Annotated in this window: 49 protein-coding genes (2 of these 49 cut by a window edge); 23 read left to right on the forward strand and 26 right to left on the reverse strand. The window is 73.4% G+C overall.

All coding sequences use genetic code 11. The features are described 5' to 3' along the window. Nucleotides 1-1,138, forward strand: partial view of an aconitate hydratase AcnA gene (gene acnA, locus HTZ77_RS05830; protein WP_407940479.1) — the 3' end only. Its footprint begins 1,655 nt before the window's first position; only the last 1,138 of its 2,793 coding nucleotides appear in the window; its start codon lies off the left edge, out of view; the stop codon is at nucleotides 1,136-1,138. 50 nt (nucleotides 1,139-1,188) lie between these two features. On the opposite strand, the gene HTZ77_RS05835 is transcribed toward acnA, so the two are convergent. Further along, nucleotides 1,189-2,001: an ABC transporter permease gene (locus HTZ77_RS05835; protein ID WP_175588364.1), complete on the reverse strand. Its 813-nt coding sequence runs from the start codon at nucleotides 1,999-2,001 to the stop codon at nucleotides 1,189-1,191. A gap of 14 nt (nucleotides 2,002-2,015) precedes the next feature. Further along, nucleotides 2,016-2,933 carry an ATP-binding cassette domain-containing protein gene (locus tag HTZ77_RS05840; protein WP_175588365.1) on the reverse strand — a complete coding sequence of 306 codons (918 nt, stop codon included), beginning with the start codon at nucleotides 2,931-2,933 and terminating at the stop codon, nucleotides 2,016-2,018. A gap of 69 nt (nucleotides 2,934-3,002) precedes the next feature. Here HTZ77_RS05840 and HTZ77_RS05845 point away from each other — a divergent pair, with 69 nt between their 5' ends. The 6 genes from HTZ77_RS05845 (at nucleotide 3,003) to HTZ77_RS05870 (ending at nucleotide 9,153) form a co-directional block, all read left to right on the forward strand. Further along, the gene (locus HTZ77_RS05845; RefSeq protein WP_328808435.1) at nucleotides 3,003-3,629 is read left to right on the forward strand and encodes a TetR/AcrR family transcriptional regulator C-terminal domain-containing protein; all 627 of its coding nucleotides are present in this window, start codon (nucleotides 3,003-3,005) and stop codon (nucleotides 3,627-3,629) included. 146 nt (nucleotides 3,630-3,775) lie between these two features. Then, entirely contained in the window at nucleotides 3,776-4,453 is a 678-nt protein-coding gene (locus HTZ77_RS05850; protein ID WP_328808436.1) for a sulfite exporter TauE/SafE family protein, read from the forward strand. Nucleotides 4,454-4,660: 207 nt separating this feature from the next. Further along, nucleotides 4,661-5,770, forward strand: a complete 1,110-nt coding sequence (locus tag HTZ77_RS05855; protein ID WP_175588367.1) for a sugar ABC transporter substrate-binding protein — start codon at nucleotides 4,661-4,663, stop codon at nucleotides 5,768-5,770. 61 nt (nucleotides 5,771-5,831) lie between these two features. Next, nucleotides 5,832-6,596 (forward strand): ATP-binding cassette domain-containing protein, encoded by a 765-nt coding sequence (locus HTZ77_RS05860; protein WP_175588368.1) that lies wholly within the window; start codon nucleotides 5,832-5,834, stop codon nucleotides 6,594-6,596. Further along, nucleotides 6,593-7,855, forward strand: coding sequence for a sugar ABC transporter permease (locus HTZ77_RS05865; RefSeq protein ID WP_175588369.1), 1,263 nt, complete (start codon nucleotides 6,593-6,595; stop codon nucleotides 7,853-7,855). Before HTZ77_RS05860 ends, HTZ77_RS05865 begins: the two co-directional genes overlap by 4 nt. Nucleotides 7,856-7,890: 35 nt before the next feature. Further along, nucleotides 7,891-9,153: an ROK family transcriptional regulator gene (locus tag HTZ77_RS05870; protein ID WP_175588370.1), complete on the forward strand. Its 1,263-nt coding sequence runs from the start codon at nucleotides 7,891-7,893 to the stop codon at nucleotides 9,151-9,153. A gap of 62 nt (nucleotides 9,154-9,215) precedes the next feature. Here HTZ77_RS05870 and HTZ77_RS05875 read toward each other — a convergent pair whose 3' ends face one another. Both HTZ77_RS05875 and HTZ77_RS05880 read right to left on the reverse strand, forming a co-directional pair. Next, the gene (locus HTZ77_RS05875; RefSeq protein WP_175588371.1) at nucleotides 9,216-10,025 is read right to left on the reverse strand and encodes a neutral zinc metallopeptidase; all 810 of its coding nucleotides are present in this window, start codon (nucleotides 10,023-10,025) and stop codon (nucleotides 9,216-9,218) included. A gap of 118 nt (nucleotides 10,026-10,143) precedes the next feature. Then, on the reverse strand, nucleotides 10,144-10,992 hold the full coding sequence (locus HTZ77_RS05880) for a neutral zinc metallopeptidase (protein WP_175588372.1): 849 nt from the start codon (nucleotides 10,990-10,992) through the stop codon (nucleotides 10,144-10,146). Nucleotides 10,993-11,139: 147 nt separating this feature from the next. On the opposite strand from HTZ77_RS05880, the gene dxs reads away from it, so the two are divergent. Continuing rightward, complete coding sequence (gene dxs / locus HTZ77_RS05885; RefSeq protein ID WP_175588608.1) at nucleotides 11,140-13,020, forward strand: 1-deoxy-D-xylulose-5-phosphate synthase; 1,881 nt, start codon at nucleotides 11,140-11,142, stop codon at nucleotides 13,018-13,020. Nucleotides 13,021-13,084: 64 nt separating this feature from the next. Then, complete coding sequence (locus tag HTZ77_RS05890) at nucleotides 13,085-14,551, forward strand: amino acid permease (protein ID WP_328808437.1); 1,467 nt, start codon at nucleotides 13,085-13,087, stop codon at nucleotides 14,549-14,551. Between the two features lie 52 nt (nucleotides 14,552-14,603). Here the strand turns inward: HTZ77_RS05890 and HTZ77_RS05895 are convergent, their stop codons facing one another. From HTZ77_RS05895 to HTZ77_RS05905, 3 genes are all read right to left on the reverse strand, one after another. Continuing rightward, entirely contained in the window at nucleotides 14,604-14,978 is a 375-nt protein-coding gene (locus HTZ77_RS05895) for an SSI family serine proteinase inhibitor (protein ID WP_175588373.1), read from the reverse strand. Between the two features lie 336 nt (nucleotides 14,979-15,314). Further along, complete coding sequence (locus tag HTZ77_RS05900; RefSeq protein WP_175588374.1) at nucleotides 15,315-17,408, reverse strand: 3-hydroxyacyl-CoA dehydrogenase NAD-binding domain-containing protein; 2,094 nt, start codon at nucleotides 17,406-17,408, stop codon at nucleotides 15,315-15,317. Beyond that, a complete protein-coding gene (locus tag HTZ77_RS05905) occupies nucleotides 17,405-18,568 on the reverse strand; it encodes a thiolase family protein (protein ID WP_328808461.1) in 1,164 nt (387 codons plus the stop codon). Before HTZ77_RS05905 ends, HTZ77_RS05900 begins: the two co-directional genes overlap by 4 nt. 281 nt (nucleotides 18,569-18,849) lie before the next feature. Here HTZ77_RS05905 and HTZ77_RS05910 point away from each other — a divergent pair, with 281 nt between their 5' ends. The 5 genes from HTZ77_RS05910 (at nucleotide 18,850) to HTZ77_RS05930 (ending at nucleotide 26,156) form a co-directional block, all read left to right on the forward strand. Further along, nucleotides 18,850-20,001 carry a hypothetical protein gene (locus tag HTZ77_RS05910; protein ID WP_175588376.1) on the forward strand — a complete coding sequence of 384 codons (1,152 nt, stop codon included), beginning with the start codon at nucleotides 18,850-18,852 and terminating at the stop codon, nucleotides 19,999-20,001. A 167-nt stretch (nucleotides 20,002-20,168) separates the two neighbouring features. Beyond that, nucleotides 20,169-21,161, forward strand: a complete 993-nt coding sequence (locus HTZ77_RS05915) for a LacI family DNA-binding transcriptional regulator (protein WP_175588377.1) — start codon at nucleotides 20,169-20,171, stop codon at nucleotides 21,159-21,161. Nucleotides 21,162-21,441: 280 nt separating this feature from the next. After that, on the forward strand, nucleotides 21,442-22,245 hold the full coding sequence (locus HTZ77_RS05920) for a sugar phosphate isomerase/epimerase family protein (protein WP_175588378.1): 804 nt from the start codon (nucleotides 21,442-21,444) through the stop codon (nucleotides 22,243-22,245). Then, entirely contained in the window at nucleotides 22,242-23,357 is a 1,116-nt protein-coding gene (locus tag HTZ77_RS05925) for an alkaline phosphatase family protein (RefSeq protein ID WP_175588379.1), read from the forward strand. The genes HTZ77_RS05920 and HTZ77_RS05925 overlap by 4 nt, the downstream gene beginning before the upstream one ends. A gap of 129 nt (nucleotides 23,358-23,486) precedes the next feature. Beyond that, complete coding sequence (locus HTZ77_RS05930) at nucleotides 23,487-26,156, forward strand: PEP/pyruvate-binding domain-containing protein (RefSeq protein ID WP_175588380.1); 2,670 nt, start codon at nucleotides 23,487-23,489, stop codon at nucleotides 26,154-26,156. Nucleotides 26,157-26,202: 46 nt separating this feature from the next. On the opposite strand, the gene HTZ77_RS05935 is transcribed toward HTZ77_RS05930, so the two are convergent. Both HTZ77_RS05935 and HTZ77_RS05940 read right to left on the reverse strand, forming a co-directional pair. Further along, nucleotides 26,203-27,354 carry an alpha/beta hydrolase family protein gene (locus tag HTZ77_RS05935; RefSeq protein WP_175588381.1) on the reverse strand — a complete coding sequence of 384 codons (1,152 nt, stop codon included), beginning with the start codon at nucleotides 27,352-27,354 and terminating at the stop codon, nucleotides 26,203-26,205. A gap of 49 nt (nucleotides 27,355-27,403) precedes the next feature. Next, nucleotides 27,404-28,324 (reverse strand): helix-turn-helix domain-containing protein, encoded by a 921-nt coding sequence (locus HTZ77_RS05940; protein WP_175588382.1) that lies wholly within the window; start codon nucleotides 28,322-28,324, stop codon nucleotides 27,404-27,406. A gap of 562 nt (nucleotides 28,325-28,886) precedes the next feature. On the opposite strand from HTZ77_RS05940, the gene HTZ77_RS05945 reads away from it, so the two are divergent. Next, complete coding sequence (locus HTZ77_RS05945) at nucleotides 28,887-29,684, forward strand: pentapeptide repeat-containing protein (RefSeq protein ID WP_175588383.1); 798 nt, start codon at nucleotides 28,887-28,889, stop codon at nucleotides 29,682-29,684. A 190-nt stretch (nucleotides 29,685-29,874) separates the two neighbouring features. Here the strand turns inward: HTZ77_RS05945 and HTZ77_RS05950 are convergent, their stop codons facing one another. Further along, nucleotides 29,875-31,137: an MFS transporter gene (locus HTZ77_RS05950; protein ID WP_175588384.1), complete on the reverse strand. Its 1,263-nt coding sequence runs from the start codon at nucleotides 31,135-31,137 to the stop codon at nucleotides 29,875-29,877. Then, nucleotides 31,134-31,658 carry a GNAT family N-acetyltransferase gene (locus HTZ77_RS05955; RefSeq protein WP_175588385.1) on the reverse strand — a complete coding sequence of 175 codons (525 nt, stop codon included), beginning with the start codon at nucleotides 31,656-31,658 and terminating at the stop codon, nucleotides 31,134-31,136. Before HTZ77_RS05955 ends, HTZ77_RS05950 begins: the two co-directional genes overlap by 4 nt. 46 nt (nucleotides 31,659-31,704) lie before the next feature. Here HTZ77_RS05955 and HTZ77_RS05960 point away from each other — a divergent pair, with 46 nt between their 5' ends. Then, nucleotides 31,705-32,292, forward strand: coding sequence for a helix-turn-helix domain-containing protein (locus tag HTZ77_RS05960; RefSeq protein WP_175588386.1), 588 nt, complete (start codon nucleotides 31,705-31,707; stop codon nucleotides 32,290-32,292). Nucleotides 32,293-32,323: 31 nt separating this feature from the next. Here the strand turns inward: HTZ77_RS05960 and HTZ77_RS05965 are convergent, their stop codons facing one another. Both HTZ77_RS05965 and HTZ77_RS05970 read right to left on the reverse strand, forming a co-directional pair. Then, nucleotides 32,324-32,950 (reverse strand): hypothetical protein, encoded by a 627-nt coding sequence (locus HTZ77_RS05965; protein ID WP_205302103.1) that lies wholly within the window; start codon nucleotides 32,948-32,950, stop codon nucleotides 32,324-32,326. Beyond that, complete coding sequence (locus tag HTZ77_RS05970) at nucleotides 32,947-33,873, reverse strand: NADP-dependent oxidoreductase (RefSeq protein ID WP_175588388.1); 927 nt, start codon at nucleotides 33,871-33,873, stop codon at nucleotides 32,947-32,949. Before HTZ77_RS05970 ends, HTZ77_RS05965 begins: the two co-directional genes overlap by 4 nt. Nucleotides 33,874-34,581: 708 nt before the next feature. Here HTZ77_RS05970 and HTZ77_RS05975 point away from each other — a divergent pair. Together HTZ77_RS05975 and HTZ77_RS05980 are read left to right on the forward strand one after the other, a co-directional pair. After that, nucleotides 34,582-35,712, forward strand: a complete 1,131-nt coding sequence (locus tag HTZ77_RS05975) for an aminotransferase class V-fold PLP-dependent enzyme (RefSeq protein WP_328808438.1) — start codon at nucleotides 34,582-34,584, stop codon at nucleotides 35,710-35,712. Between the two features lie 94 nt (nucleotides 35,713-35,806). Continuing rightward, nucleotides 35,807-36,421 (forward strand): TetR/AcrR family transcriptional regulator, encoded by a 615-nt coding sequence (locus HTZ77_RS05980; protein ID WP_175588390.1) that lies wholly within the window; start codon nucleotides 35,807-35,809, stop codon nucleotides 36,419-36,421. Between the two features lie 66 nt (nucleotides 36,422-36,487). On the opposite strand, the gene HTZ77_RS05985 is transcribed toward HTZ77_RS05980, so the two are convergent. From HTZ77_RS05985 to HTZ77_RS06020, 8 genes are all read right to left on the reverse strand, one after another. Further along, nucleotides 36,488-37,225 carry an SDR family NAD(P)-dependent oxidoreductase gene (locus HTZ77_RS05985; RefSeq protein WP_175588391.1) on the reverse strand — a complete coding sequence of 246 codons (738 nt, stop codon included), beginning with the start codon at nucleotides 37,223-37,225 and terminating at the stop codon, nucleotides 36,488-36,490. Nucleotides 37,226-37,277: 52 nt separating this feature from the next. Continuing rightward, nucleotides 37,278-37,553 carry a hypothetical protein gene (locus HTZ77_RS05990; RefSeq protein WP_175588392.1) on the reverse strand — a complete coding sequence of 92 codons (276 nt, stop codon included), beginning with the start codon at nucleotides 37,551-37,553 and terminating at the stop codon, nucleotides 37,278-37,280. Then, a complete protein-coding gene (locus tag HTZ77_RS05995; RefSeq protein ID WP_175588393.1) occupies nucleotides 37,550-38,437 on the reverse strand; it encodes an MEDS domain-containing protein in 888 nt (295 codons plus the stop codon). Before HTZ77_RS05995 ends, HTZ77_RS05990 begins: the two co-directional genes overlap by 4 nt. A gap of 187 nt (nucleotides 38,438-38,624) precedes the next feature. Continuing rightward, the gene (locus HTZ77_RS06000) at nucleotides 38,625-39,494 is read right to left on the reverse strand and encodes a sugar phosphate isomerase/epimerase family protein (RefSeq protein WP_175588394.1); all 870 of its coding nucleotides are present in this window, start codon (nucleotides 39,492-39,494) and stop codon (nucleotides 38,625-38,627) included. After that, a complete protein-coding gene (locus HTZ77_RS06005) occupies nucleotides 39,488-40,648 on the reverse strand; it encodes a dihydrodipicolinate synthase family protein (protein ID WP_175588395.1) in 1,161 nt (386 codons plus the stop codon). Before HTZ77_RS06005 ends, HTZ77_RS06000 begins: the two co-directional genes overlap by 7 nt. After that, nucleotides 40,645-41,790, reverse strand: a complete 1,146-nt coding sequence (locus HTZ77_RS06010) for a Gfo/Idh/MocA family protein (RefSeq protein WP_175588396.1) — start codon at nucleotides 41,788-41,790, stop codon at nucleotides 40,645-40,647. Before HTZ77_RS06010 ends, HTZ77_RS06005 begins: the two co-directional genes overlap by 4 nt. 80 nt (nucleotides 41,791-41,870) lie before the next feature. Continuing rightward, nucleotides 41,871-43,136 carry a ribonuclease D gene (locus HTZ77_RS06015; RefSeq protein WP_175588397.1) on the reverse strand — a complete coding sequence of 422 codons (1,266 nt, stop codon included), beginning with the start codon at nucleotides 43,134-43,136 and terminating at the stop codon, nucleotides 41,871-41,873. A gap of 45 nt (nucleotides 43,137-43,181) precedes the next feature. Next, on the reverse strand, nucleotides 43,182-43,778 hold the full coding sequence (locus HTZ77_RS06020; protein WP_175588398.1) for a DUF3000 domain-containing protein: 597 nt from the start codon (nucleotides 43,776-43,778) through the stop codon (nucleotides 43,182-43,184). 523 nt (nucleotides 43,779-44,301) lie between these two features. On the opposite strand from HTZ77_RS06020, the gene hemE reads away from it, so the two are divergent. Next, on the forward strand, nucleotides 44,302-45,324 hold the full coding sequence (gene hemE / locus HTZ77_RS06025) for a uroporphyrinogen decarboxylase (protein ID WP_175588399.1): 1,023 nt from the start codon (nucleotides 44,302-44,304) through the stop codon (nucleotides 45,322-45,324). A 21-nt stretch (nucleotides 45,325-45,345) separates the two neighbouring features. Here hemE and HTZ77_RS06030 read toward each other — a convergent pair whose 3' ends face one another. Beyond that, nucleotides 45,346-46,416, reverse strand: coding sequence for a DUF4349 domain-containing protein (locus tag HTZ77_RS06030; protein WP_175588400.1), 1,071 nt, complete (start codon nucleotides 46,414-46,416; stop codon nucleotides 45,346-45,348). A 168-nt stretch (nucleotides 46,417-46,584) separates the two neighbouring features. Here HTZ77_RS06030 and hemG point away from each other — a divergent pair, with 168 nt between their 5' ends. From hemG to HTZ77_RS06045, 3 genes are all read left to right on the forward strand, one after another. Then, complete coding sequence (gene hemG, locus HTZ77_RS06035) at nucleotides 46,585-47,991, forward strand: protoporphyrinogen oxidase (protein WP_175588401.1); 1,407 nt, start codon at nucleotides 46,585-46,587, stop codon at nucleotides 47,989-47,991. A gap of 4 nt (nucleotides 47,992-47,995) precedes the next feature. Continuing rightward, complete coding sequence (gene hemQ, locus HTZ77_RS06040) at nucleotides 47,996-48,697, forward strand: hydrogen peroxide-dependent heme synthase (RefSeq protein WP_175588402.1); 702 nt, start codon at nucleotides 47,996-47,998, stop codon at nucleotides 48,695-48,697. 738 nt (nucleotides 48,698-49,435) lie between these two features. After that, nucleotides 49,436-50,356, forward strand: coding sequence for a hypothetical protein (locus tag HTZ77_RS06045; RefSeq protein ID WP_175588403.1), 921 nt, complete (start codon nucleotides 49,436-49,438; stop codon nucleotides 50,354-50,356). Nucleotides 50,357-50,542: 186 nt separating this feature from the next. Here HTZ77_RS06045 and msrB read toward each other — a convergent pair whose 3' ends face one another. Beyond that, on the reverse strand, nucleotides 50,543-50,944 hold the full coding sequence (gene msrB, locus HTZ77_RS06050; RefSeq protein WP_175588404.1) for a peptide-methionine (R)-S-oxide reductase MsrB: 402 nt from the start codon (nucleotides 50,942-50,944) through the stop codon (nucleotides 50,543-50,545). A gap of 343 nt (nucleotides 50,945-51,287) precedes the next feature. Here msrB and ligD point away from each other — a divergent pair, with 343 nt between their 5' ends. Further along, a complete protein-coding gene (gene ligD / locus HTZ77_RS06055; protein WP_175588405.1) occupies nucleotides 51,288-52,292 on the forward strand; it encodes a non-homologous end-joining DNA ligase in 1,005 nt (334 codons plus the stop codon). 235 nt (nucleotides 52,293-52,527) lie between these two features. On the opposite strand, the gene HTZ77_RS06060 is transcribed toward ligD, so the two are convergent. The 3 genes in view from HTZ77_RS06060 to HTZ77_RS06070 are tightly spaced (at most 49 nt apart) and all read right to left on the reverse strand, a layout consistent with a single transcriptional unit that may run on beyond the window. Then, nucleotides 52,528-53,463, reverse strand: coding sequence for a tetratricopeptide repeat protein (locus HTZ77_RS06060; protein ID WP_175588406.1), 936 nt, complete (start codon nucleotides 53,461-53,463; stop codon nucleotides 52,528-52,530). Nucleotides 53,464-53,481: 18 nt separating this feature from the next. Then, nucleotides 53,482-54,921 (reverse strand): aldehyde dehydrogenase family protein, encoded by a 1,440-nt coding sequence (locus HTZ77_RS06065; protein WP_328808439.1) that lies wholly within the window; start codon nucleotides 54,919-54,921, stop codon nucleotides 53,482-53,484. Nucleotides 54,922-54,970: 49 nt separating this feature from the next. After that, nucleotides 54,971-56,288, reverse strand: the 3' portion of a protein-coding gene (locus HTZ77_RS06070) for an MFS transporter (protein WP_175588408.1). It continues 155 nt past the right edge of the window; 1,318 of the gene's 1,473 nt are visible here — the last part of the coding sequence; its start codon lies off the right edge, out of view; the stop codon is at nucleotides 54,971-54,973.

A 56,288-nucleotide genomic window follows, 5' to 3' on the forward strand; every position in this document is an offset into this window, starting at 1 on the left:
CTCCGAGGCGATCCAGGCCAACGACCTCGCGGTCACCGCCGTGCTGTCCGGCAACCGCAACTTCGAGGGCCGCATCAACCCCGACGTCAAGATGAACTACCTGGCCTCGCCGCCGCTCGTCGTGGCGTACGCGCTGGCCGGCACGATGGACGTCGACCTCGACAACGAGCCGCTCGGCACGGGCGCCGACGGGCAACCGGTGTTCCTGCGCGACATCTGGCCGTCGCCGGAGGAGATCTCGGCCGTCGTCAACTCCTCCATCGGCCGTGACATGTTCGAGCGCGACTACGCCGACGTGTTCAAGGGCGACGACCACTGGCGCTCGCTGCCGATCCCGACCGGCGACACCTTCGAGTGGGACCCGGACTCCACCTACGTCCGCAAGGCCCCGTACTTCGAGGGCATGCCGGAGAAGCCGGAGCCCGTCACCGACATCGCCGGCGCCCGCGTGCTGGTCAAGGTGGGCGACTCGGTCACGACCGACCACATCTCGCCGGCCGGCTCCATCAAGGTCGGCACGCCCGCCGCGCAGTACCTCCAGGCCAACGGGGTCGAGGTCAGGGACTTCAACTCGTACGGCTCGCGGCGCGGCAACCACGAGGTGATGATCCGCGGCACGTTCGCCAACATCCGCCTGCGCAACCAGATCGCGCCGGGCACCGAGGGCGGCTACACCCGCGACTTCACCCAGGCCGACGGCCCGGTGTCGTTCATCTACGACGCCTCGGTCAACTACGCCGCCGCCGGCACGCCGCTCGTGGTGCTGGCCGGCAAGGAGTACGGCTCGGGCTCCTCGCGCGACTGGGCGGCCAAGGGCACGGCGCTGCTCGGCGTCCGCGCCGTCATCGCCGAGTCCTACGAGCGCATCCACCGCTCGAACCTCATCGGCATGGGCGTGCTGCCGCTGCAGTTCCCGGAGGGCGCCTCGGCCGAGTCCCTGGGGCTGACCGGCGAGGAGACGTTCGACATCACCGGGGTGGAGGAGCTCAACAAGGGCGGCATCCCGGGTACCGTGCACGTCAAGGCCGGTGACGTGGAGTTCGACGCGGTCGTCCGCATCGACACGCCGGGCGAGGCCGACTACTACCGGCACGGCGGCATCATGCAGTACGTGCTGCGCTCGCTGCTGGCCAGGTAACACGGGCCGAGGACGCCGTCCCCGCGGACCGGGGGCGGCGTCCTCGCGTGTCAGCGGTCCATGGTGCGGTAGCGGTGCACGGCCAGCGGCAGGAACACCGCGAGGATCCCCAGGCACCAGAGCAGGCTCGCGGTCACCGGGTGCTGGAGCGGCCAGGCCGGGGAGACCGAGGTGGGGTTGCCGAACAGGCCGCGGGTGGCGGCGACGACGGCGCTCATGGGGTTCCAGTCGGCGACGGGCCTGAGCCAGGCCGGCAGCCCCTCGGTGGGGACGAACGTGTTGGCCAGGAACGTCATCGGGAACAGCCAGCCGAACGTGGCCGCGTCGGCCTGCGCGCCGCTCCTGACCCACAGGCCGATGTACGTGCCCACCCAGATCATCGCGAGCCCGAACAGCGCCAGCAGCCCGAAGGCCGCCGCCGTGTCCCCGAGGCTCCCGCGCGCCCGCCACCCGGCGATCAGGACCCCGGCCAGCACCATGGCCGCCAGCGACAGCAGGTGCAGCGACAGGTCGGCCACGCTGCGCCCGACGAGCACGGCGCTGCGGGCGACGGGCTGGGCGCGGAACCTGTCGATGAGCCCGCGCGCCATGTCCTCGCCCACGGCGGTGGCGGCCGAGGTCGCGGTCATGGCCATGACCTGCATGAAGATGCCGGGCATGAGGTAGCTGCGGTAGTCGCCCCCGTGGGGCAGGACGATCGCGCTGCCGAAGACGTACCCGAACAGCACGGTCATGATCACGGGGAACACCAGGAACGCGACGATCTCGCCCGGCTGGGCTCTGAGCCGCGCGTAGGTGCGGCCCGCGATGGTGAGGGAGTCGAGCAGGGTCCAGCGCACGGTCGCGTACACGCTCTCGTACATCGCGGTGGGTCCTTTCAGGCCGTCAGGCGGAGGAAGACCTCGTCGAGGGTGGGCCGTCGCAGCGCCAGGTCCTCCACGGGGATGCCGGCCGCGTCCAGCGCGCCGGCGATGCGGATGAGCGACTGCGCGCCGTCGGCGGCGGGGACGGTCACCCGCAGCCCCTCGGTGCTGTCGATCTCCGGCGTCACGATGCTCCGGAGCAGCCGCAGCCCCGCGTCCACGTCTCCCGGCTCGCGGAAGACGACCTGCACCCGGTCGCCGCCGATCGTCCGCTTCAGCTCCTCGGGCGAGCCCGCGGCGGCCACGGCGCCCTCCCTGAGCACCACGATCCGGTCGGCCAGATGGTCGGCCTCGTCGAGGTACTGCGTGGTCAGCAGCAGCGTGGTGCCCTCCTCGACCAGGTCGCGCAGCAGCTCCCAGAGCCGCATCCGGCTGCGCGGGTCGAGCCCGGCGGTCGGCTCGTCCATGAACAGCACCGGCGGTGACACGATCAGGCTCGCGGCCAGGTCGAGCCGCCGCCGCATGCCCCCGGAGTACTCCCTGACCGGCTGCCGCGCCGCGTCCGTCAGCTCGAACCGTTCCAGCAGCTCGCCCGCCCGGCGCCGGGCCCGCGCCCGGGACAGGTGGTAGAGCCGGCCGAACATCTCCAGGTTGCGCCGGCCGGTGAGCAGCTCGTCCAGGGCGGCGTGCTGGCCGGCCAGGCCGATGCGGAAGCGCAGGCGGGCCGCGTCGCGCACCACGTCGAGCCCGTCCACCTCGGCCCGGCCGCCGTCGGGACGCAGCAGCGTGGTGAGGATGCGCACGGCCGTGGTCTTGCCCGCGCCGTTCGGCCCGAGCAGGCCGCACACCGTCCCCGGCTCGACGCGCAGGTCGATGCCCTTGAGCGCCTCGTGATCCCCGTACCGCTTGCGCAAGCCCTCGACCCGGATCATGCCGATCCTCCTTAACGGTGTTAAATCGAACGCTGTTAAGGATGCTTGAACACCGTTAAGCTGTCAACCGTGGCACTGGAGAGAGGCACCATCGTGGCGACCGCGCTGCGGCTGCTGGACGAGGGCGGACTTGACAGGCTCACGCTGCGGCGGCTGGCCGGCGAGCTGGGCGTGCAGGCCCCCGCCCTGTACTGGCACTTCCGCGGCAAGCAGGAGCTGCTGGACGCCATGGCGGCGCAGATGGTGCGGGAGCAGCCCGAGCGGCCGGTGTTCACCGACCCGGCGCGGTGGCGGGTCTGGCTGGCCGACCGTGCCCGCGGCGACCGCGCGATGCTCAACTCCCGCCGCGACGGCGCCCGGCTGGTCGCCGGGACCCGGCCGTCGCCCGAGCTGTTCGCGCAGGTCGAGCGGGCCGTGGCGGCGCTGGAGTCGGCCGGGTTCACGGCGGAGGACGCGATGCTGGGGCTGTCGGCGGTCAGCGGGTACGTCGGCGGCTTCGTGCTGGAGGAGCAGGCCGACCGGGCCCGGGACGACGAGCAGGAGCCGCCCGACCGGGAGGCGGTCGCGCGGGCCTACCCGCGGCTGATGGCGGCCCTGGAGCGGATCGGTGACCCCCAGGGCGACCGGGCCTTCGAGGGCGGGCTGGCCCTCATCCTCGACGGGCTGGAACGGCGGCTCGCGGGTGGCGGGGGCTGACCGCGCGCACGGACTCCCCGCACGGACTCCCCGCACGGACTCCCCGCACGGACTCCCCGCACTGGGTCACCGGAGGGGACGGTGATTGACTCGTCCGCGTGACTTCTACGGAATTAGTGCTCCTAGTCGGCTCTGTTGCGGTTTTCGTGGGCGCGGTCGTGCAGGGGAGCGTGGGCTTCGGCCTCGGGCTGGTCGCCGCGCCCGTCCTCACCCTCGTCGACCCGGGCGTGATGCCCGGCGCGATGCAGGTGGCGAACATGACGCTGCCGCTGCTGACCCTGGCCGCCGAGTGGCGCAGGGTGGACTGGCGCGGGCTCGGGTTCGCGGTCCTCGGCAGGCTGCCGGGCAGCGCCGTCGGCGCCGTGATCGTGGTGCACGTGTCGGTCCACGCGCTGGGCGTCCTGGTCGGGGTCATGGTGCTGGTGGCGGTGGTCCTCACGGCGAGCGCCCTGGCGGTCCCGCGCAACGGCGCGACGATCGCGGGGGCCGGGTTCGTCTCGGGGGTCACGGGCACGGCCACCGGCATCGGCGGGCCGCCGATCGCGCTGGTCTACCAGCACGCCAAGGGGCCGCAGATCCGCGCGACGCTGGCCATGTTCTTCTTCCTGAGCGCCGCGCAGTCGCTGGTCATCCTGGCGGCGGTGGACCGGCTGCCGGCCCGGGCCCTGGTGACGGGCGGTGTGCTGCTCGTCCCGATGGCGCTCGGGTTCGCCGTGTCGGGGCCGTTGCGGCGTTACCTCGACGGCGGCAAGGTCCGGACCGCGGTCCTGGCGGTGGCGGCCACGTCGGCGGTGGTGCTGATCACCCAGAGCCTGGTGTCCTGACGCGCCGCGAAGGAAAGCGCTTGCTTGGCGTTCGAGGTCGGGGCGCAGGTGGAGCGCGAGGTCTCCGCCGGGTTGAGGTGACGTTTCTGGATTGTTACCGGGAACAACAAACTGCCCCGCCGGGGGGTCTTCCAAAGTGGCCGAGGGCGGAATACGTTGCCGCAAACAACATTCATCCGGGCCCCTCCGGAAGAAAGGACCCTGCACATGCGCAAGGGGATCCTCAGCCTGACCGCCGCAGCCGCCGCGCTCACCCTCGGTCTCACCGCCTGCGGGGGCGACGGCGGTCAGAGCACGACCGGCGCCTCGGCATCGACTTCGCAGAAGGCCGCCGGCAAGATCGGCGTCATCCTGCCCGACAGCAAGTCCTCGGCCCGCTGGGAGACGGCGGACCGCAAGTACCTGGAGGAGGCGTTCAAGGCCGCCGGGGTGCAGTACGACATCCAGAACGCCCAGAACGACAAGACCGCGTTCCAGACCATCGCCGACCAGATGATGACCAACGGCGCCACCGTGCTGATGATCGTCAACCTGGACAGCGGCACCGGCAAGACCGTGATCGACAAGGCCCGCTCGCAGGGCGTGGTCACCATCGACTACGACCGGCTCACCCTGGGCGGCGGCGCCGCCTACTACGTCAGCTTCGACAACACCAAGGTCGGCCAGCTCCAGGGCGAGGGCCTGGCCAAGTGCCTGACCGACAAGAAGGCCGACAAGCCGATCGTGGCCTACCTCAACGGCTCGCCGACCGACAACAACGCCACCCTGTTCAAGGCCGGCTACGACGGCGTGCTCAAGCCCAAGTTCGATTCCGGCGAGTACGTCAAGGGCCCCGAGCAGTCCGTGCCCGACTGGGACAACACCCAGGCCGGGACCCTCTTCGAGCAGATGCTCACCACGCAGCCCAAGATCGCCGGCGTGCTCGCCGCCAACGACGGCCTCGGCAACGCCGCCATCACCGTGCTGAAGAAGAACAAGCTCAACGGCAAGGTGCCGGTCACCGGCCAGGACGCCACCGTGCAGGGCCTGCAGAACATCCTCGCGGGCGACCAGTGCATGACCGTCTACAAGGCGGTCAAGAAGGAGGCCGACGCCGCCGCCAAGCTCGCGGTCGCGCTGGCCAAGGGCGAGAAGCCGACGGCGAGCGGCAGCGTCAAGGACCCCGAGTCCGGCAAGGACGTCCCGTCCGAGCTGATGGAGCCGGTGTCCATCACCTTCGACTCCGTGAAGGACGTGGTCGCCGACGGCTACGTCACCAAGGAGGAGCTGTGCACGGGCGACTTCGCCGCCAAGTGCACCGAGGCAGGAATCCAGTAACGCAGCTCATCCGGGGCGCGGCCGGGCGGCACCCGTCCGCGCCCCGACCCGAGGGAGACCCATGACCCCCCTGCTCGAAGCGCGCGGGATCGACAAGAGCTTCGGCCCCGTGAAGGTCCTGCACGACGTGACGTTCTCCGCCCACGCCGGCGAGGTGACCGCCCTCGTCGGCGACAACGGCGCCGGCAAGTCGACGCTGGTCAAGTGCATCGGCGGCATCCACCCCATCGACAACGGCGAGCTGGTCTTCGACGGCCGCCCGGTCCAGGTGAACGGCCCGCGCGACGCGGGCGAGCTCGGCATCGAGATCGTCTACCAGGACCTCGCGCTCTGCGACAACCTGGACATCGTCCAGAACATGTTCCTCGGCCGCGAGCGCCGCCGGGGCCTGGTTCTCGACGAGGACACCATGGAGGAGCTCGCCGAGCAGACCCTGAACAGCCTCTCCGTCCGCACGGTCAAGTCCATCCGCCAGCAGGTCTCCAGCCTGTCCGGCGGCCAGCGCCAGACCGTCGCCATCGCCAAGGCCGTGCTGTGGGACAGCAAGGTCGTCATCCTCGACGAGCCGACCGCCGCCCTCGGCGTCGCCCAGACCGCGCAGGTGCTGGAGCTGGTGCGCCGCCTGGCCGACAACGGCCTGGCCGTCGTGCTCATCTCGCACAACATGAACGACGTCTTCGCCGTCTCGGACCGGATCGCGGCGCTCTACCTCGGCAGGATGGCCGCCCAGGTCAGGACCGCCGACGTGACGCACGCCCAGGTCGTCGAACTGATCACTTCCGGCCGGAGCGGAGATCTCGGCCTCAAGAACGGGGCTGTGGCATGAGCAAGGTCAAGGAACTCCCCGGCGAGGCGGTCGCGACGGCCGTGCGCTCGCCGTCGATCGCCCACAGCGCCCGCGCCTACACCGAGCGGGTGCGCGCCGGCGACATGGGCGCGCTGCCCGCCGTCCTCGGGCTTCTGGTGCTGTGCACGGCGTTCGCGCTGGCGCGGCCCGCCTTCCTCACCGCCATCAACTTCGCCAACCTCTTCACCCAGGGCGCGGCCATCACCGTGATCGCCATGGGCCTGGTGTTCGTGCTGCTCATCGGCGAGATCGACCTGTCGGCGGGCTTCACCAGCGGCGTCTGCGCGGCCGTCCTCGCGGTCACCCTCACCAACATGGGGCTGCCCTGGTACGTCGGGGTGCTCGCCGCGATCGTCACCGGCGCGGTCATCGGCACCGTGCTCGGCGCCATCGTCGCCAAGGTCGGCATCCCGTCGTTCGTGGTGACGCTGGCCGCGTTCCTCGCCTTCCAGGGCCTCGTGCTGGTCCTGGTGAACGAGGGCACGAACATCTCCATCAACGACCCCGTCATCAAGGCCGTCGCGCAGCGCAACCTGCCGCCGGCGCTCGGCTGGGCGCTCTACGCGGCCTGCGTGCTCGCGTACGCGGGGCTGCAGGTGGTGCGGGCGCGCAAGCGGGCCGCGCGCGGCCTGGTGGCCGACCCGCCGTCGCTCATCGCCACCCGGGTGGGCGCCCTGGCCGTCCTCGCGGGCGGAGCGGTGTACGCGCTCAACCTGGAGCGCAGCTTCAACCCGGCGTTCGCCTCGCTCAAGGGCGTGCCGATCGTCGTGCCGGTCATCCTGGCGCTGCTCGTGGTGTGGACGTTCGTGCTGCGGCGCACCGCGTTCGGCCGGCACGTGTACGCGGTCGGCGGCAACGCCGAGGCGGCGCGCCGGGCGGGCATCGCGGTCGACCGGATCCGGGTGAGCGCGTTCGTCATCTGCTCCGCCATGGCGGCCGTCGGCGGCATCGTGGCCGCCTCCCGCGCCAGCTCGGTGGACCCGAACACGGGCGGCAGCTCCGTCCTGCTGTACGCGGTGGGCGCGGCGGTGATCGGCGGGACGAGCCTGTTCGGCGGCAAGGGCCGGGTGCTCGACGCCGTGCTCGGCGGCGCCGTCATCGCGGTCATCGACAACGGCATGGCCCTCATGCAGTACGGTTCGAGCGTCAAGTACCTGGTCACCGGCTTCGTCCTGCTGCTCGCGGCGGGGGTCGACGCCCTGGCCCGCAAGCGCGCGGCCGCCGCTGGTCTAAGGTGATCAGCGACTTCCCGTCGTTCAAGGATGCTCAGACGATGCGTGCCGGCCCCTCGCAGGAGGACATCAGGCGCCACAACCTCGGCGCGCTGCTTCGCCATGTCCACCTCGGGGGGCCGATCTCGCGCGCCGAGCTCACCTCGAAGATGGGGCTCAACCGCAGCACCATCATGGCGCTGACCTCCGACCTCACCGCCGCGGGGCTGGTGCGGGAGGAGCTGCCGCGCGAGACCGGGCGGGCCGGCCGGCCATCGCTGGTGGTGCGGCCGGAGTCGTCGCGGGTCTACGTGTTCGCCTTCGACGTGGGCCCCGACCGGCTGGCGGCGGCCCGGGTCGGGCTGGGCGGGGCGATCCTCGACCGCCGGGAGACGGCGCGCCGGCGCGGGCCGTTCGACCTGGACGAGCTGGCCGGGACGCTGGCCGGGTTCGCCCGGCAGATGCGCCGCAAGACGCGCGCCGACACGGTGTGCGTGGGCGCCGCCGCGGCGGTCTCGGGCGGCGTGCGCAAGGACGACGGTGTGATCATGTTCGGGCCGAACCTGGGGGCCAAGGTCGTGCCGTTCGGCGAGGAGCTGGGCCGCCGGCTGGGCCTGGGGCTGCCGGTGAGCGTGGGCAACGACGCCAACCTGGCGGCGCTGGCCGAGCACAGCCGGGGCGTGGCCGTCGGGGTGCGCGACCTCATCTACCTGCACGGCGACGTGGGCATCGGGGGCGGCATCATCACCGGCGGGCACCTGCTCGGCGGGCACGACGGCTACGGCGGCGAGGTCGGCCACATGGTGGTCAACCCGGGCGGGCAGCCGTGCGGGTGCGGCTCGCGCGGCTGCCTGGAGGCCGAGGTGGGGGAGCGCGCCCTCCTGGAGGCGGCGGGTCGTGCGGCCGCGCGCGGTGAGAGTCGTGCGGCCGCGCGCGACGGCCTTCCGGAGCCGGGGGACGGCACAAGGCGTCAGGGGCGGGACGCGGTGCGGGCCGTGGTGGACGCGGCCGATCGGGGGGACATCGTGGCGCAGGAGGCGCTCAAGCGGGTGGGTGGCTGGCTGGGTCTGGGCGTGGCCAACCTGGTCAACATCTTCAACCCCGAGATGGTGATCTTCGGGGGCATGCTGCGTGAGGTGTACCTGGGGTCGGCGGCACAGGTGCGCAGCCGGCTCGCGACGCACGCGATGGGCCCGCAGCGTGAGCGGCTGCGGCTGCGCACCTCGGCCCTGGCCGACGACGCGACGCTGGTCGGCGCGGCCGAGCTGGCCTTCGCCCATGTCCTGGCCGATCCGCTGGAGGTCCTGGCCCGCGTCACCGGCTGAGGACCTCCCCTCGCATGAGGGGGAGGCGCGGCCGGGGACGCGGGCGGACGGCCGGGCGCGGGTCAGGAGACGCGGGCGAGCGAGGCCTTCCAGGTGTTGCACGAGCCGGCCGAGCCGCTGGTGTAGCCGCGGTTCTGCCAGTAGGCGAGGTTGCGCGGCTTGCCGTGCACCTTGCTCTCCTCGGCCTCGCGGACGGCGCCGATCCACTGGTCCCAGGTGATGCCGGGGTCGATGGAGTCGAGCGCGACGCTGTAGAAGACGCCGGCGAAGCACTCGGCCTGCATCTCCAGCCGGTGGCTGACGATGGAGCGGGCGCCGCCGCGGGCCCGCCAGTAGAGGCGGTTCTGCTCGTCCAGCATGCCGGTGAGCTGCTGCACGTGGTGGCCCCACTCGTGGGCGACGGAGTGGGCGATGTTCATCTTGAACGGGTCGGTGAGGTCCCGCTTCATGATGCGGATGGCGACGGTGCGCTGCGCGGGGCAGTACTGGGCGCCGTTGCTGGTGATCTTGCCGCAGACCGAGGAGCTGCCCGTCGTGATCGTCACCTTGGGCGAGGTGTACGCCAGGCCGGCGGCCTTGAACCGGGCGGCCCAGAAGCGGTCGGCGCAGCGGGCCATCGCCCGGTGGAAGGTCTTGAGCGAGGCGGCGCTGCCCTCCCGGATCTCCGGGATGGGGCAGGACAGCGGGGAGGCGGTGCCGGACCGGTAGATCCGGTTCTCGGCGAGGACGGCGGGGGGCGCCGCGGCCGCGTGGGGGACGCCGGACGCCGTCTGTGCCGTGGGGGCGCCCGCCGCGGTCTGCGCGCCGGCCGTACCGGGGAGGCCGAGGCCCGCGATCACGCAGACCGACGCTGCGACAAGGGGAATACGCACGATCGCGGATACTAGACCAGTTGGTGGTGATTTGGTGGGCTGTCTGGGGAAACGCGGTAAAAGCACGGCGCGGCCGCGTCCCTGGAGGGACACGACCGCGCCGATGAGGCAGTGCCGGCTAGGCGACCGCGCGGGCCGAGGCGGCCCAGGTGTTGCAGGAGCCCGGGGAGGCCGAGCCGTAGCCGCGGTTCATCCAGAACGCCTGCGAGGAGCCCTTGCCGTGGTCGTTCTGCGGCCAGGCCTTGGCGCCGTTCTTGCGGAACCAGTCGACCGTGTAGTCCCACTGCGCCGGGTCGATCGGGAGGGTGTCCTCGATCGTGCGCATGAAGACGGAGGAGAAGCACTCGGCCTGCAGCTCGGAACGGCGCGAGAGCTGCAGCTGGCCCGCCTTGGAGGCGCGGGCGCGGGCCGGCCAGTAGTAGCTCCAGATGCCGGAGATGTTCTGCACGTGGTGCCCGTACTCGTGCGCCATCAGGCGGGTGATGCCCAGCGCGAACGGGTCACGCAGCTGCGTCTTGGTCACCAGCATGTACATCGTGCGGTCGGTGGAGCAGTAGATGCCGTCGGCGCCCGGGCTCCACGGGCCGCACGGCGTGCGCAGCTTGCGGGTGATGATGCGCAGGCGCGGCTTGCTGAACGGCAGCTTCGCCTTGCGGAACTGCGTGGACCACGAGGCGTTCAGGCAGTTCGTCACACGGGTCAGAAAACGCTTGTACGCGGCGGTGCTGCCCTTGGGCAGGCCGCCGGGAGAACAGTGGGAGTCGGCGAGGGTGCCCGTCCTGTACAGCGGGTTGGCCGTGGCGGCCGTCCGGCCGCGCGGCGGCGCGGCGAGCGCCTGGGCCGCCTGGGCCGGGCTCTGGGCCTGCTGTCCGGAGGAAGCGACGGGGTCGGACTGGGCTGACGCCGTGCCCACGCCCACCAGCGAGACCAGAACGCCGGTGGCCAGGACTGTCGTCAGTTTCCGCATGGGGAGAGTGTTCATAGTGTAGGCAAGACTAGGTCAAGATCGGACAAATGCGTGTGGATTTGACTCGATGGAGTCAGCAGGACGTCCACGAACTAGACTTCAAGCCACTGGTGCCAAGAAGCAGAGGGGATCGCATCCGTGAGCGGGTTGCTGGGCTCGGTTGAGGGACCGCACGACGTCAAACGGCTCGATGTCGAGGAGCTGCCGAGGCTGGCGAACGAGATCCGCGACCTGCTCGTCGACTCCTGCTCCCGCTTCGGCGGGCACCTCGGGCCCAACCTCGGCGTGGTCGAGCTGACCATCGCCCTGCACCGGGTCTTCGACTCCCCGCGCGACCCGATCATCTGGGACACCGGCCACCAGGCGTACGTCCACAAGCTCCTGACCGGCCGCCTGGCCGGCTTCGGCGCGCTGAAGCAGGAGGGCGGCCTGTCCGGCTACCCGAGCCAGGCCGAGTCCGAGCACGACTTCGTGGAGAACTCCCACGCCTCGACCGCCCTGTCCTACGCCGACGGCCTGGGCAAGGCGTTCAAACTGCGCGGCGAGCGCGACCGCACGGCCGTCGCCGTGATCGGCGACGGGGCGCTGACCGGCGGCATGGCCTGGGAGGCGCTCAACAACATCGCCGCGGTCAAGGACCTGCCGGTCGTCATCGTCGTCAACGACAACGGCCGCTCCTACTCGCCGACCATCGGCGGGCTCGCCTCCCACCTGGCCAAGCTGCGGGTCACCCGCCGCTACGAGGACTTCCTCGAGTACGTCAAGGAGAAGATCGGCAACGTCCCGGTCCTGTACGACGCCCTGCACGGCTTCAAGAAGGGCGTCAAGGACATCCTCGCCCCGCAGGTGATGTTCGAGGACCTCGGCCTGAAGTACGTCGGCCCCATCGACGGCCACGACGAGCAGGCCATGGAGGCCGCCCTGCGCACCGCCCGCGACTTCCGCGGCCCGGTCATCGTGCACGCCCTCACCCAGAAGGGCCGCGGCTACTCCCCGGCCGAGAACCACGACGAGGACCAGTTCCACTCGCCCGGCGCCTTCGACCGGGTCACCGGCGCCGAGAAGCCCAAGGGCCGCATCTGGACCGACGTCTTCAGCGAGGAGCTGGTCCGGCTCGGCAAGGACCGCGAGGACATCGTCGCGATCACCGCCGCCATGCTCCACCCGACCGGCCTGGCCGCCTTCCGCGACGCCTTCCCCGAGCGCACCTACGACGTCGGCATCGCCGAGCAACACGCGCTGACCAGCGCGGCCGGCCTGGCGCTCGGCGGCCTGCACCCGGTCGTGGCCGTCTACGCCACCTTCCTCAACCGCGCCTTCGACCAGCTCCTCATGGACGTCGCCCTGCACCGGCTGCCCGTCACCGTGGTGCTCGACCGGGCGGGCGTCACCGGCGACGACGGCGCCAGCCACAACGGCATGTGGGACCTGTCGATCCTCCAGGTCGTGCCCGGCCTGCGCATCGCCGTGCCGCGCGACGGCCGGCGCCTGGCCGAGCTGCTGGAGGAGGCCGTGTCCGTCACCGACGGCCCCACCGTCGTCCGCTTCCCCAAGGGCCCCGTGGCCGAGCCGGTCGAGGCGGTCGGCAAGCTCGGCGAGATGGACGTCCTGCGCACCGGCGACGCCGACGTGCTCATCGTGGCCGTCGGCCCGATGGCCCGGGCGTGCCTGGACGCCGCGGTGCTGCTCGACGCCCAGGGCATCTCGGCCACCGTCGTCGACCCGCGCTGGGTCAAGCCGCTCGACGAGGCCCTGGTGCTCGCGGCCGGCGCCCACCGCATGGTCGCGGTCGTCGAGGACAACGGCCGCGTCGGCGGCGTCGGCGACGCGGTGGCCCGGCTGCTGCGCGACGCCGACGTGGACGTGCCGGTCCGCACGTTCGGCATCCCGCAGGAGTTCCTCGACCACGCCAAGCGGGCCGTGATCCTCGGCCGCGTCGGGCTCACCGGGCAGGACCTCGCCCGCCAGATCACCGAGGCGGTCGCCCGCAGGGACCAGCAGGTCAGGAGCCCCTCCACCCGCAACTGAGCGCGGCGCCGCCTCGTGCGATCGGGAAAGCATGATGCCCGCGAGGGTGGGCAAGGTCACACTCGTGGACATCCTTCGCACGAAAACGGTTGAGCAGTCCATCAGCGACACCGAGGCACCGGAGCATCGGCTGCGCAAGCGCCTGACCGCCGTAGACCTGACCGTCTTCGGCATCGGCGTGATCGTCGGCACCGGTATCTTCGTGCTGACCGGACAGGTGGCCAAGCAGACGGCCGGACCGGCCGTGGCCATCTCCTTCGTCGTCTCCGCGATCGTCTGCGGCCTGGCGGCGCTGTGCTACGCGGAGTTCGCCTCCACCATTCCGGTGGCGGGCTCGGCGTACACCTTCTCCTACGCCACCCTCGGCGAGCTGCCGGCCTGGATCATCGGCTGGGACCTCATGCTGGAGATGGCCCTGGCGGCCGCGGTGGTCGCGGTCGGCTGGTCGGGCTACTTCGCGTCGCTGATGTCCTCGATCGGCCTGCCGCTGCCGGCCGCGATCGCCGGCGACGACCCGGTGGTGAACCTGCCGGCCATGATCGTGGTGCTCATCCTCACCGCGATCCTGGTGGCGGGCATCAAGCTGTCCTCACGGGTCAACCAGGTCATCGTGGCGATCAAGGTCGCGGTCATCCTGCTCGTCATCGTGGCGGGGCTGTTCTACATCAACGCCGCCAACTACTCGCCGTTCATCCCGCCGGCGCAGGCCACCGAGCAGGTCGCCGGGCTCAAGGCGCCGCTGATCCAGGTGCTGTTCGGCATCACGCCCGTCGCGTACGGCGTGATCGGCATCTTCTCGGCCGCGGCGGTCGTGTTCTTCGCGTTCATCGGCTTCGACATCGTCGCCACCGCCGCCGAGGAGACCATCAACCCGCAGCGCGACATGCCGCGCGGCATCATCGGCTCGCTGGCCATCTGCACGGTCCTGTACGTGGCCGTCTCGCTGGTCGTCGTCGGCATGCAGAACTACAAGCAGCTCAGCACCTCGGCCCCGCTCGCCGACGCCTTCGCCGCGGTCGGCCAGAAGTGGGTGGCCGGGCTGATCAGCATCGGGGCCATCGCCGGGCTCACCACCGTGGTCATGATCCTCATGCTGGGGCAGACCCGGGTGCTGTTCGCCATGTGCCGCGACGGGCTGCTGCCGCGCCCGCTGGCCAAGGTCCACCCGCGCTTCGGCACCCCGGCCCGGTTGACCATCATCATCGGCGTCGTGTCGGCGCTGCTGTCCGGGTTCATCTCGCTCGGCGCGCTGGCCGAGCTGGTCAACATCGGCACGCTGTTCGCGTTCGTGGTGGTGTCGGCTGGCGTGATCATCCTGCGGCGCACGCGGCCCGACCTGCCGCGCGCGTTCCGCACGCCGCTGGTGCCGGTGCTGCCGATCCTGTCGGTGCTGGCCTGCTTCTACCTCATGCTCAACCTGCCGGTCGAGACGTGGCTGCGGTTCCTCATCTGGATGGTCATCGGCGCGGTGCTGTACTTCACCTACGGCTTCCGCCACAGCCGCGTCACGGCGGCGCGGCAGACCCGCTAGCGAGGGTGCGGGGCCGGTGTTCCCGGCCCCGCACCCGAGGCCGTCACGCCCGTCAGAAGGCGAACACCCCGGCGCCCGCCGCCTTGGCCCGGCACTGGTTGGCGAACGTCGAGTGCAGGGCGACGTTGCGCCCGCGCCAGTTGCCCTCCACCGACACCCTGTACGGCTCGGAGGTCAGCGGGCAGGCGCTGTTGGAGCGGCGCAGCGCCGACAGCCGTCCCTCGACCGCGCGCAGCCGGTCGCAGGCCACCTCGGGGTTCGGGTGGTCGCCGCCGTCGGGGTCGCACTCCAGCTCGTACGTCGTGGGCGCGTAGCCGTGCTGTGTCACCGTGATCCGCAGGGACGCCCGCGAGTGCGCCGCCATGGCCGGCAGGGCGGCCGCCATCAGGAAGGCCCCGCACAGCGCGGTTACCTTGAGCGATCTCATGCCTGTCCTCTCCGTCGGGGGCACGGCCCGCCCGGCCCACGACGCCCGTGAGCTGTGTGACCGGTGGGGCTGGTGTGCCGTCTGTGCACTCGTGTCGTACCCGGCGGCCCCGACGGCGGCGGCCATGGATCGTCCCCGATTCGACCATGTGATAGGGCCGGCCGGCAGGGGAGCGGCAAAGGACGCAGAAAAGGGGACCCGCGCTCGCGGGTCCCCTTCGTCGTGCTGTGCGCGCGTCAGGCATGTCGTGCTGTGCGCGCGTCAGGCATGTCGTGCTGTGCGCGCGTCAGGCATGTCGTGCTGTGCGCGGGTCAGGCTTGTCGTGCTGTGCGCGGGTCAGGCGGGCACGGAGGCCACGCCCGGCGGCAGGAAGCGGGGCCGGGCGAACCCGGCGCGGTCCAGCAGCGGCGTGACGCCACCGAGGTGGAACGGCCAGCCAGCGCCCAGGATCATGCACAGGTCGATGTCCTGCGCGGCCGCCACCACACCCTCGTCCAGCATGATCCGGATCTCCTCGGCCAGCGCCTCCAGCACCCGCCGCCGCACCTCCTCGGCGGTGGACGGCGCGTCGCCGCCCGCGAAGAGCGCCACGGCCTCCGGGTCGAGCGAGAAGTCCGGCGCGTACACGCCGGGCTTGCCCGAGGCGACCAGCTTCGCCATGCCCGCCGAGACGCCGAACCGCTCGGGGAAGGCCGCATGCAGCGTCTCGGCCACGTGCAGCCCGACGGCCGGCCCGACGAGCTGCAGCAGCGCGAACGGCGTCATCGGCAGTCCGAGGTCGTCCAGCGCGTGCTCGGCCACCTCCAGCGGCGTGCCCTCGTCCACGGCCCCGATGACCTCGCCCATGAACCGGGTGAGCAGCCGGTTGACCACGAACGCCGGGGCGTCCTTCACCAGCACCGACGACTTCTTCAGGGCCTTGCCGACGGCGAACGCGGTGGCCAGCGTCGCGTCGTCGGTCGACGCCCCGCGGATGATCTCCAGCAGCGGCATCACCGCGACGGGGTTGAAGAAGTGGAAGCCGACCAGCCGCTCCGGGTGCGCCAGATCGGCGCCCATCTCGGTCAGCGACAGCGACGAGGTGTTGGTGGCCAGCACGCACTCGGCCGGCACCACGGCCTCGACCTCGGCGAACACCTTCTTCTTGACCGCCATGTCCTCGAAGACCGCCTCGATGACGAAGTCGGCGTCCGCGAACGCGTCCTTGGTCAGCGACCCGGTCACCAGCGCCTTGAGCCGGTTCGCCAGGTCGGCCGAGACCCGGCCCTTGGTCAGCAGCTTGTCCACCTCGGCGTGGACGTAGCCGACGCCCTTGTCCAGCCGCGCCTGGTCGAGGTCCGTCAGGACGACCGGCACCTCCAGACGGCGGGCGAACAGCAGCGCCATCTGCGAGGCCATCAGCCCGGCGCCCACCACGCCGACCTTGGTCACCTTGCGGGCCAGCGACTTGTCCGGGGCGCCCGCCGGCCGCTTGGCCCGCCGCTGCACCAGGTCGAAGGCGTACAGACCGGCCCGCAGCTCGTCGCCCATCAGCAGGTCGGCCAGCGCGTCGTCCTCGGCGGCGAAGCCCTCGTCGCGCGAGGCCGTGCGGGCCAGCGCCACCAGGTCCAGCGCCCGGTACGGCGCGGGGGAGGCGCCGCGCAGCTTCATGTCCACGAGGAAGCGGGCGTCGGCGACCGCCTTGTCCCAGTCGTCGCCGTCACGCGCGGGCCGCTCGACCGTGACCTCGCCCTTGACGACCCGGGCCGCCCAGCGCAGCGACTCCTCCAGGAAGTCGGCGGGCTCGAACATGGCGTCCGCGACGCCCAGCTCGTACGCCTGCGCGCCCTTGATCATGCGGTTCTGCGACAGCGGGTTCTCGATGATCAGCTTGATCGCGTTCGCCGGGCCGACCAGGCGCGGCAGGAGCTGCGTGCCGCCCCAGCCCGGCACCAGGCCGAGGAAGCACTCCGGCAGCGCGACCGCCGGGACGCCCGAGGAGATCGTCCGGTACGCGCAGTGCAGCGCGATCTCCAGACCGCCGCCCATGGCCGCGCCGTTGACGAACGCGAACGACGGGATCCCCAGCTCGCCCAGCCGCCGGAACACGTGGTGGCCGAGCGCGCCGATCGCGTGGGCCTCCTCGCGCGAGGCGACCGAGCCGGCGCCCTTGAGGTCGGCGCCGACGGCGAAGATGAACGGCTTGCCCGTCACGCCCACCGCCACCAGGTCGTTGCGGGCCGCGATCTCCGACAGCGCGCCGTTGAGGGCGAACAGGCCGTGCGGGCCGAACGTGTTGGGCTTGGTGTGGTCGAAGCCGTTGTCCAGGGTGATGAGCGCCATCGTGCCGGCGCCGTACGGCAGCTCGACGTCGCGGACGAGCGCCTTGGTGACCACCTCGTCGGTGCTGCGCTCGCTCAGCAGGGCGCGCCAGGTGTCGATGTTCGTCATGCCAGGTTCTCCCAGATCACGGTGCCGCCCATGCCCATGCCGACGCACATGGTGGTGATGCCGTAGCGCACGTCGGGGCGCTCGGCGAACTGGCGGGCGAGCTGCGTCATCAGCCGCACGCCCGAGGAGGCCAGCGGGTGGCCGAAGGCGATCGCGCCGCCGTACGGGTTGACCCGGGGGTCGTCGTCGGCGATGCCGAAGTGCTCCAGGAACGCGAGCACCTGCACCGCGAACGCCTCGTTGATCTCGAACAGCCCGATGTCGGAGATCGACAGCCCGGCCAGCCGCAGCGCCCGCTCCGTGGACGGGATCGGGCCGACGCCCATCACCTCGGGGTCCACGCCGGCGAACGCGTACGACACCAGCCGCATCTTGGCCGTCAGCCCCAGCTCCTCGGCGACCTCGCGGGCCGCCACGAGGCAGCCGGTGGCGCCGTCGTTGATGCCGGAGGAGTTGCCCGCCGTCACGTGCCCGTGCGGCCGGAACGGCGTCTTCAGACCGGCCAGGCCCTCCAGGGTGGTGCCAGGGCGCGGCGCCTCGTCCTCCACCGCGAGGCCCCAGCCCTTCTCGGCCGTCCTGATCGCGGCCGGCACCAGGTCGGGCTGGATCCTGCCGTCCGCGTACGCCTTGGCGACCTTCTCCTGCGACAGCACCGCGTACGCGTCGGCGCGCTCCTTGGTGATGGCCGGGTAGCGGTCGTGCAGGTTCTCGGCCGTCATGCCCATGACGAGCGCGCTCGGGTCGACGAGCTTCTCCGACAGGAAACGCGGGTTGGGGTCGACGCCCTCGCCCATCGGGTGGCGGCCCATGTGCTCGACGCCGCCCGCGATGGCCACGTCGTACGCGCCGAACGCGATGCCGCCCGCGACCGTGGTGACGGCGGTCATCGCGCCCGCGCACATGCGGTCGATCGCGTAGCCCGGGACGGACTTCGGCAGACCGGCCAGCACCGCCGCCGAGCGGCCGATGGTCAGGCCCTGGTCGCCGATCTGGGTGGTCGCGGCGATCGCGACCTCGTCCACGCGCTCCGGCGGCAGGTCCGGGTTGCGCCGCATGAGCTCGCGGATGACGCGGACGACCAGGTCGTCGGCGCGGGTCTCCGCGTACAGCCCCTTCGGCCCCGACCGGCCGAAGGGGGTGCGCACGCCGTCGACGAACACGACGTCACGAGAGGAAGGCACGGGGTTCGCTCCTCGTTGCTGGACTGCTGTCGCGCCTATGCTACTCGTCGGTAACTAGGGCGTGGGGCGCGGGCGGGCGAGAGCCACGAAACTCCTGGTGCGTATGAGGTTGAGAACAATCTGCGAGCATGCTGTGAAATTTCCGGACAAGGGTGGGTCGAGTCTGTTAGGAAAGGTCGCGCACAGTTATGCACTAGAGAGGTCACAGAGTGTCGCGCGACGAGAACGATAGGTCGTACGAGGACGGTCAGGCACGGCCGATGAACCCGGAGCTGACCGGCGACGTGCTGTCACCTCGGTACAGCAACGACGACACGGACGAGCAGCCCGCCATCGTGGTCTCGGGCAACGAGACGTACATCATGCCGGACGCCTCCCAGGACGCCTCCTCCGCGTACGCGTCCCAGGAGGGCCCGTACGCCGCGCAGGACGGTGCGCCCGCGTACCCCGTGCAGGAGGGTGCGTCCGCGTTCGCCGCGCAGGAGGGGACGGCGGCCACGTACGCCGACCTCCAGCCCGCCGACGACCGGTACGCGGACGCCGACAGCGGCGCCCACCGGTACGCGGACGCGGACAGCGGCGCCCACCGGTACGCGGACGCGGACAGCGGCGCCCACCGGTACGCGGACGCGGACAGCGGCGCCCACCGGTACGCCGGCGAGGCGGACGGCTACGCCGACGCCGACAGCGGCTCCCACCGCGTCCAGGACGCCGACGACCACGACGACCCCGCCTACCTGCCCCTCGACAAGGGCTACGAGGGCGCCCACGGCGAGGAGGGCGGCGACTCGCGGCGCGGGTTCCTGGGCTCCGGCTGGACCGACACGAGCGCCGACGCCGCCTCCGCCGGGGACAAGGAGGTGCGCCGCCGTACCAAGGTGCTGGTGGCCGCCGCGGCCGCCGTCGTCGTGCTCGGCGCCGGCGCGGGCTGGATGCTGACCGGCACCTCCTCCGACGACCCCTGCGCGACGGAGCGCTGCGCCAGCGCCGGCCGCGTCAGCGTCAGCGCGGCGCCCGCCGAGACGGCCGCCCCCGAGTCCGAGGAGACCGGCGAGGCCACCGACGAGCCGGAGGAGTCCGCGACGCCCGAGCGCACCACGTCCCGTACCGCCGCTCCCACGCCGACCGCCGTGAAGGTCCGCGTCACGCGCACGCCGGAGCCGCGCGTCACACGCACCCGCATGAGCCAGCCGACGACCCGCGCCACCACCAGGGTCACCCGGCAGCCGGCGACCGTCGACGACGGCGACACGACGGGCACCGACGAGGTGGACACGAAGACCTCCGAGCAGCCGCGCCGGCAGCCCACCGCCGAGGCGACGAGCCAGGCGCCCGCCACCACCCAGGCGCCCGCCCCGACCCCGTCGGAGACCTCGAAGGGGATCTTCGACGTCCTCTTCCCGTGGGCCTGACGCCGTCACGTCGAGGGGTGCCGAGCTGATCGGCCCGGCGGGCTGGATCCGGCGCCGCCGGGGGCCGGACGGGCCCCGATCTGGCCTTACGGGGCCGGGCATGTAAGGATGCGGACCCGGGGACCGGTCTGCAAGACTGGGCAACCGCTTTCCGGGGAGGTCTCGTCGTGGTCACACTGGAAGACGTCGCCAGGCAGGCGGGTGTCTCGCTCGCGACCGCCTCGCGGGTGCTGAACGGCAGCACCCGCCAGGTGGGCGCCGACCTGCGGGCGCGGGTCGAGCGAGCCGCCGACGAGCTGGGCTACCGGGCCAACATGGCCGCCCAGACGCTGGCCCGGGGCGCCAGCAACGTCATCGGCATCGTCGTCCACGACCTGACCGACCCCTACTTCGCCGCCCTCGCCGACGGCGCCATGCGCGCCGCGGCCGGCGAGGGCCTGCTCGTCATGGTCGGCACGACGCACCGCGACCCCGAGCAGGAGATCGCCTACGTCGCCACCATGAACGCCCAGCGCGTACGGGCCGTCCTCCTGGCCGGCTCCCGCGTGAGCGACCCCGAGGTGACCGGCCGGCTCCGCCGTGAGCTGGACCGCTACCGCGCCAGCGGCGGCCGGGTCGCCTGCGTCGGCCAGGACCTGCTCGGCGTCGACACCGTGGCGCCCGCCAACTACGAGGGCGGCGCGGCCCTGGCCCGCTCACTGGCCGGGCTCGGCCACATCCGCTTCGCCGTCCTCGCCGGGCCGCCGCACCTGATGACCGCCCGCGACCGGTGCGCCGGGTTCGTCGACGCCGTCGAGGAGCTCGGGCTGCCCGGGCCGCGCATCGTCCACGGCCCGTTCGACCGCGACGGCGGCTACACGGCGGCCGCCGAGACGGGCGACGCGACGTGCGTGTTCGCGGTCAACGACGTGATGGCCGTCGGGGCGCTCGCCTCCTACCGCGACCGGGGCGTGCGCGTGCCGGACGACGTCTCCGTGGCGGGCTTCGACGACATCGCCACGCTGCGCGACCACGTACCGGCGCTGACGACCGTGCGGCTGCCGCTGGCCGACATGGGGTCCCGCGCGCTGGAGCTGGCGCTGGCCTCGGGGGAGACGCCGACCGTGGACCATGTCCAGGGCGAGGTGGTCCTGCGGGAGAGCGTCCGGGACGTCCGGTGACGCCGCCGGACGCCGGGGCCGCGTGCGCGGAGCCTCGCCGCCGCCCGAGTGGGTGCCCCGCCGCGACCGCGCGGGGGCACCGCTGGTGAGACGGCGGCCGGGGGCACGGCGGCTCAGGGTGCGGCGGCTGATGGCGCGGTCGGCCGAGGACACGGCGGCCGAGGGCGCGGGCGGCTGATGGCGCGGCGGTGTCCTGCGTGCCCGCGGCGCACGTACCCGCCGGCACCTGCCACAGATGACGACATATCGACATATCGGGACGGCACATGAGGGGGATGCGGTGAAGCTCGCGGTCAGCACGCTGGGAATGCCCGGGGACAGGCTCGACAGGGCGATCGAGGTGGCGACCGCGTACCGGTGCGACGGCCTCGAACTGCGCCTCCATCCCGACACCGGCGTCCACGGCGGGCTCACCCCCGAGGAGCGGCGCTCCGCCCGCGAGCGCGTGGAGCGGGCGGGGCTGGAGCTCTCCGCCCTGGCCGGGTACGTGCGGGTGTGCGAGCCGGGCCCGGACGAGCCCGTGGTGGAGGCGTTGCGCGCGGACCTGGAACTGGCCGCCGACCTGGGCGCGCCCGGCGTCCGGGTGTTCCCGCGCGGCGAGGACCCCGCCGTCGGCGCGCGCCGGCTGCGCGCGGTCTCCGGTACGGCCGCCGACCTGGGCGTCACGGTGCTGGTCGAGACCCACGACGCGATGGCGACCGGCGCCGCCGTGGCGCGGCTGCTGGAGACGGCCGACCGGCCCGGGACGACCGGTGCCGTGTGGGACCTCCTGCACCCGTGGCGCCACGGCGAGGCGCCGGCCGACACGCTGGCCGCGCTCGGGCCGTGGCTGAGGTACGTGCAGGTCAAGGACGCCGTCTCGGCCGAGGACACGACACCGGTGCCGATGGGGACGGGTTCGGTCCCGCTGGACGAGTGCGGCGAGCTGCTGCGCGCGGCGGGTTACGACGGATGGGTGTCGCTGGAGTGGGAGCGGACCTGGTATCCGCAGGTGGCGCCGGTGGAGGAGATCCTGCCCGGCGCCGCCGACTGGGTCGCCCGCTTCGCCGCTGCTGGTGACGACCGGGCGAAGGATGCCGTATGAGGGACAAGGTGCTGGTCGTCGGGATGGACGGCCTGCGCTTCGACCGCCTGGTCGCCATCCGGCCGCCGGTGCTGTCGGCGCTGATGTCGACGGGCGCGTACGGGACCAGCACGCTCCCGTACGGTGAACCGGAGGCGCCACGGACGGAGTCGCCGGGCCAGATCGTCCCCGAGGAAGCCATCGGGTCGCCGGCGCCGACCCACGCTGCGCCCGCCCCCGAGGACGCTCGGGCGAACAACGACGACCGCCCGACGGACGCCCCCCGCTCGACGGACGACACCGAGGCGACGGACGCCCCCCGCTCGACGGACGACGTCGGGGCGACGGACGCCCCCCGCTCGACGGACGACGTCGGGGCGACGGACGACCCCCGGGCGACCGGCGAAGAGGAGGAGTCCGTGCGGGTGATCCGGGCGCGGACCGACTCCGGGCCGGGGTGGGCGTCGATCGCGACCGGCGTGTGGCCGGACAAGCACGGCGTCGTGGACAACGGCTTCGCCGCCCCGCAGTTCACGAAATATCCGGACTTCCTGACGCGGGCCCAGGAGGCCCGCCCCGACCTCGTCACCTCCGCGTTCTTCTCGTGGGCCGCCCTCGCCGAGCACGGCGCGTTCGGCCCCGCCATCGGCACGCGCTTCGTGCTCGACGGCTACGCCCTCACCTGGAGCGTCGCCGACCGCCAGGTCGCCGACGCGGCCCGCGACCATCTGGCGAACGCCGGCCCCGACCTGTCGTTCGTCTACCTGGGCGACACCGACGAGGTGGCCCACGCCCTCGGCCCGCTCTGCCCCGAGTACACCGACGCGCTGCTGCTCCAGGACGCGTACCTCGGCGGCCTGCTCGACACGATCCGCGCGAGGCCCTCGTTCGGGCACGAGCGCTGGACGGTCCTCGTCACCACCGACCACGGCCACGTGGACGCGGGCGGCCACGGCGGCGTGTCGGGCGAGGAGCGGACGGTGTTCGTGATCGGCGCTCGGCTGGGGGAGGACCTCGGCGGCGTGCGCCTGCAGGATCCCCGGCCGGTGGACGTGGCCCCCACGGCGCTCGACCGGCTCGGCATCGCCGTGGACCCGGCCTGGGACCTCGACGGAGCGCCCCTGGCGTTCTGAACCCTGCCCCGACCGGCCACGACACGGCCCGAGCCACCCTCCGCCCGCCCGATGTTTCATCAGGTGTTGAATTTCTCGCCGCGAGGGGTGACACTCGTGTCGAGAAGCTGAACGCCGAGGGTGGGGCAGATGAACACGGCACTGGAGTTCTCCGAGATCGACGCCTCCATGCTGGCCGAGGTGGGCGGAAAAGCCGCCAACCTGGGCGAGATGACCAGGGCCGGGCTGCCGGTGCCGCCCGGATGGGTGCTGACGACCGACGCGTACCGCCAGGTCGCCGAGGCCGCCGCCCTGGGCGAGGTGATCGCCGAGGGCGGTCCCGGGCTGGCGCCGGCGGCCAGGGAGCGCCTGCTCGGGACCCCGGTGCCGGAGCCGGTGGCCAAGGCGGTCACCGCCGCGTACGAGCGGCTCGGCGGCGGGCCCGTCGCGGTGCGTTCCTCGGCCACGGCCGAGGACCTGCCGTTCGCCAGCTTCGCCGGGCAGCAGGACACCTACCTCAACGTCGTCGGCGTGGACGACGTGCTCGACGCGGTCCGGCGCTGCTGGGCGTCGCTGTGGACCGACCGCGCCGTCGCCTACCGCGCCTCCAACGGCATCGACCACGCCTCGGTACGGCTGGCGGTGGTCGTCCAGGCGATGGTGCAGGCGGAGGTCGCCGGGGTGATGTTCACGGCCGACCCGCTGACCGGACGGCGGCACCGGGCGGTCATCGACGCGAGCCCCGGCCTGGGCGAGGCCGTCGTCTCCGGGGCCGTGAACCCGGACCGGTTCGTCGCCGACCCGGCCACCGGCGAGATCCTCGAACGCCGTGCCGGGGACAAGCGCGTGGTGATCCGCTCCTTGCCCGGCGGCGGCACGGAGCGTCTGGACCGTACCGGCTCGGCCGAGTACTGCCTGACGGACGCGCAGGTGCGCGAGCTGGCCGCGCTCGGCGCGCGCGTCGAGCGGCACTACGGAGCCCCGCAGGACACCGAGTGGGCGCTCGACGTGTCCGGCGCGCTCTGGCTCACCCAGGCGCGGCCCGTCACCACGCTGTTCCCGCTGCCCGCGCCCGACCCCGCGCGTGACGGGCTGCGCGTCTACTTCAGCGTCAACGTCGCCCAGGGCGTCATGGGCCCGCTGACGCCGATGGGCCTGGCGGGGTTCCAGCTCAGCGCGTCGGGCGCGGCGGGCCTGTTCGGGCACGCGCCCGACGACCCGCGCCGGGGGCCGGCGTTCATGTCCGTCGCGGGGGAGCGGCTGTGGCTGGACCTGACCACGGCCGCGCGCAGCCGGGCCGGCCGGGCCATCCTGCCCAAGGCGCTGACCCTGGGCGAGGCCCGCACCGCCGCCGTCCTGGACGGCCTGTTCGACGACCCCCGGCTGTCGGTCGTCCACGCCTCGCGCCGGCCGTTCCTGAAGGGGCTCGCCCGCTTCGCCCGGACCGTCCGCGCGCCGGTCCGGGTGCTGGAGGCGCTGTTCAGCCCGCGCGCCGCCCTGGCGTACACCCGGCGGCTGGGCGACGAGCTCGACCGGCGGCTGCGCGTGCCGGACGACGCCACCCCCGTCCAGCGCGTCGAGCACGCCGAGCGCATGCTGCGCGGCGCGTTTCCCGTGATCATCTCCATCATGCCGATCGTGATCACCGGGTACGGGCTGTTCGCGCTGGCGTCGCGGCTGTCGGGGGTGCCGATCGCCGACATGCAGAACGTGCTGCGCAGCCTCCCCGGCAACCCCACGACCGAGATGGACCTGGAGCTGTGGGACCTGGCCACCCGGATCGAGCCCGGACCGTTCCGGGAGCTCCCGGTGGGGGAGCTGGTGCGCCGCTACCGGGCGGGCGAGCTGCCCCCGAAGGCCCAGCGGGGCGTCGAGGACTTCCTGCGCCGCTACGGCCACCGGGGCGTCGCCGAGATCGACCTGGGCCTGCCCCGCTGGTCGGAGGAGCCGGCGCACATCCTCGGCGTGCTGGCCAACTACCTGCGCATGGACGACCCCGGCGACCTCGCCCCGTCCGTCCTGTTCGCCCGGGGCGACGTGGAGGCGCGGCGCGCCGTCGAGGAGATCGCCGCCCGGGCCCGCCGCCGGGGCGCCCTGCGAGGCGCGGTGACGCGCTTCGCGCTGCGCCGCACGAGGCGGTTCGGAGGGCTGCGGGAACTGCCGAAGTTCTACCTGGTCAAGATCCTCGCCGGGGTGCGGCGGAGCATGCTCGTGGTGGGGGCGCGGCTGGTTTCGGCGGGTCTGCTGGACGCGCCGGGCGACGTCTTCTTCCTCCGTTTCCAGGAGGTACGGGAGGCGCTGGATGCCGCGCTTGCCGAGGAGAAGCCGACCGGCGGGGAGGCTCCGGAGCCCGCTCCCCCCGGCCCGCGCGAACTGGTGGCGGCCCGCCGGGCGGCGTACGAACAGGAGGCGCGGCGCCGCCACGTACCCCGGGTCATGCTGTCGGACGGCACCGAACCCGAGGCCGTCGCCGTCGCCGCCGCGTCCGGCTCGGCCGTCCCGGCGGACGCGCTCACGGGCACGGCCGCCTCGGCCGGCACGGTCACGGGCCCGGCCCGCGTCGTCCTCGACCCGGTCGGCGCCCACCTGGAGCCCGGCGAGATCCTCGTCTGCCCGTCCACCGACCCGGGCTGGACGCCGCTGTTCCTCACGGCGGGCGGCCTGGTCATGGAGATGGGCGGCGCGATGTCCCACGGTGCGGTGGTGGCCAGGGAGTACGGCATCCCGGCCGTGGTCGGGGTGGCCGACGCCACCCACCGCATCACCACCGGCCGGCAGGTGACCGTGAACGGCGCCTCCGGCACCATCACCCTCGGCTGACCCCGAACCCCACAGCCCCCCGACCTGTGCCACGGGCCGGGAGACGCTACGGCCGGGGGAGGACCTCGTCCAGCCAGCCGCAGATCTCCTGGGCCAGCCGGGTCGGGTTGTTGATCTGGCAGTGCGCGTCGGCGCCGCTGGCCGCGTCCAGCTCGACCAGGGCCTTGGTGGCGACCGGCAGGCCGTCGTGCCAGCGGCGGGCCTGCTCCAGGAACGTGGGTGACTCGCCGGCGCCCGCGATGGCCAGGTAGGCGCAGCGCACCTGGGCCGGGTCGGCGCGGAAGGTCGTCAGCAGCTCGGCGAACTCCTCCGGCGTGTCGCAGCCCGAGCGCCACAGGTACATCTGGAAGCTGTCGCGCATCGCGCCCTCGGTGGCCATCGCCCGCACGACGCCGACCGGCAGGATCTGCCCCATGTCCGAGACCGGGGTGCTGGCCACGCAGGCGGCCAGGCGCCGTTCGGTCATCACCGCCCGGCTGACCATGTAACCGCCGCCGCTCATGCCGACGATGGCCAGCCGGGCCGGATCCTGGCCGTACTTGTCGACGAGGTGGTCGACGACGGCTCCGATCGGACGTTCGGTCTCGGCCATGAAGTACAGCCCGCGCAGCGGCGTGCTGCCCTGACCGGGCATGTCCACGATCACGGCGGTGTAGCCGCGCTGCCAGGCGTTGTAGCCGATCAGGTGGTACATGTCCTCGCGGCCGGTGTCTCCGCCGCCGATGACGATCAGGGTGGGCGCGTCCGGTCCGGCGTCCAGCCGCAGACCCGGCAGCGAGTTGTCCTCGAACGGCACCTCAAGGAACTCCAGCGGCAGCCCCAGCAGGTCCACGGCCTCCGCGAACGCCGCCTCGTACTTGTGGATCAGCGGCTCGAACAGCTCGCCCCGTCCGGCGAACTGCCAGGCCTGCCGGTAGCAGTAGTACGCCTTCATCTGCGCCTCGCCGGCGCTGCGCCGCCACCCCCGCCGCCGCCACGTCTCCGCCAGCTCCCGCTGGTCGTCGCCGTACGCCTCGAACTCGCGCACCCAGCTCGCGGTGTCGCCGTCCGCGATGCGCGCGGCGACGTGGAACAGCTCCCCGGCGTCCAGGCCGCCGGTCTTGGCGGCGCCGGCCGACCACTGGAAGATGAAGTCCATGTCCGGGTCGTCGAAGTAGTACCGCGTGGAGTTGCTGCGCTGCAGCTTCTTGTCGCTCATGCGGCGAAGCTACGGGGGGCCGGGGCACGGCGGGGAGGACAGAAGACGATCAAAAGGGGACCGAACCCGACGCCTCGCGGAACTCGTGCGGGCCGATGCCGTTCCGGCGGACGAACGCCCGCCGGAACGCCCTGGCGTCGGAGTAGCCCAGTCGCGTGGCGATCGCGGCGATCGGGAGCCTGTGCTCGGCCAGCAGGCTCGTCGCCACCTCGTCGCGGACACGCTCCAGCTCCGCCCGCCAGCTCGTGCCCGCCTCACGCAGCCGCTGCTGCAGCCGGCGCGGGCTCAACCCCACGTGCCGGGCCGCCGTCTCCAGCGTCACCGTGCGACCCACGAACCCGTCGGCGAGGAACGCGCGCAGCCGGCCCAGCAGCTCCAGGGCCTGCCGCTCGGACTCCGACAGGTACGGCTCGGCGGGCTCCAGGTCGGTCGAGGCGGCCCAGGTGTACTCGAACAGGTTGACCAGGGTGGCCACGATGCCGGGCTGCCTGATCACGAGTGCGCCCGCGGCCGGGGTGTCCGGGACGAGCGGCACGAAGGCGGTGGCCCGGTCCACGAGGACCATCGTCTGGATCGGCTGGTCGGTGACCCGGTGGTGATCGCCCGCCCGGTGGAGTTCGGTGAAGTAGGCCAGCTCGCCGGGCGTCTCCAGGGTGGCGCGGTGCAGGATGGTCCGGTAGCGGATGCCCCTGCCGAGGTTGTCCAGCATGCGGCGGCGCGCGGCGGGGTCGTCGCCTGCCGGGCGTCGTACGGCGTGCGTGGACAGCACCTCTCCCGCGCGCTCCACCGTGCTCTCGATGCGCGCGTTGACGGCCTCGATGCCTGTCAGCCGTTCGACCCGCTTCGGGTCGAACGCGGCGGCCCACTCCAGGTTGAACCCGGAGACCTGCTGGGGGGCGAACGCGGGGCCCGTCCGGCTCCCCGGGCGACCCGCCGCATCGCCCGGCGGACGTTCCGAGCTCGACATCATGGGACCACATCCAGCTTCTTCACCCACATCCAACATCAGCTCCATGGTGGCGCGGCTTCGCCCCGAAGGCATGGCCCTCGCTCCGCTCGGACGTCCTGAGCGGGGCTTCGCCCCGCACCCCGGGCGAGGGCCTCCCGGCCCTCGCGCTCCCGGGCCCGGACCGGCGCGACAGCCTCCTCCCCTGGTCGACAAGCATGCACGAAGCGGTGGGTTGGCAGAGGAAGAGGCTCCCGGTAAGAAGGCAGTTGATCGACGACATCCCCCGACGTGATCACGAGCGCCGTCGCCACACTGCCCCGGTGTGACAGCGGACACCTCCAAGCCGGATCCCAGGTGAGTCCATGAGCCGCATCGAAGACCGCACCCCCCACTTCCGGGTCACCCCATCCGGACGGACAAGATCGCGCGCGTCGGCTCCTCCTGGCGCCACCGGATCCCGGTTTCCCTCACCCTCGCCGCGTTTCTGGGAACGGCCGCCGTGGCGTGCGCTCTCTTCCTGCCCCGCTACCTGCTCGCGTGGGATGTGGGAACGGCGAAGCCGCCGACGGACTACGCCACCGCCGTGAACAACATCCGCACCACCTTGCTCCCGGGGGTCGGCGGCCTGGTGCTCCTGATCGGTGCCCTGCTGAGCTGGCGCCAGCTCCAGTTCAGTCGTCACGGGCAGGCCACCGAGTCCTTCGCCGCCGCCATCGCACATCTGGGCGACACCAGCGTGGACGTCCGTCTGGGTGGCATCTACGCCCTGGAGCGCGTCGCGCGCTCCTCGGAAGCCGACCGCCGGACCATCGGGGGGATCCTGTCCGCGTTCGTCGGGAACCGAGCCCGTGATCCGCAACGAGGCACCCAGGACGCGCATCGCGTGACCACGGTGCCCGGCGGTTCTGTCAACCTTTCCCTCCGTGCCCCTGACATCCACGCGGCACTGGGTGTCCTCGGCCGCCGGGAACCGGTCCGAGGCCAGGTGCTCCGGCTCGATCGCGTGGTCCTGCCCCATGCCGACCTCGCCTCCGCCCGGCTTCAGGACGTGGATCTGCACTTCAGCGATCTCACCGAAGCCACCTTCATCGGGGCCGATCTGACTCGTGCGGATCTCACCGGAGTGCGACTGGCGGGGGCGAACGTCGCTGACGCGGTCCTTTACCAGGCCGATCTGCGTGACGCCGTCCTGACGGGTGCCCTCGCCGAGGGCATCGACCTTCGAGGCACCGACCTGAGCAAGGCCGATCTGCGCGACACCAACCTGCGCGGCGCTCGCCTGGACTACAGCGATCTTCGCGGAGCCCGCGTTGAGCGGCGCCGTTCTGACCGGTGCTTCCTTGAAACGGGTCGTCTTCGACGAGAGCACCGTCTGGCCTGAAGGATTCGATTCCTCCCTGATCAGGCCGGCACGGCCGCGAACGTTGCCGCCCGTCCGTCCCCGGAGCTACGACCGATTCGCCGTCAAGGCGATCATCGCCGAGACCGACTCGCCGGCCCCACGCGAGTAGGTCTCACCGGGACGCACGGCTGGTCCCGCCCTGCCGGGGCAGGTGACCGCGGCCGTGGGGTCAAGGTCGCCGGGAGCGTGCACGGCGGCCCCACCGCCGCGAACGTCCGTCCGTGGCCCCGGCGGCCAGCCCGGCGCCGGCGAGAGTGACGGCGGCCAGCAGCGCGAACGCGGCGGGATGGCCGAGCCGCCCGGCGAGCAGGGCTCCGGCCGCCGGGGCGACGGCGGCGGCGAGGGCGGCCGGGGTGGTGGCGAGGGCGTTGAGGGTGGCGAAGTGCTGGATGCCCCAACGGTCGCCGACGGCGGTGGCCTGCAGCAGGGTGTAGGTCCCGCGGACGGCGCCGGCGGTGATGCTCGCGGCGATCAGCAGCGGTGCGGGACCGGGGATCGCGGCGAGCGCCGCGATGCCGGCGGCGGCCGCGACCAGGACGACCGTCGTGCGGGTACGGGCGCTGGTCCTGCGGGTCAGGGTGGGATAGCCGAGGCGCCCGAGCAGTTGCCCGGCGCCGCACAGGCCCAGCGCGGTGGCGGCGGTGGTCGTGCTGATGCCGCGGCTGGTGAGCAGGGGGACCAGGTTGGTGGTGGCGGCGTAGAGGCCGAGCCCGGCCAGGCTCATCGCCGCGGCCAGGAGGACGAACGCCCGGCTGCGGACCACGTCGCGGACGCGGGACGGGCTCCGTTCCGGGGAGTGGCCGGCCGAGACGGGCCACGGCGGGGTCAGGAAGAGCGCGTGCAGCGGGAGGGTGACGACGGCCAGCAGCCCGGCCAGCACCAGGTACGTGGCCCGCCAGCCGAGATGAGTGACCAGGAGGGCGGCCAGGGGCGCGAACACGGTGCTGGACAGCCCGGCGACCAGCGACAGGGTCGTCAGGGGCCGGATCCGGGCCGGGCCGTACCAGCGGGTGAGCGCGGCGAAGGCCGGCGGGTACAGCAGGGCCGACTGGGCCAGGCCGGCCAGCATCCACGCGGCGACGAACCACGGTAGACCGGGGGCGGCGGCCACGGCCAGCAGCGCGCCGGTCCCGAGCACCGACCCGGTGGTCATCACCCGGCGCGGGCCGTGGCGGTCCAGGATCCGGCCGACCGGCGCGCCGAAGGCCGCGCTGGTGAGCAGGCCGGCCGAGAAGGCGCCCATGGCCGTCGTCATCGGCCAGCCGGTGTCACGAACCAGCTCGGTCAGGACGACCGGGAACGCGTAGTACAGGGTCCCCCAGCTCGTGAGCTCGGTGACGCACAGGGCGACGAGGGCGCGCCGTGGGCGACGCCCGTCGTCCCCGAGGGAGGCGGGCGCCGGCGCCTGATCACTTCGCGCGTCCCGGCTCATCCGTCGTGGTCGGTGGTCAGGGCCCGCTGCATGAGCGCGGTGTCGATCCAGCGGCCGTGCTTGTACCCGACGCCGCTCAGCCGCCCCGCGTGCGCGAAGCCGAAACGCTTGTGCAGGGCGGTGGAGGCGCCGCTTCCGGTGTCCGCGATGACCGCGATCATCTGCCGCGCGCCCGCCCGCGCGCACCGGGTCACCAGCGCGTCGAGCAGTGCGCCGCCCAGGCCCCGGCCGGTGCGGTCCGGGGCGAGGTAGATCGTGTCCTCCACGGTGTGCCGATAGGCCGGCTTGGGACGCCACGGCCCGGCGTAGGCGTACCCGGCCACGTCACCGCCGAGGTCGGCGACCAGGAAGGGCAGCCCCCGGCCGGCCAGGTCGTCGAGCCGCGCCCGCCACTCGGCGACGGTCGGCGGCGTCTGCTCGAAGGTGATCACGGTGTGGGAGACGTAGTACGCGAAGATCTCGGCCACGGCCTCCAGGTCGGCGGGAACGGCGGGGCGGATGACCGCTTCGGGAACTGCCACGCGAAGCTCATTTCTCTATAGCGGAATGTCTTGCTATTATAGAGGAATGATGGATCTGGCGGTATTGGGCGGGCACATCCAGGCGCTGCGGCGCGACCGGGGCCTGACCCTTCAGCAGCTGGCCGAAGCGGCCGACGTGAGCCTGAGCATGCTGTCCTCGGTGGAGCGCGGGCAGAAGGCGCCGACGATCGTCGTGCTCGCCCGCATCGCGGACGGCCTCGGCGTGCCGCTCGCCGAGCTCGTCGCCCCGCCGGAGGACAGCCGGCTCATCGTGCGCCGTGCCGCCGACCAGGACACCGTCCACGAGCCCGGAGGCTGGCGGCGGACGATCCTCACGCCGGTCGTGCCCGGCGTGAACTTCGAGTGGATCCGCACGACCCTGCCGCCGGAGTGCGACGCGGGCCGGTTCCCGGCCTACGCCCCGGGCTCCCACGAGTACGTCGTCGTCGAGTCCGGCACCTTGCGTCTGACCATCGCCGACGCGGCGGTCGAGCTGGACGAGGGGGACTCGGTCTACTTCGCCGCCGACGTCACCCATGCTTACGCCAACGCGGGCTCCGTGCCGTGCACGTACTACGTGGCCGCGTTGATCATGCGCCCTCGCTCGGCCCAGCCGCGCACCGGCTCTCGTTGATCACGATGCCGGTACGCGCGCCGGCGACGCGTCAGGCGATGTCGATCCTGTCCAGCCGGACGTTCAGGACCGAACGGATGTAGATCTCGATGAAGCCCGGCAGCCCTCCCTGGTAGGTGCGGCCGCTGAGCGCCTCGGCGAGACGCTCGTCCGGCCCCTCGGTCAGGTGGACGATCCGCCACAGGTTCAGCGGCTGCTCCTCGTCGCCGCCGACCGCGTGCTCGATGTGGAAGAGCGGCTGCTTCGTCCCCGCCCGCAGCGTGGTCCCGTCCGGCCCGGGCAGCTCGGCCGCGCCGACGAAGGTGACGCGTTGCTCCGCCGGGTTCAGGTGGACCCGCTCCAGGACCATCCCGAAGTCGTCCTGGTCCAGCCAGCGCCGTTGCTGCGACGAGCGGTCGAACGTCATGAGATCGTCCGCGGCGTTCCAGGAGAAGGCGCTCCCCTCCCGTACGACGTAGGGAATGTAGATGTCAGGATGCCACGCCTTGCGGATCTCGAGGTCCCACAGCATGGCGCGGGTGAAGGTGAGCGGCTCGCTCGCCCGGTACCGCTCGGCGAGCATCCGGTTGACGTCGATGGGCGGGGGCTCGAAGCGGGTGTTGCGCGGATCGGCCCAGGCGCGGGCGAACTCGTCCTCGTGGTTCATGGCGCGCCTCACGGAACCAGGACGAGGCGGCCGCGGAGGCCGCCCTTGGCGAGGAGTTCGTGGGCCTCGGCGGCCTGCTCGAAGGGGAGGGTCCGGGCCAGCCGGAGGGTGAGCCGCCCCTGCTCGACGAGGGCGACCAGCTCGCGCAGGCGCGCGCCGTCGCTCCGCACGAAGACGGTCTCGACCCTGATGCCGCGTTCGGCCGGCGGCGTGGCGGGCGGCATCACGCTCACGAACGCGCCGCCGTCCCTGACCGCGGCCAGCACCTGGGCGCCGATGACCGCCGTGTCCAGCAGCCCGTCGACGCCTTCGGGCGCGATCGCGCGCAGGGCGCGGCCCGGGTCGTCGGAGCGGGGGAGGAAGGTCGCGCCGAGCCCGCTGACGAAGTCCTCGTCCTGTGCGGAGCCGATGCCGATGACGTCCAGACCCCGGTGCCGGGCCAGCTCGACGGCATAACCGCCCACCGCGCCGGCGGCCCCGGTGACGGCCAAGGTCTGGCCCTCGACCAGGCCGAGCAGGTCCAGCGCCTGGACCGCCGTCAGGGCGTTGGCGGTAAGCGTCGCGGCCTCGGCCGGGTCGACCCCGGCCGGAGCGGGCGCCACCGCGGCGGCGTCCAGCACGACGAACTCGGCGTGCGTGCCGTTCCTGGTCGCCAGCCAGTCGGACATGCCGACGACCCGGTCCCCTGGCGTGAAGCCGGACGTGGCCGGTCCGACGGCGTCGACCGTGCCGGCCACGTCCCAGCCGAGGACGTAGCGCGGGCCCGCGGGCAGCATCGGCCCGAAGGCGCCGGAACGGGCGGCGACGTCGGCGGGGTTGACGGTCGCGGCTTCGACGCGGATGCGTACCTGTCCTTCCTCGGGCCGGGGCAGGGGTGCTTCGGCGACGGCCAGCACGCCGGGGTCGCCGAAAGAGGTGAAGCCCACCGCACGCATGGTGTGATCTCCCTTGTAGAATTAGTTAGGCGCATAACGTTATGCGTTTAACTATTATGCACATAACGATCTTCGCGGCAAGGGGTCCGGTGGACTTCGAGCGACTGCTGCAACTGGGGGCGGCGGGGCTGGTCGGCCCCGTGTGCTCAGGGGTGTCGCGGAGGAACGCCAGGACCCGCTCGGCCACCACCGGCGCCGTCCTCCCCTCCGGCCCGAAATGCCGGAGCCCGGCCAACGTCTCCAGCGTGGCGCGGGCAGGGTGTCGCGCAGGGCCGCGAACTCCGCCCTGCTCGCGCGCGGACTGTGCCCCCCGCACATCGCCAGCACCGGGGCGGTGACGGCGGCGAACCCGGCGAGCCGTCCCTGCTGGGCGGCCACCTGCCCGTGCTCGGCCAGATTGGCCCGCAGAAGGGGCCGCATCCGCCGCCGGCCCGGTCCGCGGAAGCCGGCGCGCAGCGCCCACCGCAGATACCGGTACGGCAGCCTCCTCGGGAAGGCCGGAGCCGTCCACGCCGCGGATGACATGGACGAACGCGCCGTGGGGATCGCCGACGGCCAGCCGTTCCCGGTAGGGGGCCATCCGGCCGGTGGGGGCGGGGGGCTAGAGGAGTTGCATGCAGTCGGGAATTTCTGTATTCAGTTCATATGGATTGTGTACAGGACATCGACGTCGAGCGAGCGCGGGCGGAGACGCCGGGATGTGCCCGCGTGACCCACCTGGACAACGCGGGGGCCTCGCTGCCGCCCGCCGTCGTGACCGACACGGTGATCGCCCATCTGCGCGCGGAGGCCCTGCGCGGCGGCTACCGGGCCGCGGCCGAGGTCGCGCCGCGCCTGGACGCGGTGCGCGCGTCCGTCGCCACCCTGCTCAACGCGGACGCCGCCGACGTCGCGCTGACCGACAACGCCACCCGCGGCTGGCAGGCGGTCTTCTACGCGCTCCCGTTCGGCCCCGGCGACCGCATCCTGACCAGCCGCGCCGAGTACGCCAGCAACGCCATCGCGTTCCTCCAGGTGGCCGAGCGCACCGGGGCGCGCGTCGAGGTCGTCGAGGACGACCCGAGCGGGCAGCTCGACGTCGAGGACCTGCGGCGCCGCATGGACGAGCGGGTGCGCCTGATCGCCCTCACCCACGTCCCCACCCAGGGCGGGCTGGTCAACCCGGCCGAGGAGGTGGGCCGGATCGCCGAGAGCGCCGGCGTCCCCTACCTGCTGGACGCCTGCCAGTCGGCCGGGCAGCTCGACCTCGACGTCGAACGGCTGCGCTGCGACGCCCTCAGCGCCCCCGGCCGCAAGTACCTGCGCGGCCCCCGCGGCACCGGCCTGCTCTACGTCCGGCCCCGGCTGCGCGAGCGGATCACCCCCGCCGTGCTCGACCTGCACGCCGCCACCTGGACCGCGCCGGACCGGTACGAGGTCGAGGGCACGGCGCGGATGTTCGAGACGTGGGAGCGCGACGTCGCCGCCGTGCTCGGGCTGGGCGCCGCCGTCGAGTACGCGCTGGCGTGGGGGCTGCCCGCCGTCGAGGCGAGGGTGGTCGCGCTGGCCGGCCGGCTGCGCGACGCCCTGCGCGAGGTGCCCGGCGTGGGCGTCCACGACCAGGGGGTACGGCGGTGCGGCATCGTCACGTTCACCGTGGCGGGACGGCCGGCGGCCGAGGTGCACGGCCGGCTGGCGGAGACTGGGATCAACACGTCGGTCTCGCTGTCCCGCTACGCCCGGTACGACCTGCCCGCGCGCGGGCTGCCCGACCTGGTGCGGGCCTCGGTCCACTACTACAACACCGACGAGGAGCTGCACCGGCTCGTCGAGGCGGTCGAAGAGCTGGCCAGGCGATGACGGCCCTCCGGAGCACGCCGGTCAGGCGGACTCGGCGGGCGATGAGCGCGGTCATGATTCCACCTCCGAAAGGAAAACGGACTATAGTCCGACTATGGCCAAGGACGATGCCGGACCGCAGTCCGCTTCCGTGAGGTCGCTCGAACTGCTCATGACCCGCCCGCCCAAGGAGCGGGCCGACGCCTCGCGCAACCGCGCCGCCGTGCTCGACGCCGCCGCCCGGCTCTTCGCCGAGCACGGAGTGGAGGGGGTGTCCATGGACCAGGTCGCCGCCGCGGCCGGTGTCGGCAAGGGCACGCTGTTCCGCCGCTTCGGCGACAAGGCGGGGCTGGCGGTGGCGCTGCTGGACGCCCGGGAGCGGATGCTGCAGGAGGGGATCCTGCACGGGCCGCCCCCGCTGGGGCCGGGCGCGGAGCCCGCCGCGCGCCTCGCGGCCTTCGTCGGCGCCTACCTCGACTACCTGCTGGAGCACCTGGCCGTGATCCGCATGTCGGAGTCGAGCTCGCCCGGGGCCCGCTACCGGCTGGGCGCGTACCGGTTCTGGCACCGGCACGTGGCGATCCTGCTCGACGGCGCGCCCGACCCCGACCACGCCGCCCACGCGCTGCTGGCCGCGCTGTCCGCCGTGCACGTGACGGCGCTCCTGCCCGAGCTCGGCGAGCGCCGCATCCGGGAAGGGGTGCTCCACCTGGCCCGCGTCCTGCGCTGAGCCTGTCGAAAGCCTTCAGGCGCGGGGAAGGCCGCCGTGTTCGGTACTGCCTGGCCGACTCACGCCTCAGCCCAGGGCGGAGAAGGTGGCCTCCGGCTCGTCCCGCTTCGTCAGGAGGCCCCAGGCGGCCTCGGCGATCTCGTCGGGGTCGAGGGTCTTGCCCGCGAGGTCGCCGAGCATGCCGGGGCGGGAGGTGATCATCCGGTGGATGTCGCCGCGCTCGACGAGCCCGCCGATGGTCAGCAGGCCCGCGTACACGCCGGTCCCCGCGAGCCCCGCGTTCAGGGTCAGGACGTAGCCGCGCAGCGCCGCCGAGGAGACGGCCAGGGCGCCGAGCGGCGGCATGGGGACGACGCCGCTGAGCCCGCCCGCGAACAGCAGACCGCCGCGCCCGAGTTCGAGCATGCCCGGCAGCACCTCGCCGACCGCGGCGACGGCCGGGTACACCCAGCCCTCCACCGCCTCCCGGACGCCCTCGACGTCGGCCCGCGTGATCGGCGCCGGCATCGCGGCCGGGTCGGCGGCGCCGGGGCCGAAATAGAGCACCTCGACGGGCCCGTGCCGGTCGGCGATCGCGCGGAAGGCGGCGGAGAGGGCGCCGAGGTCGCGCGCGTCCGCGGCGTGCGCGGTGGCCCGCAAGCCTTCGGCCGCCAGCTCGGCCACGTACCCGGGATGCCGGGCGGCGTTGCGTGACACCAGCGCCACGGTGTGGCCCGCGCGGCCGAGCCGCCGGGCGACGGACATGCCGAGCCCGGGGCCGGCTCCGACGACGACGGCCGGGCCACGGGAGGGAGTGGTGGACATGGGGCACCCTTTCTGCGCGTCTGCGGCCACACCGGATAACTTGAGGATCGCCTCAGGTTGTGTGACATGCGGACGCTAACACGAACTTGAGGGCGTCCTCAAGTTCCTGTGTGGCTCCGAGGGGGCAGCCGAGCGTGAAGTGCAGGCGCGTCGAGGTGCCGCCCGCGTGGGAGTGCCGGCGCACCAGGTCGCTGATCTCGTCCACGAGCATCAGCCCGTGCCCGCGCGACTCCAGCTCGCCGACGGCCTCGAAGGTGCGCCGGCGCGCGGCGGCGGGAGGCGCGGGAAGGGACTGCCCGGACATCGCCGCGGTCCTCCCGGGGTTCACGCCGGGCTCCTGGTGGCGAAGGCCGCGCGGGCCTGGGCCGGGTCGATCACCGCCAGCAGCTCGGCCAGCGCCGGGCGGGCCCCGCGCGGTACGAGCCGCCCCGGAACGGCGGCGGCGGCGCTCGCCAGCAGGCGGGCGATGGCCGTGTCGGCGAACGTCAGCTCCGCCAGGTCCACGACGAGGGGCGCGGCCCCGTCGGGCAGCAACCGGGCGTCGGCCACGAGGTCGTGCAGCACGCTCGCCAGAGCCTCGCTGTTGCTGCGGTCGGCGGCCCCGGCCAGCTTCAGGCCCTCGGGGTCCCGGCGGACGCGCAGCATCGGCGCCCACTCCTCGTGGGCGCCCGCCCCGGCCCGCGCCGTGGCCGGGTGGGCCGCGCTGATGCGGTCCAGCTCGGCACTGGTGAACAGCCGCCGGTCGTAGCAGCACAGCGCCATCACGTAGCCGCCGGCGAAGATCCGGTTGGCCTGCGCCTCGTACCGGGCCAGCCGCTCGACGCCGGGCGTGGCGCGGACCGTCCACCCCATGTCGGCGGCGACCCGCAGCGCGCTGTAGCCCTGCCCGCGCGCCCGCGCGATCGCCGCCCGCCAGCCGTCAAGGGCCCGCTCCGCCTCGAACGCGCCGCCCGCGAGGTAGGACTTCTCGGCGGTCGTCACCTGGAGCTGGCCGGTGCGCTCGGGCTCGCGCACGTCCACGCCGTACGCCTGCGCCGCGGCCAGGAACGCGTCGGGCAGGAACGTGTCGGTGAGGTACAGGACCTGCTCGCCCCGCTCGAGACCCCCGCGCAGGAAACGGACCAGGGCCGACAGATGCCGCTCGTGGTCGTCGAACGTCCAGCAGACGTGATCTCCGGGGAGGAGGTGGTCGACCGTTGTGGGATGTGCCATGACCGCGTCTCGCCTTCGGGGGTGCGGCAGGACGGTCAGGCGTCGAGATGAGCCTGGCGGCCGCAGCGGGTTCCTGCCCGCCCACACCCTGACAACTCCTCCCGGCCCTACATCCTCGCGCTTCCCGCGTGTCACGACGACACCGGCGCCGCCCCCGACCAGGGCGGCGCCCCGCACGGACCGGCCGTCAGGACGGCAGGACGACCTCGGCGTAACGCGCCTTCATGGTGGCCAGCACCTCGTCCGGGTCGGCCGCCCAGACGTCGGCGTTGAAGATCTCGACCTCGACGTCCCCCGTGTAGCCGGCCTCCAGCACAGCCCGGGTGATCGGCGCGAAGTCGATCACGCCGTCGCCCATCATGCCGCGCCCGAGCAGCACGTCGGCCGGCAGCGGGTGCAGGAAGTCGCACACCTGGTAGGAGGCGATCCGCTCACCGGCGCGGGCGATCTGCTCGAACAGCCGCGGGTCCCACCACACGTGGAAGGTGTCGACCACCACCCCGACCTGCTCCACCGGGTACGGCAGGCACAGCTCCACGGCCTGCTCCAGGGTGGACAGGACGGCCCGGTCCGCGCAGTACACCGGGTGCAGCGGCTCCAGCGCCAGCCGCACGCCCCGCTCGCCCGCGTACGGCGCGAGCTCGGCCAGGCCCTCGGCCACCCGCTCCCGGGCGCCGGCGACGTCCCGGGACACCGGGCCGGACAGCGGCTCGCCCGGCACCACCCCGGGCAGCCCGCCCACCACCATCACCAGGCAGGCCGCGCCCAGCTCCGCCGCCTCGTCCACGGCGCGCCGGTTGTCCTCCAGCGCCGCGGCGAAGGCCCGGCGGCCCTCCTCGCCCGGCAGCCCGCCCGCCGTGAGGAAACCGCCCCGGCACAGCGACGACACCCGCAGCCCGGCCGCCCGCACCAGCTTGGCCGACTCGGCCAGGCCCTGCGCGGCGACCTCCTGCCGCCACAGGCCGATGGCCTCCAGGCCGTGCCGCACGCACCCGTCGACGGCCTCGGCCACCGTCCAGCGCCGGGTGGTCCACTGGTTGAGGGAGAGGCTCACCATCCGTTCACCGCCAGCAGCGCCTTCATGCGGCGCACGGCCAGCTCCGGATCGGCCAGCAGCCCCGCCTGGTCGGCCAGCCGGAACACCTCCGCCAGGTGGGTCAGCGAGCGCGCCGACTGGGCGCCGTTGACCATGGCGAACGCGTCCTGGTGGCCGTTCAGCCAGGCCAGGAACACGATGCCGGTCTTGTAGTTGTAGGTCGGCGCCTCGAAGATCTTGCGCGACAGCAGGACCGTCGGCTCCAGGATCTCGTCGTAGCGGGCCAGCAGCCGGTCGCGGTCCGCGCCGGTCGCGGCCTCGGCGGCGTCCAGCACCCGCAGCGCCGCGGCGGCGGCCGGCGCGATCGCGTCGAAGATGCCGAGCAGCGCGTGCGAGCCCGACCTGATCAGCGACGGGTAGTTGAAGTCGTCGCCGGTGTAGAGGCGCACGCCCGCCGGCAGCGCCGCGCGCAGCCCGACCTCGTGCTCCTCGTCCAGCAGCGACACCTTCACCCCGTTCACCCTGGCCGGGTGGGCGTGGATCAGCTCCAGGAACGCCTCTGTGGCGGCGGCCACGTCCCGCGAGCCCCAGTAGCCGGCCAGCTGCGGGTCGAACATCTCGCCGAGCCAGTGCAGGATCACCGGCCGCTCGGCCAGGCCGAGCAGCTCGCCGTACACCTGGTGGTAGTCCTCGGGCCCGGCCGCCGCCCGGGCGAGCTGGCGCGAGGCCATGACGATCACGCCGGCGCCGGCCGCCTGCACGGTCTCGATCTGCTCGGCGTACGCGGCGGTGATGGCCTTGAGGTCGTCCGCGCCGGGGGCGTGGTCCGTGCCCGCGCCGCAGGCCACCAGCTCGGCCGGGTCGCCGAACGCGCGCGCCTCCTCGGCGCTGCGCCGGATGAGCTCCTTCGTCGCGGCCCAGTCGAGGCCCATGTTGCGCTGCGCGGTGTCCATCGCGTCGGCCACGCGCAGGCCGTGCGACCACAGGTGGTGGCGGAAGCGCAGCGTGGCGTCCCAGTCGACGGCGGCGGGGGAGCCGGGCGTGTTGTCGCCGAGCGGGTCGGCCACCACGTGCGCCGCCGCGTACACGACGCGGCTCGCGGCCGGGCCGTCCGGCACGGGCCAGGTGACCGGCTCGCGCAGCTCGTACGCGCCCCCGGGCAGGTCGATCCTCACAGCTGCGGCACCTCGATCCGGCGGCCCTCGGCCGACGAGCGCAGGCCCAGCTCGGCGAGCTGCACGCCGCGGGCGCCGGCGGCGAAGTCGTACGGGAACGGCGCGTCCTCCAGGACGTGCCGGACGAACAGCTCCCACTGGATCTTGAAGCCGTTGTCGAACTCGGCGTTGTCCGGCACCTCCTGCCAGCCGTCGCGGAAGCGGGCCGTGACGGGCAGGTCCGGGTTCCAGACGGGCTTGGGCGTGGTCGCGCGGTGCTGGACGCGGCAGTTGCGCAGCCCGGCGACCGCGCTGCCCTCCGTGCCGTCCACCTGGAACTCCACCAGCTCGTCCCGGTTCACGCGCACGGTCCAGGAGGAGTTGATCTGCGCGATCACGCCGCCGTCCAGCTCGAACACGCCGTACGCGGCGTCGTCGGCCGTGGCCTGGTAGGGGTGGCCCGTCTCGTCCACCCGCCGCGGCACGTGCGTCACGGCCTGGGCGTAGACCGAGCGGACCCGGCCGAACAGGTTCTCCATGACGTAGTGCCAGTGCGGGAACATGTCGAGCACGATGCCGCCGCCGTCCTCGGCCCGGTAGTTCCACGACGGGCGCTGCGCGTCCTGCCAGTCGCCCTCGAACACCCAGTAGCCGAACTCCCCGCGCACCGACAGGATCCGGCCGAAGAAGCCGCCCTCGATCAGCCGCTTCAGCTTCAGCAGGCCCGGCAGGAACAGCTTGTCCTGGACCACGCCGTTCTTCACGCCCCGCGCCGCGGCGGCCTCGGCCAGCGCCACGGCCTCCTCCACCGACTCGGCCGTGGGCTTCTCGGCGTAGATGTGCTTGCCCGCCTCGATCGCCTTCAGCACGGCCTTGACCCGGGCCGAGGTGACCTGGGCGTCGAAGTAGACGAGGTTGTCGGGGTCGGCCAGCGCGGCGTCCAGCTCGGTGGTGTGGTCGGGGATGCCGTGCCGGTCGGCCAGCTCGGCCAGCTTGGCGGCGTTGCGGCCGACGAGGACCGGGCGCAGCTTGACCCGGCTGCCGTCCGAGAGCGTGACGCCGCCCTGCTCGTTGATGGCCAGGACCGACCGGACCAGGTGCTGGCGGTATCCCATCCGTCCGGTGACGCCGTTCATCACGACGCCGATCGTGCGCACGCTCATGGGGATCCTTTCGGGGAAAGCGCTTTCCCGAACGGTAAGGCCGAGCCGCCGGAGGCGTCAAGTGCCGTCGGCGGCTGGTGCTAGAGCTCGCCCTTGGTCTCCAGCCGGGCCAGGGAGCGGGCCAGCGGGCGGGCGCTGAGGGAGAGCTGCCACTCGCGGGCGCCGAGCTCGCGCAGCCGCTCGGCCACGCTCTCCTCGGTGATCTGCTTCGGCGGCTCCCAGGTGAGCCGGCGGACCGCGTCCGGCTGGAGGAGGTTCTCCGTCGGCATGCGGTGCTCGTCGGCCAGCGCGGCGACCACGGCGCGGGCCGCGGCCAGCCGCTTGGCGGCGGCCGGGTCGCGGTCGGGCCAGCGGTTGGCCGGCGGCGGGCCGTCACCCGGCGTGCTCGGCTGAGGGAGCTGCGCGTCGGGAAGCGCCCGCGCCCGGCTGACCGCGCTCAGCCACTCGCTCATGTAGCGGCGGGCGCTGCGGCCGGTGAACGGCGCGATCTCCGTCAGCGCCTTCTTCGTGCGCGGCACGTCCAGGGCGGCGGCAACGATCGCCGAGTCGGGCAGCACCCGGCCGGGCGCCAGGTCGTTCTCGCGGGCGATCCGGTCGCGCATCGTCCACAGTTCGCGCACGATCGCCAGCGCGCGCACGTTGCGCACCTTGTGGATGCCGGACGTGCGCCGCCACGGATCGGAGCGGGGGACGGCGGGCGGCGTGCGCAGCACGGCGGCGAACTCCTCGCGCGCCCACTCCAGCTTGCCCGCCTCCTCCAGCTCGGCGTGCAACCGGTCACGCAGCTCGACGAGGACCTCCACGTCGAGCGCGGCGTAACGCAGCCAGTCCTCCGGCAGCGGCCTGGTCGACCAGTCGGCGGCCGAGTGGCCCTTCTCCAGCCGCAGCCCCAGCACCATCTCCACCATCGTGCCGAGCCCCACCCGCTCGTAGCCGAGCAGCCGGCCGGCCAGCTCGGTGTCGAACAGCGCCCGCGGCCGGAACCCGACCTCCAGCAGGCACGGCAGGTCCTGCGAGGCGGCGTGCAGCACGATCTCGGTGCCCGCCACGGCCTCGTCCAGGCCCGACAGGTCGGGGCAGGCGATCGGGTCGATCAGCGCGGTGCCCGCGCCGGCCCGGCGCAGCTGCACCAGGTAGGCGCGGTTGCCGTAGCGGTAACCGGACGCGCGCTCGGCGTCGACGGCCACCGGCCCGCTGCCGCGCGCGACCGCCGCGACCACCTCGGCCAGCGCGGCCGCGTCCGACACGACCGGCGGTATGCCGTCGCGCGGCTCCAGCAGCGGCTCCACCGGGCGCTCCGCGCCGGTGGCGACGCCGCCGCTGTCCACGGTTCTTTCTTCTGTCATGAGTTCACCGCTCTCATGACGCGGATGACGTGTCGACTGGTGCCCTCACTTCGTACGGTCACTCTCCGGATCTTCGCGCCTGCGGGGGAGGGGCGCCACATCGGGCGGGAGCGGCGGGATCCCCGCGGCCACGCACATGAGGTCGCACCAGGCGGCCACGTGGCCGGAGAGGTCTTCCTGGGTGGGGGACCAGGAGGCACGCAGCTCCAGCTCGGTGGTGACCGGATCATCGGCCTTGTTGCCGAACCCCTCGGACACCGCTCTTGTCACCGTACCGCCGGCCGCCGAGTAGTCGGCGTGGTGGGCGTCCAGGGCCTCGGTCAGCCAGCTCCACGCGACCGGGCCGAGCAGCGGGTCGGAGGTGATCTCCGGCTCCATGTCGGCGCGCACGTAGGCCACCAGCCGGAACGGGCCGTCCCAGCCGCGCTGCCCGTCGGGGTCGTAGAGCAGGATCAGCCGGCCCACGGCCAGCTCGTCGTCGTCGCGGTAGACCGACGCGCCGACGGCGGCGGAGTAGGGCGCCAGCCGCTGGGGCGCGGGCAGGTCCTCCAGCTCGATCTCCGGCCTGACCTCGACCTGGCGCAGGCTCTCGGCCGCGCGCCTGAACGCCGGGGGAGCCGGCGGCCGGTCACTCGAGGTCATGGTCGCAGCGTAGGCCGGGGCCTGGGGGAAGGGGACCACGGGGGTGCTCATCGTGCCTGCTCAACCCGCTGCCGCAACCCGCTGGCGGGCGGACGCGGACGGGGTGCGCCACGACCCGGCGGCGGCGCCGGTCACAGGCCGGGGCGTGGCATCGGGGACGGCCGTGGGGACGGCGCCTGCGGCGGCGCCGGTCATCGCACCTGTCATCGCAACGGGGCCTTTCTTCGGATCGTGGCTCCGACGTTGGCACGCCTGACCGACAATTCCCCGCAACGCGCTCGGCGTGTCCCGAAAGTGGATGCTGAATCGGTGCCGCGCGGTCGCTTGGCGAACATTTGGTCCAGTCAAGACCGGCATTCTGGTCGCCCATGGGGTGTGTTCGACCCGCGTGAGCGCCCAGGGCCCGGTCAGCCGGTAAACCTCCATCTGACTATTCGATCATGATTTGGGGTGTTCAACGCATACTTTTCCGACAGCTCGTGCCGATGCGGGGACCGGCCCGAGGTCATGGCACCCTTGGAGGGTGAATCTCGCCGACTCAGCGTTCCTGCGCGCCTGCCGCCGCCAGCCCGTCCCGCACACCCCGGTCTGGTACATGCGGCAGGCCGGCCGGGCGCTGCCCGAATACCTCAAGGTCCGCGAGGGCGTGCCGATGCTCCAGGCGTGCGCCACGCCCGACCTCGCCGTCGAGATCACCATGCAGCCGGTCCGCCGCTACGGCGTCGACGCGGCCGTCTTCTTCAGCGACATCGTCGTGCCGCTCAAGGCCATCGGCGTCGACCTCGACATCAAGCCCGGCGTCGGGCCGGTCGTCGCCCAGCCGATCCGCGAGGAGGCCGACCTCGACGCGCTGCGCCCGCTGGAGCCCGACGACGTCCCCTACGTCACCGAGGCGATCCGGGCGCTGACCGGCGAGCTCGGCGGCACGCCGCTCATCGGCTTCGCCGGCGCGCCGTTCACGCTCGGCGCCTACCTCATCGAGGGCGGCCCGTCCCGCAACCACGACCACACCAAGGCCATGATGTACGGCGAGCCGCGCCTGTGGCACGCGCTGATGGACCGCCTCACCGGCATCGTCCTGGCCCACCTGCGCCTCCAGGTCGAGGCGGGCGCCTCGGCCGTCCAGCTCTTCGACTCCTGGGTCGGCGCCGTCGCCCCCGCCGACTACCGCGCGTACGTGCTGCCCTACACGCGCCGCATCTTCGAGGGCCTGGCCGACCTCGACGTGCCCCGCATCCACTTCGGCGTCGGCACCGGCGAGCTGCTCGGCCTGCTCGGCGAGGCCGGGGCCGACGTGGTGGGCGTCGACTGGCGGGTGCCGCTCGACGAGGCCGCCCGCCGGGTCGGGCCCGGCAAGGCGCTGCAGGGCAACCTCGACCCGGCGATCCTGCTCGCCCCGTGGGAGGCGGTCGAGCGCAAGGCCCGCGAGGTGCTGCGCGAGGGGCGGCAGGCGGAGGGGCACGTGTTCAACCTCGGGCACGGCGTGCTGCCCTCCACCGACCCCGACCAGCTCAAGCGGCTGACCGACCTGGTCCACGCGTCCTGACCCGCCCGGCCGCCCCTTCGCTCACGACTTCTCGGGAGCCGCGGGTCCCGGGGGAGCGGGCGGCGCGGGGCTCTCGTGCCTCACGGGCGGTGCGGCGGTTTCCGGCCGCACCGGCGCCGGGGTCGGCGGGGAGCCGCCCCCGGGGCGCATGGGCGGCGGGGGCGGGGTGGCCCGGCGGCGGCCGCTCCGGCGCGCCAGGAAGACGACCAGCGCGACCACCGGCGCCACGAGCAGCAGCCAGGGCAGCAGCACGCCCAGCACGGTGAGCGCCACCTTCACGAACGACACCAGCGCCTTCCAGCCCGTCGCCAGCCCGCCGAGGAAGCCCGGCGGGTCCTCCGACGGCGGCTCGACCACCGTGACCGGGCCGACCACGCTCAGCGTGAGCGTGGCCATGCTCACCTGCGTCGCCAGCTCCTTCTGCTGCGCCTGCAACGACTCCAGGTCCGCCTCGCGGGCCGCGATCTCCCGCTCCACCTCCAGCACCTGGCCGATGGTGTTCGCCTTCTTCAGCAGCGTGCGCAGCGAGTCCAGCGCCTGCTGGGCGGACCTGAGGCGGCTGTTGACGTCGGCCACCTGCATGGTGACGTCCTCGGTGCCCTGGTTGAGCGAGAGCTGCTTGCCGAGGTCCCTGCCCAGGCTCGTCAGCACCTCCGCGTACCGCGCCGGCGGGATCTTGAACTCCAGCTCGGCGGTGCCGTCGCCGCCGTCGGACGAGTTCGTCTGCTCCTTCGCCAGGTAGCCGCCCGCGCCCGTGACGACCTGCTTGGCCTTCTGGACCGCGGCCGTGACCTCCTTGGCCCGCACCGTCATCCTCGCGACGTAGATCACCTGCCGTTCCTGGGCGGTGACCGTGACCTCCGAGGCGATGTTCTTGCCGGCCGTCCGGCCCGCCCCGTCCTGGGCCTCGGGCCCGCGGCTCGCCTTCGCGGCGCCGTCCGCGGCGACGGCGGGCACGTCCGCGGGTGCGGACTCCGCGCGGGAAGCGGACACGCCCGCCGCTCCGCCGCTGCCGCCGCAGCCCGTAAGGCCGGTCAGCAGCAGGGCCGCGCACGCGGCCGACAGCGCCGTGCCGTACTGGAATCTCCTCATGCCCTTGTGACGGATCGCGTCCAGGAGGGGTTTGATCGGATCCGTCACGGTACGGTCACGTGCTCGCGTCGGCGGCGAGCCCCCGGAGCCGGAAACGGCGGCGCCCGGCCGCATCGGTCCGCGCCCCGGACGGCCGGGCGGACCGCGGAGACGGTAGCGTCTGGAGGCGTGGAACGGAATCGGGCGCACGTGGTCGTCGTCGGCGGCGGGATCTCCGGTCTGGCCGCGGCGTGGCACCTCCGCCAGGCGGGCGGCGATCGCATCAGGGTGACGGTCCTCGAAGGCGGCCCCCGCATCGGCGGCAAGCTGCACGCCTCCGAGGTCGCCGGGATCAGCGTCGACGCGGGAGCCGAGGCCGTCCTGGCCCGGCGGCCCGAGGGCACGGAGCTGGCCAAGGCGGTGGGGCTCGGCGACGACCTGGTCAGTCCCAGCTCGGCGCGGGCGGCCGTCCTCAGCCGGGGTTCGCTGCGGACCATGCCCAAGGCCCAGGTCATGGGCGTGCCCGCCGACCTGACCGAGCTGGCGAAGTCCGGCATCATCTCGCCCGGCGGGCTGCTGCGGGTGCCGATGGACCAGATCCTGCCGCCCACCCTCGTCCGCACCGACGTGTCCGTGGCCGCCTACATCCGCGCCCGCATGGGCGGCGAGGTGCTCGACCGGCTCATCGAGCCGCTGCTCGGCGGCGTCTACGCGGGCCGCTCCGACCGGCTGTCGCTGGAGGCGACGATGCCCCGGGTGGCCGCGGCCGCCCGCTCCGAGCGGTCGCTGCTGAACGCCGCCCGGCAGATCGTCGAGGAGGCGCCCAGCGCCGGCGGGCCCGTGTTCGCCACCCTGCGCGGCGGCCTCGGCACCCTGCCCGAGGCGGTCGCCAAGGCGTCGGAGGCTGAGATCCGCACCGGCGTGACCGTGCGCGAGCTGCACCGCGCCCCCGAGGGCTGGCGGCTGGTGACCGGCCCGGTGCCGCGGCCCGAGGTGGTCGAGGCCGACGCCGTGATCGTCGCCACCCCCGCCACCGCCGCCGCTCGCCTGCTCAAGGCCGAGGTGCCCAAGGCGGCGGCCGAGCTGTCGCGCATCGAGTACGCCAGCATGGCCATCGTCACGCTCGCCTACGCCGCCGAGGCGTTCCCCGAGCCGCCCGGCGGGAGCGGCTACCTGGTGCCGCCCGTCGAGGGCAGGCCGGTCAAGGCCGTCACGTTCAGCTCCGTCAAGTGGCCCCACCTGGCCGGCGACGGCTTCGTGCTGCTGCGCTGCTCCATCGGCCGCATCGGCGAGGAGCACCTGCTCCAGCGCGACGACACCGAGCTGGTCGCGCTGGCCATGGCCGAGATGGCCGAGATCATGGGCGTGCGCGGGCTGCCCCTCGACACCCGGGTCACCCGCTGGGGCGGCTCACTGCCCCAGTACAACGTGGGCCACCTCGACCGGGTCGCGCGCGTCCGCGCCGCCGTCGCCGTGCAGCCCGGGCTCGCGGTGTGCGGAGCCGCCTACGACGGTCTCGGCGTCCCGGCCTGCGTCGCCACGGCCCGCACGGCCGCCGCCCGGATTCTGGACCACCTGTCCCTGCGGGGAGAATAGGGGCATGACAGAGGGCGCAGCGCGGCTCAAGGCCCGCGATCTCAACCAGGTGATCCGCTACACGATGTGGTCCGTCTTCAAGGCGTCCGGGCCCCTGCCCGCCGACCGCGAGGGCATCGGCGCGGAGGTCGGCGAGCTGCTGGAACAGGCCGCGCTGAAGGACGTGGTCACCCGCGGCGTCTACGACGTGGCCGGATTCCGCGCCGACGCCGACTACATGTTCTGGTGGCACGCCCCCACCCCCGAGGACCTGCAGGACGTCTACTCCCGTTTCCGCCGCACCGGGCTCGGCCGCCACAGCGAGCCGGTCTGGTCGGCCATGGCGCTGCACCGGCCGGCCGAGTTCAACAAGTCGCACATCCCCGCGTTCCTCGCCGAGGAGCAGCCCAGGGCGTACGTGAGCGTCTACCCGTTCGTCCGTTCCCTGGAGTGGTACCTCCTGGAGGACTCCGAGCGGCGCGCCATGCTGGCCGAGCACGGGCAGATGGCCCGCGGCTACCCCGACGTGCGGGCCAACACGGTCGCCTGCTTCGCGCTCAACGACTACGAGTGGATGCTCGCCTTCGAGGCCGACGAGCTGCACCGCATCGTCGACCTCATGCGCGAGCTGCGCGCCGCCCAGGCCAGGCGGCACACCCGCCTGGAGATCCCCTTCTACACCGGCGCCCGCAAGCCGATCAGCGAGCTGGTCGCCGCGCTGCCGTAGAACGGTCAAGGGGAAGTTGGCGTTCCCCCTGCATTGATCTACCTGCTTTGTCAGACTCGGGGTTGACGGCGGGTTGTCACGTTCCAGGGGGGTACCGTGACCATGGGCTGGGGCAGGCACGGAAGGCATCCGTACGGTGACGGTCCGTGGGAGGAGCTCCCGCCCGGGCTGCTGCCGGAGGACCTTCCGTACGGCGACGACGGGGCGGTGGCCAGGGCGTGGGACCGCCTCGTCATGGGATGGGGGCGTGGGGCGGACGCCGCGGACGACGGGTGGCCCGACGAGGACACCTCGCCCGGCTGGGAGGCGGACGCGGAGACCGGGCTCCTTGAGCCTGAAGGTCCCTCCGGCGACAGCGTGCGACATGACGGGGCCGGGCTCCGTGATGACGCCGGGCTCCGTGAGGGGGCCGGGCCGCCTGATCAGGCCGGGCCACGTGACAGGGCCGGGCTGAGTCGCGGGGCCGGGCGACGTGACGAGGCTGATCGACACGACCAGGCGGGGCGCCATGAGCGGCGCGCGACCGGCCGCATCGCCCGCCGTGTCGCCCGGCGGCTCGGTCGTCGGGCCGGTCAGCGGGGCGCTGGGCCGGGATGGGGAAGGCGGCGCTCCGGTGAGGGCGCGCATGCCGCGGGAAGCGGACGCCCGAGTGACGGCGGGCCCGTGTCCGGGGAGGGGCGTGCGGCCGGGCGTGGGCGCAGGCATGCGCGGGTGCCCGGGGCGCGAGGGCGGCGGGGCGTGGCGCGCAGGGCGTGGCTGGTGTGGGTGTCGGCCGGTTCGGTGGTGCTGGCGGGCGGGGTGACCCTGCTCGGCGGCGGGCCCCTCGACGGCATGCTCTCCACGGCGGGGGAGGCCCGCAGGGGCGACGGTGACCGGGGGATCGCGCCCGGGGTGAGCCGTACCGCGGCCCGAGCCCTGAGCCCGGAGACCGGCGACGATCCGCGCGGCGCGAAGCCCGGCGACGGCGTGCTCGCGGAACCGGAGGCCCGTTCCACCGCGCACGCGGCGCCACCGCCCGCGGCCCCGTGGGCACCCGGCGCGACCTCCCGGCCCGCCACCGACCCGGCGACCGGCTCCCCGGCGGACCCCGCGACCGGCTCGACGACCGGCTCCATGGCGGACTCCGCGACCGGCTCCACGACCGGCTCCACGGCGGGCCCGGTGACCGGCGCCCTCGCCCGCCAGGCGGCCACCTCCACCTCCCGGGCGGCGCCCCGTCCGGCCACCCCCTCGGCGCCCCGTCCGGCCACCTCGGGGGCCAGGACGCCGGCCGCCCGGCCGTCCGCCGCCACCCCCGCGGACGGAGCGGCCCGCGCCGCCGCGACACCCGAGCCGGACGGCACCACGACCACCCAGACCGCGACCGAGTACTTCCGCACCCGATGGGGCTCCGGGGACGACGCGGCGCGGCACCTCACGGACATCCGCACCATCGGCGGCTATCTCCGCATCTACACGGACCTGCCGGAGTCGGCCGCCAACTCCGCCGCCGCCCTCACCCTCTGCTACCGGGGCCTCGAATACCTCCGCCGCGCGGGCGCGGCGCACCCCGTGGTGTTCGTCCAGGCGAGGTTCGGCGAGAACGGCAACCCGGTGCTGGCCAACATCCTCGGCCCCGCCGACGTGAGCTGCCGCGTCACGCACCCCGACCCCGGCTGAACGGCCGATCCCGGACGCGGAGGCCGGGTCAGCGCACGCGGACGCGCGTCCGCCAGCACACGCGGCAGCGCTGCGTGATGACCCGGCCGATGGCCTCGACCGTCACCCACCGATGACGCAGATGCACTAGGGTCACCACGCGCTCCTACCCGTGCCACGCGGACGGTACGCGCCGCCGCCGCCCGTTCAGTCCTTGGGCTGGAGCCGCAACGACACGGAGTTGATGCAGTAGCGGTCGTCCGTCGGCGTGGGGTAGCCCTCGCCGTGGAAGACGTGACCGAGATGCGAGTCGCAGCGCGCGCACCGCACCTCGGTGCGGACCATGCCGAGGCTGCGGTCCTCGATCAACCGCACGGCGTCCGAGTCCGACGGCGCGAAGAAGCTCGGCCAGCCGCAGTGCGACTCGAACTTGGTGTCCGACCGGAACAGCTCGGCGCCGCACGCGCGGCAGGAGTACACGCCCTCGGTCTTGGTGTCGACGTACTCCCCGGTGAACGGCCGCTCGGTGCCGGCCTCCCGGAGGACGTGGAACTCCTCGGGGGAGAGCTGGACCCGCCACTCGGCATCGCTCTTGACCACCTTGTCCATGCGTCCAGCGTACGAGATGCGGCAAAAAGAGATCTCCGTTGGGGGAAGCATCCGTTCTGGGGGGTATTCGCGTCTTTGTAGGCAAGGGGGTGTCATCGCCTCCTGCTCTGGGTGGGATCACTCGCTTGATCGCCCGAGCGGCACAGCCCACGCCCGTGCTGGCGCCGCGCGGTGCGGTCCGCGCTTGTCCGGGCGGCGCGCCAGCGCCCGTACGAGTCGCGCACGCGGGTGATCTTGAGGTCCGTCCCGTCGAGCCCTCGGTCCCGCCACCGAGGCGGGCTCCGGGACGGACCCACCCGGGGGTTCGCGGGCTTTGTCGGTCGGCCGGGGTAGGTTCGGTGGCATGGCATCGCCGTACATTGAGCTCGAGGTGGGGGAGCGGACCGTCAAGGTCACCAACCCCGACAAGGTGTACTTCCCGGAGATCGGGATCACCAAGCGCGAGCTGGTCGAGTACTACGTGAGCGTCGGCGACGGCGTGCTGCGGGCCCTGCGGGACCGCCCGACCAACCTCAAACGTCACCCCGACGGCATCCACACCGACGCGATCTACCAGAAGCGGATGCCCCCCAAGCACCCCGACTGGCTGCGGACCGTGACGGTCACCTTCCCCAGCGGGCGCACGGCCGACTCGCTGCGGGTGACCGAGGTCGCCGCCGTCGCCTACTGCGCCAACCTCGGCACGGTCGACTTCCACCCGTGGCAGGTGCGCGCCGCCGACGTGGAGCATCCCGACGAGCTGCGCATCGACCTCGACCCGCAGCCGGGGCTCGGGTTCGACGCGGCGCGCCGGGCCGCGTTCCTGACTCGCGAGGTGCTCGCCGACCTCGGCATGACGGGGTTCGTGAAGACCTCCGGCAACCGCGGCGCGCACATCGCGGTCCGCATCGAGCCGCGCTGGGACTTCGTCCAGGTGCGGCACGCGGGCATCGCGCTCGCGCGGGCCGTCGAGGAGCGCGCCCCCGACCTCGTCACCACCGCCTGGTGGAAGGAGGAGCGGGGCGAGCGGGTGTTCATCGACTTCAACCAGAACGCCCGCGATCGCACGGTCGTCAGCGCCTACTCCGTGCGGGCCCGGCCCGCCGCGACCGTCTCGGCGCCGCTGACCTGGGAGGAGCTGGAGGACGCCGATCCGGCCGACTTCGACGTGCGCACCATGCCGGCCCGTTTCGCCAAGGTGGGCGACGTGCACGCGGCCATCGACGAGCGGGCCCACTCGATCGAGCCCCTCCTGGAGCGGTACGCCGAGGACGGCCGCGGCGACATGCCGTACCCGCCCAACTACCCGAAGATGCCCGGCGAGCCGCGGCGCGTGCAGCCCAGCAAGGCCCGCCCCGACGGCGACTGACCGCGGCGGGCGGCCGATCCCGGCGGGTGCCGTTCCGCACGGCCGGCCCCCTCCGATCGCCGGGGCGTTCGGGCTCCACCGGCCGTGCGGCCTTTCCGTCGTGCCCGGAGTGCGGGCGCGTGCCTGGAAGGTAACCCCGCGTCCGGGGTTACGGAGGCTTGCCTGGGTTGATAGATCTTCTACGGAGAAGGAGAAATTTCTCCCTGGCGGTGGAGTTCTCCCCTCCCGGGAGGTGTCAGGAGTCGCCGAACTCCAGCCGCAGCGCCCGGGTGAAGTCGGCGACCGCCTCCTCGTGGCGCTCCAGATCCTGGAGGATCTCGCCGCGCACCCGGAACGCCCAGACGTACTCGGGGTCCAGCTCGATCGCCCGGTCCAGGTCGCGCAGGGCCGCCTCGTCGTCGCCCAGCTCGCTCAGCACCGCGCCCCGGCTGCCCAGCGCCCGGTCGTTGTCCGGGTCCAGCTCGATCGCGCGGTTCAGGTCCGCCAGCGCCTCGTCGTAGCGGTCGATCATGCGGTACGCCTCGCCGCGCCTGCTGAGCGCCCGCACGTAGCCGGGGTCCGCCCCGAGGGCGCGGGTGTAGTCGTCGATGGCCTCGGCGTAGAGCTGGAAGCGCTGGTACAGCTCGGCCCGGGCCAGCCACGGGTACGCCTGGTCCTGGTTGAGCGCGATCATGCGCGCGTGGACGTCGAGGGCGTCGTCCATGCGGCCGAGGTCGGCCAGGGCGTCGGCCTTGCCCTCCAGCACCCAGAACGACTCGGGCGTCAGCGTCAGCGCGTGGTCGAAGTCGGTGAGCGCCTCCTCCAGCCGGCCCAGCGCCGCGTACACCTGGCCGCGCGAGCCCAGGGCGTACCCGCTGTCCGGCTCCAGGCGCAGCGCCTCGTCGAAGTCGGACAGGGCGGCGTCGAACCGCTCGATCAGCCGATGGCTCTCGCCCCGCAGCCGCCAGGCGCGGGCGCTGTCCGGATCCAGGGCGACCGCCTCGGTCAGGTCCGCGATGGCCGCGTCGTGGCGCGACAGCGCCGCGTACGACTCGGCCCGGCTGCGCAGCACGGACGCCCGCGAGTGCGCCGCCTCCTCCGACAGCTCCGCGGGCGCCGGGGCGCCCCCGGCCGTGGCGCCCGTCCGCGTGGGCTCGCTGCCGATCTCCTCGCTGAGGATCCCCTCGCTCATGGCCGGGAATCTATCTGACTAGATCTGAATGACGGCAGCCTTTTCCCGGGTGTACTCCAGGACGCCGTCGTGCCCGTACCCGCTGTCCTTCACGCCGCCGAACGGCAGGCCGGGCGGCATCTGCCGGAACGTGTTCACCCACACGGCCCCGGCCCGCAGGTCGCGCACGAACCGGTGGGCCCGGCCCAGGTCACGCGTCCAGAGGCCGGCCGCCAGCCCGTACGGGGAGTCGTTGGCGACGCGCAGCGCCTCCTCCTCCGTCTCGAACGGGATCGCCACCGCGACCGGACCGAAGATCTCCTCCTGGCAGACGCGCAGCCCGTTGTCCGTGGTCGTGTACAGCGTGGGCGACACCCAGTAGCCGCCGGGCAGGTGCGGCACCACCTCGGCGCCCCTCCGGCCGCCGAAGACCAGCTCGGCGCCCTCCTTCTCGGCCAGGTCCAGGTACGAGGTGACCCGCTCGTACTGGCCGCGCGACACGATCGGCCCCATCGTGGTGTCCAGGTCGAGCGGCTCGTCGAGGACCAGGCCGGACGCGACGCGCTCCATCCGCTCCAGCATCTCGTCCCAGATCGAGCGGTGGATCAGCATCCGGGAGCCGGCCACGCAGACCTGCCCCGCGTTGCCGGTGTAGACGGAGTTCACGGTCAGGCCCTGGGTGGCGGCGTCGAGGTCGGCGTCGGGGAAGACGATGTTCGGCGACTTGCCGCCCAGTTCGAACGTCATCGGCTTGAGCGCGTCGGCCGAGGCCCGGGTGATGACCTGGGCGGTGGCCGTGGAACCGGTCAGGCTGATCTTGTGGACGCCGCGGTGCCGTACGAGGGCGTCGCCGACCTCCTCGCCCACGCCGCTGACGATGTTGAGCACGCCGGGCGGGAACACCTCGGCCAGCAGCTCGCCCAGCCGCAGCACCGACACGCTCGCCTGCTCGGCCGGCTTGACGATCACGGTGTTGCCCGCCGCCAGGGCGTAGGCGGCCTTGGCGGAGAAGGTCGAGATGGGGGAGTTCCACGGGATGACGCACAGGGCCACGCCGTACGGCTCGCGCCGGGTCATCCCGAGCGTGTCGGGCCCCAGGATGACGGTGTCGCCCTTGACGGCGTCCAGGCACTGGCTCGCGGCGAGCTGCCACAGGTGCGCCATGCCGGGCAGGTCCTTGGTGAGGGTGTCGCGCAGGATCCGGCCGTTGTCGCGGGTCTCCAGCCGGGCCAGCTCCTCGGCGTGCTCGGTGAAGACGGCGCTCACCTGGCGCAGGACGTGTGCGCGGGCCAGGGCGGGCAGGGCCGACCAGCGGGGGAACGCCTTGCCCGCCGCCTCCACCGCCGCCTCGGCGTCCCGGGGGCCGCTCGCGGGGACGCGGGCCCACACCTCCCCGGTGGCGGGGTTGACGGAGTCCATGGTCCTGCCGTCGGCCGCGGGGACCAGCCGGCCGCCGACGAGGTTGCGATAGTCGCTCACCCGACCAAGCATATGCTTGCTTGACTGCGGGTGCCAGCGCGAGCCGGCGTCACGCGCGGGGCGGTCCGGGAGGCGGCGCGGTCGCCGCGGCGCGGGCCGGGGGCGGCACGGGCACGTCGGCGGGGCCCGGACGCGGCGCCGGCGCGTCGGCAGGGCGCGGGGGCGGCGCGATCGCGTCGGCGCGGGCCCGGGTGGCGACGGCCACGACGGCGGCCAGCAGCGGGAAGAGGGCGACGACCGCCGCCGCGCGGGACGTGCCCGTCCACGCCGCCGACGCCGCGGTGACGGCGGAGCCCAGCCCGCCGCCGACGAAGAACGTCAGGTTGAGCAGCCCCATGCCCGCACCGCGCAGAGCGGCCGGCAGCCGCGCCGACAGGTCGCCGATGATCACGACCTGGGTGAGGGCGAACGCGGCCAGGCACAGGGAGGCCGCGGCCACGGCGGGCCAGGGGCCGCCCCGGCCCGTCGCCGTGACGACCAGGGCGGCCGCCGCCGCCAGCGCGGTGCCGGCCAGCACCAGCCGGCCGCCGCGCGCGGGGAGCAGGCCGGCCCGGCGCGACAGCACCGCGCCGATCGCCGCCCCCGGAAGCAGCGCGACGCCGATGGTCAGGACGCTCCAGCCATGAATGCCGGCCAGGATCTGCGGGATCACGTACATGGCGGCGAAGAGGCCGGCGAAGACGCCGACGCCGATCGCGGCCCCGATCCGGTGGACCGCCTCGCCGACCAGCGCGCGCGGCACGAAACCGTCCGGCCGCCGCGCCACCCGCCACACGAGGGCGCCGCAGGCGAGCACGAACACCGCCGCGAGCGCCAGGACGACGGGCCCGCCGAGCCCGAGCGTCCTGGACTGGACGATCACGAGCAGGGTGCTCACCGCCGCGGTCAGCGCGGCGGCCCCGGCGACGTCGATCGGGCGGCGCGAGCCCGGCCGTACGGCCAGCCGGAGGCAGAAGGGGGCCGCCACGACCGACAGCACCGGCAGCACGAGGGTGACGCGCCAGCTCAGCCAGGTGGTCACCACGCCGCCGAGCAGCGTGGCGACGGACGCGAACAGCGCCATCACCATGCCGTAGGCGGCGAGCACCCGGCCGCGTTCACCGGGGTCCACGCCCGCGAGCAGGGCGGCGCCGACCGCCGCCACGCCCCCGGACCCGGCCGCCAGCATCAGCCGCCCGCCGACCAGGACACCGAGGGAGGGGGCCGCCACGCACACCAGCGCGCCGGCGGCCAGCAGCAGCGACGCGGTCAGCAGCGCGGCCCGCGCGCCCCTGGAGTCCGCCAGCCGTCCGAAGACGGCGGTGCCGACGCCGAGCGCCAGCGCGTGCGCCGTGAGGACCCAGGCGACCTCCGCGGCGCCCGCCCCC

The sequence above is a fragment of the Nonomuraea montanisoli genome (genome assembly GCF_013363975.1).
In the GTDB taxonomy this organism is placed as follows: Bacteria; Actinomycetota; Actinomycetes; order Streptosporangiales; family Streptosporangiaceae; genus Nonomuraea; species Nonomuraea montanisoli.

What these genes read in the sequence shown, in the direction of transcription:
- HTZ77_RS05835 (WP_175588364.1), bottom strand. Translation starts at nt 2,001, where the DNA reads ATGTACGAGAGCGTGTACGCGACCGTGCGCTGGACCCTGCTCGACTCC.
- HTZ77_RS05840 (WP_175588365.1), bottom strand. Translation starts at nt 2,933, where the DNA reads ATGATCCGGGTCGAGGGCTTGCGCAAGCGGTACGGGGATCACGAGGCG.
- HTZ77_RS05855 (WP_175588367.1), top strand. Translation starts at nt 4,661, where the DNA reads ATGCGCAAGGGGATCCTCAGCCTGACCGCCGCAGCCGCCGCGCTCACC.
- HTZ77_RS05860 (WP_175588368.1), top strand. Translation starts at nt 5,832, where the DNA reads ATGACCCCCCTGCTCGAAGCGCGCGGGATCGACAAGAGCTTCGGCCCC.
- HTZ77_RS05865 (WP_175588369.1), top strand. Translation starts at nt 6,593, where the DNA reads ATGAGCAAGGTCAAGGAACTCCCCGGCGAGGCGGTCGCGACGGCCGTG.
- HTZ77_RS05870 (WP_175588370.1), top strand. Translation starts at nt 7,891, where the DNA reads ATGCGTGCCGGCCCCTCGCAGGAGGACATCAGGCGCCACAACCTCGGC.
- HTZ77_RS05880 (WP_175588372.1), bottom strand. Translation starts at nt 10,992, where the DNA reads ATGCGGAAACTGACGACAGTCCTGGCCACCGGCGTTCTGGTCTCGCTG.
- HTZ77_RS05895 (WP_175588373.1), bottom strand. Translation starts at nt 14,978, where the DNA reads ATGAGATCGCTCAAGGTAACCGCGCTGTGCGGGGCCTTCCTGATGGCG.
- HTZ77_RS05900 (WP_175588374.1), bottom strand. Translation starts at nt 17,408, where the DNA reads ATGACGAACATCGACACCTGGCGCGCCCTGCTGAGCGAGCGCAGCACC.
- HTZ77_RS05910 (WP_175588376.1), top strand. Translation starts at nt 18,850, where the DNA reads ATGAACCCGGAGCTGACCGGCGACGTGCTGTCACCTCGGTACAGCAAC.
- HTZ77_RS05925 (WP_175588379.1), top strand. Translation starts at nt 22,242, where the DNA reads ATGAGGGACAAGGTGCTGGTCGTCGGGATGGACGGCCTGCGCTTCGAC.
- HTZ77_RS05930 (WP_175588380.1), top strand. Translation starts at nt 23,487, where the DNA reads ATGAACACGGCACTGGAGTTCTCCGAGATCGACGCCTCCATGCTGGCC.
- HTZ77_RS05935 (WP_175588381.1), bottom strand. Translation starts at nt 27,354, where the DNA reads ATGAGCGACAAGAAGCTGCAGCGCAGCAACTCCACGCGGTACTACTTC.
- HTZ77_RS05940 (WP_175588382.1), bottom strand. Translation starts at nt 28,324, where the DNA reads ATGATGTCGAGCTCGGAACGTCCGCCGGGCGATGCGGCGGGTCGCCCG.
- HTZ77_RS05950 (WP_175588384.1), bottom strand. Translation starts at nt 31,137, where the DNA reads ATGAGCCGGGACGCGCGAAGTGATCAGGCGCCGGCGCCCGCCTCCCTC.
- HTZ77_RS05960 (WP_175588386.1), top strand. Translation starts at nt 31,705, where the DNA reads ATGATGGATCTGGCGGTATTGGGCGGGCACATCCAGGCGCTGCGGCGC.
- HTZ77_RS05970 (WP_175588388.1), bottom strand. Translation starts at nt 33,873, where the DNA reads ATGCGTGCGGTGGGCTTCACCTCTTTCGGCGACCCCGGCGTGCTGGCC.
- HTZ77_RS05980 (WP_175588390.1), top strand. Translation starts at nt 35,807, where the DNA reads ATGGCCAAGGACGATGCCGGACCGCAGTCCGCTTCCGTGAGGTCGCTC.
- HTZ77_RS05985 (WP_175588391.1), bottom strand. Translation starts at nt 37,225, where the DNA reads ATGTCCACCACTCCCTCCCGTGGCCCGGCCGTCGTCGTCGGAGCCGGC.
- HTZ77_RS05995 (WP_175588393.1), bottom strand. Translation starts at nt 38,437, where the DNA reads ATGGCACATCCCACAACGGTCGACCACCTCCTCCCCGGAGATCACGTC.
- HTZ77_RS06000 (WP_175588394.1), bottom strand. Translation starts at nt 39,494, where the DNA reads ATGGTGAGCCTCTCCCTCAACCAGTGGACCACCCGGCGCTGGACGGTG.
- HTZ77_RS06010 (WP_175588396.1), bottom strand. Translation starts at nt 41,790, where the DNA reads ATGAGCGTGCGCACGATCGGCGTCGTGATGAACGGCGTCACCGGACGG.
- HTZ77_RS06015 (WP_175588397.1), bottom strand. Translation starts at nt 43,136, where the DNA reads ATGACAGAAGAAAGAACCGTGGACAGCGGCGGCGTCGCCACCGGCGCG.
- HTZ77_RS06020 (WP_175588398.1), bottom strand. Translation starts at nt 43,778, where the DNA reads ATGACCTCGAGTGACCGGCCGCCGGCTCCCCCGGCGTTCAGGCGCGCG.
- HTZ77_RS06030 (WP_175588400.1), bottom strand. Translation starts at nt 46,416, where the DNA reads ATGAGGAGATTCCAGTACGGCACGGCGCTGTCGGCCGCGTGCGCGGCC.
- hemQ (WP_175588402.1), top strand. Translation starts at nt 47,996, where the DNA reads ATGACAGAGGGCGCAGCGCGGCTCAAGGCCCGCGATCTCAACCAGGTG.
- msrB (WP_175588404.1), bottom strand. Translation starts at nt 50,944, where the DNA reads ATGGACAAGGTGGTCAAGAGCGATGCCGAGTGGCGGGTCCAGCTCTCC.
- ligD (WP_175588405.1), top strand. Translation starts at nt 51,288, where the DNA reads ATGGCATCGCCGTACATTGAGCTCGAGGTGGGGGAGCGGACCGTCAAG.
- HTZ77_RS06060 (WP_175588406.1), bottom strand. Translation starts at nt 53,463, where the DNA reads ATGAGCGAGGGGATCCTCAGCGAGGAGATCGGCAGCGAGCCCACGCGG.